This window comes from Rothia sp. HMSC069C04, assembly GCF_001812895.1.
GTDB lineage: Bacteria > Actinomycetota > Actinomycetes > Actinomycetales > Micrococcaceae > Rothia.
Map to the genome: position 1 here is coordinate 253,156 of NZ_KV810762.1, position 56,090 is coordinate 309,245.

Sequence of the window (56,090 nt, forward strand, 5' to 3'; positions counted from 1 at the left end):
GCCCCCAGGCGCTGAAGAGGGGGCACTCCCCCGCAAGCGTGAACCGGTACAACCTCTCAAACAACTAGCCCACGGAAGTCACTCCCCCGCGAGCGTTGTCCGGTCGTCTTCTCTTAGCAACCCTTATCGGGTCACGGGCACCTTGGAGAATTCACGCACGGTACCTTCGGGGTCGCCGGAGCGTACCAGCGCTTCACCGATGAGCACAGCATCGGCACCGGCACCAGCGTAGGCGCGCACGTCCTCAATGCTGGCGACACCGGATTCGGCAACCTTAATGACCGAGTTGGGCAGGTGCGCTGCGAGGGATGCGTAGTGTTCGTTGTTGACTTCGAGGGTCTTGAGGTTACGAACGTTGATGCCGACGATTTTGGCGCCGATGCGCTGGGCGACCTCGATTTCTTCGGGGGTGTGGGTTTCAACGAGGGCGTTCATGCCGAGCGATTCGGTGAGTTCAAGGAACTCGCGCAGGGTCTGCTCGTCAAGTGCCGCGACAATCAGCAGAACCAGGTCGGCGCCGTGTGCGCGTGCCTCCCAAATCTGGTACTCGTCGACGGTGAAGTCCTTGCGCAGCACGGGGATGTTCACGGCGGCGCGGACTGCGTCAAGGTCGGCGAGGGAGCCGTTGAATCGGCGCTGCTCGGTGAGCACGGAGATTGCTGCGGCGCCACCTGCCTCGTAGCGTGCGGCAAGCGCAGCGGGGTCCGGGATTTCACCGAGGGCACCCTTGGAGGGCGAGGAGCGCTTCACCTCAGAAATAATGCGTGCGGTGGTGCCGTTGCCGCCGCCGGGTACTTCACCGCGTAGGGAGGCGAGCGCGTCGCGGGCGGGTGCGGCTGCGAGGGCGTGCTTCTTCATTTCCTCGAGGGGAACCTGCTGTACGCGGGCGGCGAGGTCTTCGCGGACGCCGACGATGATCTCGTCGAGAACGGTGCTCATGGTGTCTCCTTGGGTTATTTGGTGGCGTTGACGGCTGCGTCTGCGTCCAGGGGTGCCAGGCCGGAGGCGGTCAGCACGGCGCGCAGCGGGGCGGCGGACTTGTTGACGGTTTCGAGGGTTTCGGAGTCCGGGTTGGAGTCCATGACGAGGCCCGCACCTGCCTGTACGTAGGCGGTGCCTTCCTTGAGCACGGCGGTGCGGATGGCGATGGCCATGTCCATGTTGCCGGCGAAGTCGAAGTAGCCGCATACGCCGCCGTAGACGCCGCGGCGGGTCGGTTCGTATTCGTCGATGAGCTGCATGGCGCGCGGCTTGGGTGCACCGGAGAGGGTGCCCGCCGGGAAGGCGACGCGCAGCACGTCGTAGGCGCTGAACTGCGGGTCGAGTTCGGCGCTGACGGCGGAGGAAATGTGCATGATGTGGCTGAAACGCTCAATGATCATGAACTGGTCGACGGACACGGTGCCGGGCTTGGCGATGCGTGAGAGGTCGTTGCGTGCCAGGTCGACGAGCATGAGGTGTTCGGAGCGTTCCTTTTCGTCGGCGAGCAGTTCCTCGGCGAGTGCGAGGTCTTCTTCGCGGGTTGCGCCGCGCGGGCGGGAACCGGCGATGGGGTGGGTGCTAGCGATGCCGTCCTTGAGGGTGACGAGCGCCTCCGGGGAGGAGCCGACGATGTGGAAGGGGGTGCCGTTGCTGTCTTCGAAGTTGAAGAGGTACATGTACGGCGAGGGGTTGGACTGGCGCAGTACACGGTACACGTCGAGTGCCTTGGCGTTGGTTTCGGCTTCGAATCGGCGTGAGAGCACGATTTGGAAGACGTCGCCGTCGATGATGTTCTTCTTGGAGCGGTCGATGGCGTCCTTGAAACCCTGTTCGCTCCAGGTGAGGGTGACGTCTTCGCGGACCTTACGGTCAACGTCTGCCACGCCGGAGAGAGTGGAGGTGGTTGCGGTGGCGCCGCGCTGCAGGCGGCGGAGCATGCTGTGCAGGCGCGCGATGGCATCCTCGTAGGCGCCGTCGACGTTTTCGCTGGTGCCGTTGAAGTTGATGGCGTTGGCGACGAGCAGGACGGTGCCGTCCTTGTTGTCGTGAATTGCCATGTCGGAGACCATGTTGAGCGCGAATTCGGGCAGGTTCACGTCATCGGCGGGCGGGAACGGCAGGTGCTCCCAGTGGCGTACGACGTCCCAGCCGAGGTAGCCAACCAGGCCGGAGGTGAGCGGCGGCAGGGTCGGGTCGGGTTCGGTGTAGAGCATCTGCAGGGTCTTTGCGATGGCTTCTACGGGGTCGCCGTCGACGGGTGCGCCGGCGGGGGTGCGGCCCTGCCAGTGGACTGCGCCGTCAACGGTGGTGAGGGTGGAGCGGGAGGACGCGCCGATGAAGGAGTAGCGGTCCCAGGCTGCGGATTCGCCTTCTGCGGAGATTTTGGCGGATTCGAGCAGGAAGGTGCCGTGGGCTGCATCGACGGGTTCGCCCTGGTCGTTTTGGAGTACGAGGGATCGGTAGATGCCGATGGGGGTGAGTGAGTCGGCGAGGATTTTGATGTGTACGGGAATGACGCGGGTGCCGGCTGCGCGGGCGCGGAATTCTTCGAGGCTGGGGGTGATGGTGCCCAAATCCTGCATTGCTGTACTCCTTGGTGTTGGTTTGGGAGCGCGTCGGTGCGCTGTGTCCCTTAGCTGCTGCGCGGGGTTTTTACCGGTACATGGGGTTTTACCGGTACATGGGGTTTTACCGGTACATGGGGTACCGGGACATATGTTCCGGTGTGTATCTCTCTGGCGCATACTTGCCAGATCCATAGACGCCCGATAATGCCTGATAAATCCCGGTAAGCCCGGTGCGCGGGTTGTTTCAGTTTAACCGGTACTACGGCCCAGTTCCACGGTGAAGATCAGAACGTTCTCTTCGTGAAACTGAGCCGCGTACCGTTCAGCCGTGTTAGTTGCTGAACTGCTTGAGGGTTGCTGCGGTCTGCAGTGCCGCCGCGGTCGCCTCGTAGCCCTTGTCTTCGTTGGAGCCTTCCAGGCCTGCACGGTCGAGTGCCTGCTGCTCGTTATCGCAGGTGAGCACGCCGAAGCCGATGGGGCGGCCGGTCAGCACGGACACGTCGGTCAGGCCGTTGGTTGCGCCCTGGCAGACGTAGTCGAAGTGGGGGGTGCCGCCACGGATAACCACGCCGAGCGCGACGATTGCGTCGAACTTCTCAGCGAGGCGGGTTGCTGCGACGGGCAGCTCGAAGGTGCCGGGAACGCGCACGAGGGTCGGCTCGATGCCTGCATCGCGTGCTGCACGCTGTGCACCGTCGATGAGGCCGTCCATGACCTGGGTGTGCCAGCTTGCCGCTACGATTGCGAGCTTGAAGCCCTTGTAGTCTTCGGGGTTGAGGGTGGTGTCTGCTGCGCCTACGCCGCTCATTGTGTTCTCCTTGTGGGGTTCTGGGTTTGTGAAAAGTTTAGTTTGCAGGGGTGCCGCTACGCGCTTTTGAGCACGTGGCGCATGCGCTCACGCTTGGTCTGCAGGTAGTGAGCGTTCTCAACTCGGGCGGGAATTTCATCCGGGATGAGTTCGGCGACCTGCAGACCGAGGCTTTCGAGCGCCTCCTGCTTGGCGGGGTTGTTGGTCACGAGCCTCAGCTCGTTCACACCGAGTTCCTGCAGGATCAGTGCCGCCTGCGAGTAGTCGCGCATGTCGCCGTCCAGGCCGAGCGCCAGGTTCGCGTCGAGGGTGTCGAGCCCGGCATCCTGCAGCGCGTAGGCGCGGAGCTTGTTGACCAAGCCGATACCGCGTCCTTCATGGTTGCGCACGTAGATGAGGTACCCGCCGGTGCGGCCAATGATGCGCAGGCCGTTCTCCAGCTGGGGGCCGCAATCGCATCGGAATGAACCGAAAATATCGCCGGTGGCGCATTCGGAGTGGATGCGCACCGCGGGCGCTCCCCCGTCCTCGGCGGGTACGGGGGTGCCGTCACGGTCGAGGGCACGGGCACTGAGGTGCTCGGCGCCGTCTGCGAATCGCCAGGCGCGCAAACCGAACACACCCTGCGGGGTGGGTACGGCGACCTCTTCGGTGCTTTCTACCAGCAGCGGGCTGGGGTTGGGCACCATGTCGAGGGGGCTGACTCGGTAGCCTTCAGCGAGCTGGGAGGCGATGCGCAGGGATTCGGCGCTGAGCTCTTCAACCTGCGCCTCAACCGACTCGACCAAGGTGTCCGCTGAGGGGGTGCCCGGCTCTGCCAAGGTGACAGCCGCGGGGGTGCTCAGCTCTGCGGGAGTGCCTGGCGTTGCTTGGGTGTTAGGGGTTTCGCTCATGCGTTCTCCTACGCCTTAGCTACGTACTTGATGAGGTCTTCGATAGAGATCATGGGCAGGTTGTGCTCGGTGGCGAAGGCGCGCAGTGCGTCGAAACGCATCATGGAGCCGTCGTCGTGCACGACCTCGGCGATAACGCCCACGCCGGACAGGCCCGCCGCGAGGGAGAGTTCCACTGCGGCTTCGGTGTGGCCGGGGCGCTCCGCCACGCCGCCGTCAACGGCGCGCAGCGGGAAGATGTGGCCGGGGCGGGGAATATCCGCCGGGGTGGAGGATGCGTCCGCGAGGATCTGCACGGTGCGTGCGCGGTCCGCCGCGGAAATGCCGGTGCTCACGCTGGAGGCCGCATCGCAGGAGACGGTGTAGGCGGTGCCCTTGGGGTCCTCGTTGTTGGTGACCATGGGCGGCAGGTTCATCTCGTCGGCACGCTTGTTGCTCATGGGCGCGCACACGACGCCGGAGGTGTAGCGAATCATGAAGCCCATCAGCTCGGGGGTTGCGTGCTCGGCAGCGAAGATGATGTCACCTTCGTTTTCGCGGTCCTCATCGTCAACGACGACTACGGCGCGACCGGCGGCGATAGCGTCCACCGCGGTCTGCACGCTGTCGAGAACGCTTGCGGCGTCGGCGCGGCGGGGTGCAACCTGCTCAGAAGCAGTCTGCGGCACGCCAGCAAACGCGGTCAGGCGCTGCACGTACTTAGCGAGCGCATCGGTCTCAAGGTTCACGCTGTCGCCGACCTTGAGCGCGCCGAGGTTGGTTGCCTTCAGGGTTTCGGGAATCAGACCGACCTCGAACCATGCGGGGGTAACACCGGGCTCAGAAACGGCGGTGACGGTCAGGGACACGCCAGAAACAGCGATGGAGCCCTTCTCCGCGAGCAGGGGTGCCAGCTCGGCGGGCAGGTTGAAACGCAGGGTGCTCCACGCCTCGTGCGCGGTGACGGATGCGAGGGTGCCCACCGCATCCACGTGGCCCTGCACGACGTGACCGTCGAGGCGACCACCGGCGGGCAGGCAACGCTCCAGGTTGACGGTGTCGCCGGGGTTCAGGTTGCCGAGGTTGGTGCGGCGCAGGGTCTCGCCCATGGCGTAGGCGCGGAACTGGCCGGGCTGCAGCTGGTCAAGGTCAATAGCGGTGAGGCATACACCGTTGACGGCGAGGGAGCCGCCGTGTTCGAGGTCGGCGACGATGTCTCCGGCGTTGAGGGTCAGATAGGCTGCGTCGCTACCTTCGATGGGGGTGATGGATTCTACGGTGCCGAGGGCGCCAATGATTCCGGTAAACATGTGTGCTTTCCTTTTCTCGCCGTGTCCGCCGGGGCGTCGTCGTTGAGGGCGACGGGCGGCGATGGTTTGTTCGTCGGTATAACTATACGTATTTTTCGAATATTCCCCGTGACGGGGAGTTTTTGTGCCAGCATGCGAACCATCCAGCACTGCCCGTCGCGGCTAATCCAGTCTTGGTTCGGGCGCGTGGCAGGCATCCAGCTTCGGCAGGGTCCGCCGTTTGCCGGGTTCCTGCACCGTTCCGCGAGGTGCCGGCACCAGGTGCGTTGCGGTGTCATTGCCGAGCACGCGCACCGCCGGGAACATGCCCAGGTCGTCCAGCTGCAGGCGCGGTGCCTGCGCGAGGGTGTCCACGAGCAGACGGTACACGGCGCTCTTGCCTCGACCCATAATCATGGGCGCGCGGTACCAGACCATCTCGTCGATGAGGTCCTCACCTGCGAAGAGGCCGATCATGCCGGGGCCGCCCTCAATCATGAGGTGCCGCACGCCGCGGGCGTACAGCTCATCGAGCAGTTCACGCGGGTCGTGGGTGAAAATCTGCAGGAAGTTCTGCGGGTCTGCCTCCACACCTTCGGGCGGGTTGAGGCCGCGCACGCGGTAGTTCTCGGTAATCTCGGTTTTACCCATGACCACGCGCAACGGCTGCTTCTCGAAGCGTTCCCCGTTGGCGTCGCGCGCATCCAGGGTCGGGTCGTCCATGAGGGTGGTTCGGGTGCCGATCATGACGGCGTCGGCGCGGTGACGAATCAGGTGCCCGTCAATGCGCGCGGCGGGGCCGGTAATCCACTTGCTCGTGCCGTCAGCAGCCGCGATGAACCCGTCCAGGGTGGACGCGCTCTTTGCGGTAATGAAGGGGCGGCGTTCGGCGGCGGCAATGAACCAGCGCTCGTTCAGCAGGTAGGATGCGTCCGCGAACTCCTCCATGGCGTGCACGGTGACGCCCTGCGAGCGCAGGTAGGCGGCGCCTCCAGCTGCGTTTTCGGTGTCGTCGCTGTAGGCGTAGTAGAGTTCGCTGATGCCCGCCTCGGCGACGGCGTGGGAGCAGGGGCCGGTGCGTCCGGTGTGGTTGCAGGGCTCGAGGCTCACGTACATGCGGGCGCCGGTGAGGTCGGTTCCCGCGGCTCGGGCGGCGGCGAGGGCGTCGGCTTCGGCGTGCGGGGTGCCTGCGCCTCGGTGGTAACCCACGTGCAGCAGGTGCCCGTGCGCGTCAGTGATGACGGCGCCGACGAGGGGGTTCGCGCCGCGGATACCCTGGCGTGCCGCCTGCAGTGCCAGGGTCATGGCCTCTGCGTGGCTGAGCTCCTGCTCGGGGCCGGGCAGCTGGAGGGTGCGTGCGGCGGGCAACCCGGCGAGGTGACCGTACTCCGCGGCGGAGTAGTCCGCATCGTTGCGCGGCGAATATACGCTCGGGGCGACGGTTACGGGCAGGTGCGCGCTCGCCAGCACCTGCTGTGAGGGGTTCTGCGGCATTTATGCACGGCCCTTCTGCACGTCGGTAACCTCAACGGTCACGTCGGGGAACTGGGTCTGCACCTGGGTCTTCTGCGCCTCCAGGTTGCGGGTGCGCCACCAGACGAAGAAGCCGACCAGGGTGAAGCATCCGTAGAACACGTACATGAAGGAGGTTGCGTAGTAGCCTGCGCTCCACAGCAGCGGCACGCCGACCAGGTCGACGGCAACCCAGATGAGCCAGAATTCAACCCAGCCGCGCGCCATGCCGTAGGTGGCGAGCAGCGAGCCGGTGAAGATCCAGGCGTCGGACCAGACGGGTTCGTAGGAGCCGAGGGCGCGGAAGATGGGGGTGAGCAACAGGGTGCCCGCGACCATGGCGACAACCAGGCCTGCGCGTTCGGTGTTGGTAGCCCACTTGGGGATTACCGCGGCACCTTCGGAGGCGTCACCACCGGCGGCGCGGGTGGCGCGCCAACGGTGCCAGCCCCAGATGGACACGGCAATGAACATGATTTGGCGGCCTGCCTGGCCGAGCATGGTGACGGGGTGAGGGCTGCCGACGAGGGCGCCCAGGAAGACGGTGAGGAGCAGCAGGTTGCCGAGAATGCCGACGGGCCACGCCCATACTTTGCGTCGCATGCCGCCGAGCGCCGATGCCAGGCCGAATGCGTTTCCGAGAACTTCGCGCACGAGAAGGGACTGGTCCCCCACGTGAATTTGTGCGTCGAAGAGCCACCGCAAGATGTCCATTGTTTCTTTCCTCTCTGAGTTGGACCGTGTTTCGGATGCGCTGTGTGCGCATCTGCGGCGGCTCCGGGGAGAGGAACAGAAAAGGGCGGCTACCGCGGGCATCTTATGGGGTGCCCGATTTATGGGATGGCCGGTATCCGTGGTGAGGCGGGAGCGGCGATTCAGCCAACCGTGGCTGAAAACCGTGGCTGAAATCAGAGACTGCGATCGAGGGGAATAACGTACCGGCACCTACGAAAGGTGCCTCTCCCCTGCTACACAGAAAGCTGATGCTCTCTGAAACAACTGCGTTGGGTGCGCGATGCAAGCTGTCCCAAGGTTTCTCGGGCGGCTCGACAGAGTGCGCTCCTGCCTTTTTCTGCTCGTGCTACCTTCCATCCAGACTGTACTGTCGGCACCGGATTTTCACCGGTTCGGCCTCTCTTGCGGGCGGGCTTCTCTAGCGGAGTCTTGCATCCTGTGCGGATGCGAAGATTCGTACGATTTTTGCCTGCCTGCGAGAGTGGTTCGCGGGCTGTGACCGCCGGTTCGGAATTTCACCGACCCCGGAGCACGATGTTGATACTGATTATGCCACAGCGCACGCAGGGGGTTTAATTTGTTTTCTCTGGGATAACTTCCGTGACAAGATGACGTTTTATGACTGTACTCTCAGCGCGCCTTCAAGACCCTCTCAACAAGCCCTCGCGGTAGTCACTTGCGGGACCGTTTTGGAACCCGATTCTTCAAGTTTTCGGGGATGATTTATCACGGTTTCATAACGGTGGAGAGCACCAAACAGACCAAAGAGTTATGAGGACCTTCTGAGGGGTTACCCAGAACACATTGAACACCCGTCAATACCTTTATGACAAGGAATTATAACAATAAGGTTAAATTATTGGTTTAAGGTTTACTCCAGGGGTGATTTAAGGTTATTCTTATCTACAGGAGCTCCCATCACCGATAAACCGGTTCCGTTGAGAGCGACATGATTCGGACCATCCGAGCACTCACATCAAACCCTTAAGCTTCTGCCATTTGAAGCTGGAAGACTACTCCGTGGACTGCATTCTTTGGATAGTTTTCGACGCAGCATCTGCGCGCACTAAACTGCGCGGTTTATGCGGCACACGATGCTGAGGTGCTTCACCATCGGGAGGCAACCACACCGAATTGTTTTTCTCAACGGAACCGGCGTGGGAGCTCTTCCGAATAAACTTCCGGAAGAACGCGTAACATGCGCCTTTGTACACCTATACAGGGGGCGTTGTGCGTATCGAACGGTCATAAGCTCCCGTTCTTCTGTCGTCGCCTACCGTGGTGCGCGATGGGGGTTACGGGAACCTTGCGGGATGGTTGATCCCGCGCGCTCTGCATTGTCTTGTGGAGTGTGGTGTGTTTGGGTGGCGTATTCGCAGTGCCGGAGCGAATACGCCACCCGTTTTTAACGTGAGGGCGTACCGGACACGCGAAGCGGGGGCTCCGTCCTCGAAGCGCCCCCCAGGCGCTGAAGAGGGGGCACTCCCCCGCTTCGTGTGTTCTGGTCGTCTTCTCAAAACAACTAACCCACGGAAACAGGGTCGCCCGCGATAGCTAACTATCACAGGCGACCCTGTACGTATCAAAATCGGTGAGGGCGCGGTCGGGAATGCGTGGCGGGGGCTCCGTCCTCAAGGCGCCCCAGCGCCGCAGAGGGGGCACTCCCCCGCAAGCATTGTCCGACGTGCCCTTCCTATGAGGCTGTCGAAGAGTTTTTAGCCCTCTACGGAGCGGAATGCTACAACTGCGTTGTGGCCGCCGAAACCGAAGGAGTTCGACAGTGCCACGATCTCACCGGCGGGCAGCTCGCGCGCCTCAGTCACCACGTCCAAGTCAATCTGGGGGTCCTTGTTGTCCAGGTTGATGGTGCAGGGTGCGGTGCGGTGGTGCAGAGCCAGGACGGTCAGCACAGCCTCGAGGGCGCCCGCGCCGCCGAGCAGGTGGCCGGTCATGGACTTGGTTGCGGAGACGGCGATGTTCTTGGTGTGCTCGCCGAAGGTTTCGTGCATTGCGGTTGCTTCGGGCAGGTCACCGGCGGGGGTGCTGGTGGCGTGCGCGTTGATGTGCACGACGGTCTTCGGGTCGATGTTGCCGTCTTCGAGGGCTTCGCGCAGTGCGCGGGTTGCGCCGAGTGCTGCAGGGTCCGGTGCGGTGATGTGGTAGGAGTCGGCGGATACGCCGGTGCCTGCCAGTTCCGCGTAGACGCGTGCGCCGCGTGCCTTGGCGTGCTCTTCGGATTCGAGGATGAGCGCTGCTGCGCCTTCACCCATGACGAAGCCGTCGCGGTCGACGTCGTAGGGGCGGGATGCCTTTTCGGGTTCGTCGTTGCGGGAGGAGAGTGCCTGCATCTTGGCGAATGCTGCCATGGGAAGCGGGTGGATTGCTGCTTCGGCACCGCCGACGATGACGACGTCTGCCTTGCCGTTGCGGATCATTTCAGCACCGAGCTGCATGGCTTCGGTGGAGGATGCGCATGCGGAGACGACGGTCTGTGCTGCGGCGCGTGCCTTGAGGTTCATGGAGACGGCTGCTGCGTTGCCGTTGGGCATGAGCATGGGAACGGTCATGGGGAGGACGCGGCGGGGGCCCTTTTCGCGGAGGGTGTCCCATGCGTCGAGGAGGGTCCACACGCCACCGATGCCGGTGCCGAAGGCTACGCCGGTGCGTTCGGGGTCGACTTCTTCTGCGGAGTCGGCGTCGGGGCCGGAGAATCCTGCGTCTTCCCATGCTTCGCGTGCGGCGATGAGGGCGAGCTGGCCCGAGGGATCCAGGCGCTTTGCTTCTACCTTGGTGAGGCGGCCGGATTCGAGGGCGGGCACGGCGAGCTGGCCTGCAATGTATACGGGCAGGTCGTATTCCTTGACCCAGGGGTGGTCGAGGGTGGATACACCAGATACGCCCTTGGTTGCGTTTTCCCAGGTGGTGGGGACGTCGCCGCCAATGGGGGTGGTCGCGCCGAGGCCGGTCACCAGCACTTTTCGAGACATTGTGGCACTTTCTCTTCGGTGGTCGATTTGGTGGTTTATCCGGTGGTGTGTGGATAAAAACCTGTTGGACCCGGGGTTTACAGTGGGCGTTTTCACGCCGTGGAGAGTGCAGTCATCGCACCCTGTGTGTTCCCGGGGGTATGTTGGATTGAAAGCTGAGTGAATAGCGATGCGGCGCGGGCCGGTGAGAGCCCGCGCCGCCTCGTTATTGGTTATAGCTTAGGCAGCGTTCGCGATGAACTCGACTGCGTCGCCAACGGTCTTGAGGTTCTTGACCTCTTCGTCCGGGATGGTCACCTCGAACTTCTCCTCAGCGTTCACGACGATGGTCATCATCGAGATGGAGTCGATGTCCAGGTCCTCGGTGAAGGACTTGTCCAGCTGAACGTCCTCAACCTCAACGCCGGTCTCTTCGTTAACGATTTCTGCCAGACCTGCGAGGATCTCTTCCTTGTTAGCCATTCAGGGGCTCCTTTGTTTTTTCGATGGTCATCGCACCCGCCGGGTGGGGGTACGCGTGCATTACCGAGTTTATCGTGTCTGCGTGGTGTACGCATGCGTCAACTCGGAGTTTGTGGGGATGCTTTCCCGCTTTCTTTTCTTTCTCGCGCACCGGCGCTGTGCCGGTCGTGAGGGGCGGGGAGCATCGGGCTCTGGTGGTTTTCCTTAGGGAAGGACGACTACCTGAGCTGCGAATGCCAGGCCGGCACCGAAACCAATCTGCAGGGCGAGCTTGCCGGAGAGTTCCGGGTTCTCCTTGAGCAGGCGGTGCGCGGCGAGGGGGACCGATGCGGCGGAGGTGTTACCGGCATCGACGATGTCGCGTGCCACTGCCACCGTGTCGGGAAGTTTGAGGGTCTTGACCATCTGGTCAATGATGCGGGCGTTTGCCTGGTGCGGGATGAGCGCGCCGAGCTCGTCGGGGGTGATGCCGGCGGTTTCGAGTGCCTGCTTGGCGACCTTCGCCATTTCCCATACTGCCCAGCGGAAGACGGAGGGGCCGTCCTGACGCAGGGTGGGCCAAATCTTTTCGCCTTCTTCGACGGGGTTTGCGACGAAGTCGCGGTTGCGGATGTCCAGCAGGGAGTGGGTCATGCCGACGGTGCCCCAGCGGGAACCGTCCGAACCCCATACGGTCGGGGCAATGCCGGGTTCGTCGGAGACGCCTACGACTGCTGCGCCTGCGCCGTCGCCGAGCAGGAAGGAGATGGTGCGTTCGGTGTTGTCGATGAAGTCCGAGAGCTTCTCAACGCCGATGACCAGCACATGCTTTGCGGTACCCGCACGGACGAGGGCGTCTGCCTGGGCGATGCCGTAGCAGAAACCTGCACACGCTGCGGAGATGTCGTATGCGGGGCATTTGGAGCCGATTGCGTCGGCGACCAGGGTTGCCAGGGAGGGGGTTGCGTAGGGGTGCGAGATGGTCGAGATGATGACCGCCTCAATGTCCTCACCGGCCACGCCGGATGCTTCGAGGGCGTCCTTGGCGGCACCGATGGCGAGGTCGGCTACCGACTGGTTTTCGCTGGCGCGGTGGCGGGTTGCGATGCCGGTGCGCTGCTTGATCCACTCGTCGGAGGAGTCGATTGCCTCAACGATGTCGTCGTTGGGAACGATGACGTCGCCGCGGGCTGCGCCGTAACCGAGGATGCGGGAGTAGCGGTTGATTTCGTACTGCTTGAGGGTAGTCACGTATTCAATCCTTAGTGCTGATGCTCGCAAGACACTGTGTGCCTCGCAGGTCTAAAGTGCATGTCTAGTGTGAAGGGTTCCGGTACTGGGAGGGCGGGGTGCGCTCCCCCGGCGTTTAGCCCTTCAGCGAGGTGAGGTCCTCGGGAGTGTTGATGGAGGTGCCGGGCACGCCGCGCATCGCGCGCTTTGCCAGGCCGACCAGGGTGCCTGCGGGGGCGACCTCGATAATGCCGGCGACCTCACGCTCGAGCAGGGTTGCCATGCACAGGTCCCAGCGGACGGGGCTGGTGACCTGGGAGACGAGGGTCTTGACGAACTCTTCACCGGATGCCACGGCGGAACCGTCGCGGTTGGTCAGCAGTGCGGAGGTCGGGTCGGAGACCTGCAGGGATGCGGCGAACTCTTCCAGGGCGGGCACGGCGGGTGCCATTGCCTCGGTGTGGAATGCGCCAGCAACCTTCAGAGGGATGACGCGAGCGCGTGCGGGCGGGTTCGCGGCGAATGCCTCGATGGCGGGGATGGGGCCTGCGGCTACGATCTGGCCGCCGCCGTTGGAGTTTGCTGCGACGAGGCCTGCTGCGTCGATGGCTTCGCGGACGTTTTCTTCAACGCCGCCGAGTACTGCAGCCATGCCGGTCGGGGAGGCGGCTGCCGCCTCCGCCATGCCGTTGGCGCGTACGCGCACGAAACTCATTGCGTCTTCGTCGCTGAGTACGCCCGCGAGGGCTGCTGCGGTGATTTCGCCGACGGAGTGGCCCGCGAAGATGAGCTCTTCACCGTCGAGTTCGCGCAGTGCGAGGCGACCGGTGACGATGCCTGCAGCCACAATGAGGGGCTGGGCGATTGCGGTGTCCTTGATGGTTTCTTCTTCGGCTTCGGTGCCGTAGTGAATCAGGTCGATGCCTGCCGCTTCGGAGAGTCGTTCCAGGTGCTCACGCACACCTTCAATCTCGAGCCAGGGGCTCAGGAAGCCCTTCTTCTGGGAGCCCTGTCCGGGGCAAACGAGTGCGCGCATGCGGTGCGACCTTTCTGGTTTTTAGTACTCGTACGCGGTGCCGTTATAGAGACGGAGACCACGGTTAGTCTGTTACCTATGCTACCTTGTTCAGCCGCTTTGTATAAACATCGCAGTGCAGAAATTCGGGGTGCACTGGGAGCTGAGACAGTGGTTGAACAGTGTATAGCTTAGAACGATTTCCCCCATTCGTACAGTTCAGCCGCTCAAGGTTCAAATAGAGAGACATTAGACGGCGGCGCTCAGCGCACTATTCAAAGCGCTACCCAGAGCTCTATTCAAAGCACAGTCCAGCACACTCCCCCGCACCTGTGCATAAACCCCTAGACACACGAACGTCCTACGCTCGCGGATGCGCCCGCGCGTACGTCTCCGCCAGACGCTTCATCGACACGTGCGTGTAAATCTGCGTGGTCGCCAACGACGAATGCCCCAAAAGCTCCTGCACCGAACGAATATCGGCGCCACCATCCACCAGGTGAGTCGCCGCCGAATGACGCAAAACGTGCGCACCCGACGCCTGAGTATTCTCCACCGTGCGCAACAGGCGGGTCAGATCCTCACGAATCTGACGGGCATTCGCACGCCCACCCCGAGGACCGATAAACAGCGCCGTCACGCCCTGGGACCCCTCCGGAATCCACTGCGGACGACCATAGGACACCCAACGATTCAACGCCTTAAGCGCCGGGGTACCCAGCGGCACCACGCGCTCCTTATTGCCCTTACCCAGCACGCGCACCGTCTTATTCGCCCGGTCCACGCTCTGCAAATCCAGGCCCGTCAGCTCAGAAATACGCATGCCCGAGGCGTACAGCACCTCAACCACAGCTTCCAGGCGCAGCAGGCGCGCATCCCGAGGGTCTTGCGCCCGACGCTCCTGCAGGGTAGTCAGTAGCTGGTTCATCTGCTCACGGCTCAGCACCGGCGGCAGGTGATTCTCCCGCTTGGGGGTGCGCATACCGCGGGTGGGGTTGGCGTGCACCAGCTCCTCTTCCTGAGCCCAGGTGAAGAACGTTCGCAGGGTCGAACCGCGGCGCGCCACCGTAGAACGAGCCGCCTGCCGCAGATGCAACGAACCCAACCACTCACGAATCAGGGACGCATCAATGCTGTCCAGATGCCGCACACCGCGGCGCGCCATGTAGCCGAAGAAGCCCTCCAAATCGGAGATATACGAGCGGATCGTCTCTTCGGAACGGTGCTTCTCATAGCGCAAAAAACGCTCAAAACGGTCCAGGACGGGGCGGAACACCTCGCCGGAAACACCCAGTGCAGAATCAGGTAGAGCAGAGCTCTCTACTTGCTCCGGCGCAAGCGTGCGGGTGTAGGTCACCGGCAGGGTCGTGGAGGGAGCCTCGTCCCGGTACTCCTCGCGGTTCTCGTTCCGGTTTTCTGCTCGGTTTTCGTGTTGGCGGGCGGGGGTCATGCGTCCCTCCTTTCGTGGTTCTGGTTCCTTACTTAAGCAGCGTTGATGCTTCTCGATGTTGTATTTCTGCCCCTGGCGTATCTGCTGATAGCGCGGCGGGGGTAGGCTCCGCGCCAGTACGCGCAAGCCTACCCCAATTGTAGAGAGGTTCCACGCTCTCCACGTGCTGCCTTGTTATGACCGGCCGCCGCAACCCGCTACTGCCGGGATGTTCACTACGGGCGTTCAGCAGGGGCGTTCACTACAGGCGTTCAGCCGGGGTTTTCAGCGAGGTGCTCAGCGGGGGCTCTTCTACGCCGCGACAGCCGGGCGGACCTTCCTCCAGCTCGTTCCACTGCTCTCCGCCAGACCGCAGCGACCCAGGTGGAACAGGTCAGCCATCACGTCGCGAGCGCTCAACCCGAGAGCTGCGGCAATCTCATCCACGCCGCGGTAGGAGCGCGGGCTCAAATCGTCCCACACCCTACCCTGTCGTTCGGTCAGCTCATCCAGCGCGCTGGAGGAAGCAACCTGATCCCATTCGCTCTCGTGCTCGGTGCCCAGCTCGAAACCCGCGGCGGCATCGTACTCGAGGATGTCGGCAGCCTCGGTGAGTGTTTGCGCTAGTCCATCGCGTAGCAGACGGTTCGTGCCCACCGAGTTCGGCGAATTAATCTGCCCTGGAACCGCCCAGAGGGTACGCCCAATCTCCATCGCGTGACGAGCCGTATTCAGGGCACCGGAACGCCAGCGCGCCTCCACCACAATGGTGTGCCGCGCCAACGCCGCAATCAGGCGGTTACGCTCCAGAAAACGCCAACGCGTCGGGGTGTTGCCCACGCTCACCTCGCTCATGATGAGCCCGCGGTCAACAATCATGTTCAGCGCATCCGAGTTCTGCGCCGGGTACAGCCGGTCCAGCCCACCCGCCATGAAGGCGATGGTCGGCAGGTCACTACCCTGCTGGGTCAGCGCCGCCCGATGCGCCGCAATATCAATACCCATCGCACCGCCAGAAATCACAGTGTACCCGCGGCGCGCCAGCTCGGCGGCAAGGTGGGTCGTCGCCTCTGTACCGTAGATGCTCGGGTCACGCGAACCAACCAGCGCCACGCTCGGGGCAGACGCCACATCCAGCAGGTGCCGCGAATCGCCTCGGCACCACAGCCCGTACGGTCGAGCAGGCCCCAAATCGTTCAGCTGCGGCGGCCACAGCGGATCGGCGGGAGTGACCAGCCACGCCCCGCAGGTTGCCGCCATGTGCGCCTCCGCGTTCAGGGTGCGTTCCATGCGGCGGTTCCAGCGCAGGCGGCGGGTTGCGAGCCCCTTGCTGAACTTATCGCGGCTCATCTGATGCTCACCCGGCGTGTAGTAGCCATTCGCACTGGAAAACAGGGCGGACTCCCCCGCCGCGGGCGCACCCACCGAGTGCAGAAAATCGCTGAGCTGCGTATCCGGTTCGCCGTGCTCCCAGGTGTGCTCATCCGGGATGTGCCCGGTCAGCAGGTAGTGCAGGGTCAGCGGCGCTCCCAGGGTGGTGAGGGATTCGACCACGAGCTCATCTGCGGGTTCGGCGTAGCGCATCAGCTGGGCGGTGCAGCAGCGGATGTACTCGCGGCACGCCGCCTCAAGCTGCTCCGCGCTGAGGGCGGGATTGAACAGGGGTGCGAGGTCAGAACTGCTGGAGGCTGTGCCCACCGAAGCCTCGGGGTGCACACCCTGTGGCACCTCGCTCTGTAGCCACTCCCCCGGTTGTTGCTCTCCTGGCTGTTTCTCCTGGCTCAGGTCCTGCAGGTTCATCTCTTCCAAGTACACAGGGTTATCTAAGTACACCGGGTTCAGGCAGGAAGCGAGGAACCCCGGCAACCGCGCCGCGTTGTACGGGCTCGGCGAGGGTTCCTGCCCCAGCGACAGAATATGCGCCACCCTCTCACGCACCAGGGCGTGCGCATCCAGGGTGCGGCCTGGCAGGCGAATCTGCAGTTCCTCCTGAACAAAATCTTCCGTCGCGCTCTCTTTTGGCATGCTCACTTCTGGCACACGCTCTTCCGGCGCTGTTTCTCTCAGCCCTTTTTCTTTCAATTCGGCCTCTTCAGCTCGTTTTCTGAGCTTCTTCTCACCCATGATGTTCTTCTCCTCTCGTGAGTGATTCCTTCTATAAACCGGCACGCTATGTCAGCTGCCCCTGCTGCCGCAGAAAAAGCGCCACATCCAGGTGCTCCCGACTCGGGTAAGCGGCACCCTCCAAATCGGCGAGGGTCCAGGCGATACGCAACACTCGGTCGTAGCCGCGAGCCGTCAGCGTTCCGCGGTCCACGGCGGCGTTCAGCTCGCCGGTGAGCTTCGCATCCAGACGCAGCGGGCCGCGCAGAATCTTGCCGTTCATCTCCGCATTCGTCTTCAACCCGTACGGCTCTAGGCGCTCACGCTGAGCCTGCCGCGCCGCCATGACGCGCTCACGAATCTGTGCCGAACTCTCGTTCACCTGACCGCCCGCAAGCTCCGTGGAGGACACCTTCGGAACCGTCACATTCACGTCAATGCGGTCCACCAGCGGGCCGGACAGCCGCCCAAAATAGGCGCGACGCTCACGCGGGGCACACGTGCACTCCGTACCGGTGCCCACGTTCATGCCGCAGGGGCACGGGTTCGCCGCCAGGATCAGCTGAAAACGCGCCGGATAGGTCGCCGACGCGCTCGAACGGTCCAGGGTCACGGTTCCCGATTCCAGGGGCTGACGGAGCGAGTCGAGCACCGTGCGTTTGAACTCCGGCGCCTCGTCCAGAAAGAGCACGCCGCGGTGCGCTTTAGACACACAGCCCGGGCGGGGAATGCCGCTGCCGCCGCCCAGAATCGCCGGCGCGGAGGCGCTATGATGCGGCGCCTCAAACGGCGGCTGACGCACCAGCTCGCTCAGGTGCTCCCCCGCCGAGCAGAGGGAACGGATCGCGGTCACCTCCATCGCGGCATCGTTGTCGAGGGTCGGCAGGATGCTCGGCAGGCGCTCCGCCAGCATGGTTTTACCCGAACCGGGCGGGCCGGTCAGCAGCATGTGGTGGCCACCCGCGGCGGCAATTTCCAGGGCGAAACGACCCTGCGACTGACCGGCAACATCGCTCATATCCGAGGGAATTTCAGCCGGTTTCACCGCCGGGGCGCTCGCCTCCGTCTGCGGGGCGGGCGGGTAGGTCAGCTTCTGACTCTCAGCGCCGAGAGCGGCAAAGACCTCCGCCAGGCAGCGGAAACCGCTCACCTGCGCGCCGGGAATGAGCGCCGCCTCCTCAGCGTTTTCGGCGGGCACAATCACGCGGTGGTGACCGGCATCCACGGCTGCTTTGACCGCGGGCAGGATGCCCGGCACGGGACGTAGCGTTCCGTCCAGTCCCAGCTCGCCCAGGAAGACGCTATCGCCGCTGGGATGCAGTTTCTTCTCCGCCTGCAACGCCGCAACCACAATGGCAAGGTCGAACGCCGAGCCGCGCTTGGGTAGGGTCGCGGGGGTCAGGTTCACGGTGAGCCGGTGCTGAGTGAGGGTGATGCCGGTGTTCTTCGCCGCGGAGCGCACACGCTCTTTAGATTCGTTGAGGGCGGTATCGGGCAGTCCCAGCAGCACGAAGCCGGGTAGGCCCTGCGAGATGTCAGCCTCGACGTCAACAATATGCCCGCGCAAGCCAACCAGCGCCACGGAATAGGTGCGTGCGAATCCCATTACGCCACCGCCTTCAGATGCTCGAAGGTGAAGGTTTCGCAGGTTCCGGTCACCGCAATTGCGTCAATGCGAAAGCGCGGAAAATCCAGGTTCTCGCGCAGGCGGCACCAGAGAATCGCCAGCGAGCGCGTGCGACGCGCCTTATCGCGGTCAATGGACGCGAACGGGTGCCCAAAGTCTTCGCTGCTGCGGGTCTTGACCTCAACGAAAACCAGTTCGTCCTCGGGGTCAATGGCGATCAGGTCGAGCTCGCCGCGGATCTGTTCGTGTTCCAGCCCGGCGGGCGGTCGCCAATTCCTCTCCAGAATGCGGTAGCCGTTCGCTTCCAGGATGCGGGCGGTCAGCTCCTCGCCCCACCTGCCGACGCTGTGGGCGCGAGGCGGGGTTCGCTGGAGCTGGGTTCGCGGAGGCTGGGTGCTCTGGAGCAGGGGTCTGTTGGGTGCGCTTCGGGTTGCGGCGCGGGCTGTTATTCGGGCTGTTGTCATGGGTCTCTCCCCCGGTAGATAGCGGTAGTGCTTCTACTGTGCCCGCCGCGCGCGTGCCCGAATGCGGTTAACGAAAAACTGTGGATAACCTCGGCTCCCAGAAGGAATTAGAGGTTATCCACAGTCGGTTATTTGAAATTTTGGGGTATATTTTTCAAAAACACCGCTCGGGTGTCGAATCGACGCGTCATATTCGCGCAGGTTCGCCGCCTGGTTCTGCGCGCACTTTCATCACTCAGTCCCGCCGCATTCCAATCACCCGGCACCGGCGCGCCTACCCGTGCTTACCCCCGGCAAGGCGGTAAATCAGGCGTGAGCTAGGCGTTAAAGTCCGGCATTTCCGGCACGGTGAACTCCTGGTTGGGCAGGCGCTCCTCCACGTTCACGTCACGCACCGAGTAGGCGTGCACCTTCTTCACAAAGCGGTTGGAGCGGAATACATCCCACACCCACACGTCGCTCATGCTCACCTCAAAGTAGAGGGTGCCGTCCTGCACGTGCGGGGTGACGTCCACCTGGTTCGCCAGGTAGAAGCGTCGGTCGGTTTCTACCGCGTAGCTAAAGAGCGACATGACGTCTTTGTATTCGCGGTAGAGTGCCATTTGGGCGTCGGTCTCGTAGTTTTCGAGGTCTTCTGCGCTCACTACTCTTCCTTTCCTGGACTTTTGTAGTACTGATTCAGCGGTGGCACGTTAGGCTTTCGCGGCCTTCCGAGGCGCGGTTTTCAGGAATACCACACGCCCTAGCCGCGCTGTGCCGCAGCGGCCTCAATCTGCTCGGCGGTCGCCGGAAGCGACCATGACAGTCGATGCTGCGGGCTGGGGCCCTGCACGCTAATCGCCTCGCGGTGAGCGGCAGATCCGTAGCCCTTGTTCTTTGCCCAGCCGTACCCCGGGTAGCGGGTATCCAGCTGAACCATCAGCTCGTCACGTTCCACCTTCGCAACCACCGATGCGGCGGCGATGGAGGCACACTTGTAGTCACCCTTAATGACCATGGTCACCGGCATCTGCGCGGGCTCATCTGCACCGCCTGCGCCTTCCCACGCTTGGGCGAGCAGTTCGTTGTAGTGTGCCTGCGCCGGGTCCGGTGCCAGCGCACTGAACAGGTCCTCCTGCGGAGGGGTGAACCAGTCGTGCTTACCGTCCAGCAGGGCGGCGTCGGCACGGTATCCGCGGCGCGCCAGCTCGGCGAGCGCACGCTGGGCGGCAAGCCTCAGCGAGAGGGTCATGCCGAGCCGGTCAATATCTGCCGGTTCCACGTGCCCGACCGCCACGGCGCACCACTGGCGGATTTCGGGAACCATGGATTCGCGGCGTGCCGGTGAGAGCGCCTTGGAGTCGATCAGCCCGCCCACCTCGAGGGTGGCGTTCGGGGTGAGGATTGCGACGCCCACGGTGACCGGGCCCGCCATGGAGCCGCGGCCTACCTCGTCGATTCCGGCAACTGTGCGGGCGCCGGAGGCGAAGAGCTGCTGCTCGTACTCAAGGTCTGCAGCTGGCGGGGTTGCTTTGGCGGGCTTAGCTTGAGCGGGTTTCGTTGCGCTCTTCTGGGCGCTCACCATCATTGCCACGCTCGCTTATTCGCTCGGGGTGGAGGACGGTGCAGGAATCGAGGAGAACACCGAGCTCTGATCCTGCAGCAGACCGAAGTGGTTCAGCGGCCAGGCCACCACGAACACGTTACCCTGCACGTCATCCTTGGAGATGAACGCGGTGCCGTCGCTAATGTGGTAGCGGGAGTCGGCGGAGTTGCTGCGGTGGTCGCCCATCACGAAGTACTTGCCGGCGGGCACGGTCACCTTGAAGGGCATCTCCGAGGGCGGGTTGCCGGGGTACAGGTACGGTTCGGTGATTTCTACACCGTTGACCTTGACCTTGCCGTTGCCGTCGCTTTCGACCACGTCACCGGGAGTACCGATAACGCGCTTGACCAGGAAGTTCGAGGAGGTATCCGGCAGAATACCCACGAAGGACAGGCCGTCCTTGAGCGGGTTGCTGGACTTCTGGGTGGAGGGAATCCAACCCTGAGAGTCCTTGAAGACGATCACGTCGCCGCGCTTGGGCTCGCTAAAGTAGGAGCCCGCCACGTTAATGAACACGCGGTCGTTGACCTGCAGGGTCTGCTCCATGGAGCCGGAAGGAATGTAGAAGCCGCGCAGCAGGAAGGTCTTGACCAGGAATGCGATGACCAGCGCGTAGAGGATGACGGTGCCACCCTCACGTGCCTGCACCCAGAGCCATTCGCCGAGGCGGCCTTCTTCCTGCGCCTGGGAGTAGGTCAGCTCCGCCTGTTCGGCACGCTTTGCCTTGCGGCGTTCCTTGGGGGTCATTTCGGAGAAGTCCTTGGTGGTTTCCACGTCTGCGGTGTTCTCCTCATCGGTGGATTCTTCGCGCTCGGCATTCTTCGCTGCGGCATTCTGCTCGGTAGCCGTCTTCTCAGCTGCTGCCTTCTCGGCGGCGAGGCGCGCGAAGTATTCTTCCATTTCGCGGCGCTCGCGGCGGCTTTGAGGCTGGTATCCCTCAGGGAAGGGGCTGGTGTTCGCAGTGTTCTTATCGTCTGCCATGCTGGAGTGAGCCTTTCGTTTGAGAGATACCTAGCTCGAGTGAAACGGTACCTAGCTATTGTATCGAGAGTGCTTGCGCTCTTGGGCTTTTATTTTCTGAGAGCGGCAAGGTTCTCAGAATATGCAAAAACCGCTCCTCTCCCGCGGAATGCGGTTGGGGAGCGGTTTGCAACAGAATTCTGTATCTATAAAGATTAGAACTCGCGCTTCTCGCGGATACGAGCAGCCTTACCGTGGCGGTCGCGCATGTAGTACAGCTTTGCACGACGGACGTCACCGCGGGTCACCAGCTCGATCTTCTCGATGGAGGGAGAGTGAACCGGGAAGGTACGCTCAACACCAACACCGAAGGAAACCTTGCGGACGGTGAAGGTCTCGCGAACGCCTGCACCCTGGCGGCCAACGACGAAGCCCTTGAAGACCTGGATACGGTGGTTCTTACCTTCAACGATCTTAACGTGAACGTTCAGGGTGTCACCGGGGCCGAATGCGGGGATGTCGTCACGGAGGGACTTCTTGTCGAGGAAGTCAAGAGTCTGCATAGTTGTAGATCTCCAGAGTCATCTGCCGCAGGTCAAATAGACTCAGATTGCTCTGCCCCACTGCGGGACAGAAAACTTCATGCTTCGGACAGGATTGGTGCCCGAAGGTTGACATCGTTGGTCGCTCTCCCCCCTGCGGCAGGGGCGTGCCCGATGTCAACACAATGCTCCATTATCCCAATGCACCCGCGTTTATGCAAGCATCCGGGGAGCACTTTTAGAAGGGGGGTTCGTCACTCTGCGCTCCCCCGCCCTGGGATGCACCGTTCTGCGCCGGAGCATACTGCTGCGTGTACTGAGGCGCCTCCTGCAACGGCGCGCCCGAGTGCGGCATACTCTGCTGCGTTGCGTCCTGCTGAGGCGCACCCTGCACGGAACCCTCGTTGACCGTGCGCTTCTCCACGGTGCGGGCGAAGGTGCTCGTACCGTAGTTCAGGTCGTGACCGATGCCGAAGGCATCCACTTCTACCGTGGTGCCCTGCGTGCCGTCTTCGCGGTTCCAGCGGCTAATGCGCTGGCGGCCACTCACGACCAGCGGCTGCCCCTTCTCAATGGATGTGGCAATGTTCTGGGCGAGGCGACGGTAGGCTTTCACGGTGTACCAGTTGGTGGTGCCTTCTTTCCAGGTGCCGGTAGCATCCTGCCAGCGAGGGGTACTGGCGAGGCGAAAGTTCACGACGGGCACCCCGTTGGGCAGGGTGCTCAGTGCCGGGTCGGAGGCGGTGAATCCGCGGATCAGGATGGTGTCGCTCATGGTTTCTCCTTAGAAACTAGTGGGTGGGTTCCTTCACCTTGCCAGGGCTGACCCGCTCCTGCACCCGGTGGTTACCGCTTCTGTGGATAACCTCGCGTTTTGCGGTTTTGGGCACCGCCTGTGGATAGAGTTTTTGAACTTTTCACCCCGTTTTTTCAAAAATCGCCTGCGGGCAACGCATTCCCTGCAGAAATATGACGACTACGCCCCATCCGGCATCGTGATAGGTATCTCAGCGTCGGGGCGGCTATTTTTACCCTCAAGTTAACTATTTCTATCCCGCGCCCTCTATCCTTGATGATGCGGTGCACTCAGCCGCATCCCGTCTACCCGCCTTGGAGAACCCGTGAGCAAAAAGCCCGCGAACAACAACCTGTCCTCCCTGCAGGAACTTCAGCAGCTGCAGCGCAACCTGCCCAAGCTGCCCGATTCGATGGACCCGCAGAAGAAGCGCCTCATTTACGGTCTGCTCGCTGTGTTTGCCGTGATCGTGCTGATTATTGGCCTGGTCTATGTGAGCAAGAACGGTGTGGACGGCCTGCTCGGTTCGGATGCGACGACCTCCGCCACCGACGAGGAAGAAACCACCGTTGCCACGGAAACCCTCGCTGAGGTCAAGAACCCGTACAAGGCAGTTGACCCCGCCACCGCGCTCGCGCCGGATCTGGCCACCGCGAAGAGCGAGCTGGCGTCCCTGCAGGTGAAGGAACGCGCGTCGAAGGCTGGCTACTCTCGTGATCAGTTCGGCCCCGCCTGGGATGACGTTGACGGCAACAAGTGCAATACCCGCGACGACATTCTGCGCCGCGACCTGACCAATATTCGTTTCAAGGTCAAGACCCACGCGTGCACCGTCATTACCGGCACGCTTGCAGACCCGTACACCGGTAAGACCATCGAGTTCAAGCGCGGCAAGAAGACCTCCGCGGCCGTACAGATTGACCACGTGGTCGCCCTATCGAACGCATGGCAGACCGGCGCGCAGGACCTGAGCGCCGAGCAGCGTCGCCAGCTGGCAAACGACCCCGAGAACCTACTCGCCGTGGACGGCCCGGCCAACCAGCAGAAGTCCGATGCGGATGCCTCCGAATGGTTGCCGAGCAACGCCTCCTACCGCTGCACCTACGTGGCTCGCCAGGTGCACGTGAAGGCCAAGTACAAGCTGTGGGTGACCGCCGACGAGAAGAAGGTCATGGAGCGCACCCTCAACTCGTGCAAGGACACGAACCCGACCAAGAAGTAACGCGCCCCGCATCTTTGCGGTAGCTCAAGGGTATAAAGAAAACCGCCCCGCACCCCCGTTGAAGGGTGCGGGGCGGTTTTCGTTACGGCGCCCCAGGAGGGAATCGAACCCCCGACCAAGAGATTAGAAGGCTCCTGCTCTATCCTCTGAGCTACTGGGGCCTTCCTCTAGGGTACACGAGTCCTAGCTGTTCCCCGCACGTTTGGACGCCCAGAGGAACCGTCGGGGCGGAACACTCGAGGGGGTTAGCTCCGCGTGGAGCCGGTCAGCACCTCTCGCTCCTGCTTCTTTGCCTCGCGGCGGCGTGCACGGCGGCTCGATGCGCCGGGGAACAGCTGCCACCACAGGCGAATCGCGGTGCGGCGCACCTGCGTGGGGCGGAAGCTCACGTACACCATGCGGCGGGTTGCCGGGTCGAGGACCATGAGGTACACAATGTAGCCCAGGCAGACCACCGTTGCGATAAGTCGGCCCATATCCTGGTTGAAATCGCGCAGATAGGGCGAAACGTTCAGCTGGTCGCTCACGCCGTAGGCCATGAAGAACAGCGTAGTGATGAAGTACCACATGAGCTGAAAGTGCGAGCGCAGACCGGTCGCGGCAAGCATTGGGATAGCCCAGAGCAGGTACCACGGCTGAATCATGGGGCTACACAGGAGCATGAACAGGATGGCCAGGCCGGCGTGGCGCACGATGTTGCGGTCGCGTCCAACGAATGCCATTGCTACCGCTCCGAGCATACCGATGCCCTTGCCGACGGTCTCGATGAGTTTGCGAATGACCTCGAAGGTATCCCCCTGCGTGAAGAGGGATGCCGCGCCAATCACCAGGCCGAAGGGGGTGTACCAGATGTACTGGCCGCCGGTCGTGGAAAGCGCCTTGATCCAACCGAATTCCAGTCCGGTCACCCAGCCCATGAGCGCCATTTCGGCGAGCAGAAGCACGCCGGAGAAAGCCCAAAACACGAACTTGCGCGGCCAGGAGGCGTTCTTGCCCGCCCAGAGCAGACCCACGAAGGGCAGCACCACGAGGGCGAGCGGCTTGACGGCAACGCCGAGGGCTACGAATGTCACGCCGAGCGGGCCGCCCCATCGGGTGTCGCGGTAGCGCTTGGCGTAGTAGAGGCCGCCGAGCATGAACATGGTCATGAGCGAGTCGTTGTGGCCGCTGGCGATGAACGATGCGATGAACAGCGGGTTCGGGCCGATCTGCCAGAGGGCGCGGACCTGGTTGAAGCCGTGTGCCTTGGCGAGTTTTGCCACGTAGAAGAGAATACCGATGACCGCGAGCACGGAGAGCAGGCGGAAGTAGAAGAGGGAGAGGTCGATGTTCTCCCCCGCCAGGCGCACAATCCACTCTTCGAGCTTGAGGGAGACCGGGCCGTACGGGGGCGGGGATTCCGCCCACATGGGGTCCGCACCGTTCTGCATGAAGTTCGAGATTTCGGAGACTCCGTGCTTGTACGGGTTGAGGCCGTGCGCCATGACCATGCCCTGACCGTAGTAGGAGAACATATCGCGGCTGTAGATGGTGAAGGCGAAGATCTGCGGCAGGGACCAGCTGATAATGACGGCAATCATCCACCGCATGGCGCTGGGTTCGTTCCAATCGCCCATCTTCTGGTAGATGCGCAGCCATTCACGGCACATAATCATGGCGCCGAGGGCCAGCAGGATAATGCCGGCGATGACCCATACGGCGTCAAACCTGATGGCGCGAATCAGGTCGTAGCGCCAAAAGTTGGAGCTATCCGAGAGCCATCCGACGGTGTAGGACCCCAGGGTGACCATGATTGAGCCGATGGTGCCAATGACGAGCGTTCGCAGACGGTGGTTATTGACGTAATCCAGCAGCCGGGGTGAGAGGGGTGCGTCGTGTGCTCTGGTGGCGGCGAGCCGGTGTGCGGGCTCTTTCAGTGAGCGCATTACTCCCTTTCTGTATGCGTCGTCTCTTTGGCTTTTATCATACCCGAGCGCTTCACCGGAGCCCGGCGGATTCGGGTGCGAGCGCGCGGTGTGGACAGCGCCTCTGCACACACCTGAGCGTTCTTATACGTTCCGACTATGTTCCGACGCGCGGAGGGGCGGGCGGGCGCGAATGAGGGTAGAGTTGGAGTGTGAGTATTTCTAGTGAACGTATTGTATGGATTGACTGCGAGATGACCGGCCTCGACGTGGCCAATGACGCCCTGATTGAGGTGGGCGTTCTGGTCACCGATGCCGACCTCAACATTTTGGGTTCGGGCGTGGAGTTCGTCATTAAGCCCGGCGACGAGTCCCCCGCGGGTGCGGTGGAGAACATGAACGACTTTGTGCGTTCGATGCACGAGTCCTCGGGTCTGCTGGACGGCCTCGAGAACGGCGTGTCGATGGATTACGCCCAGGAGCAGGTGCTCCGCTACGTGAAGAAGTATGTTCCTGTGGCGGGCAAGGCGCAGCTGGGTGGTAACTCGGTGGGCATGGATAAGCGCTTCCTGGAACGTTACATGCCGCAGGTGATGGACCATCTGCACTACCGCGTGATTGATGTGTCCACGATTAAGGAGCTGGCTTCGCGCTGGTACCCCGCCGCCCGTCACAGCGCCCCGGTGAAGACCGGTCACCACCGCGCGCTGGGCGATATTAAGGATTCGATTGACGAGCTGAAGTACTACCGTCGCGCAATTTTTGTGGAGCAGGGTCCGGATGCCGTGGCCGCCGCTAAGATTGCCCGCGAGGTTGAGGCGGAGCGCGTCGAGCTGGAGGCGAAGGCCGCCGAACCTGCCGAGCAGTAGCCGAGCGCTATGCAACGGCGCCTGAGCGCGATGTAGCTGTGCACCGGGATGCGCGTCCTCCGGGCCCTCGAGGGGGTCCCGGGGCGTGCGTCCGGCGCCCCCCCCAACCCCTATCTCAAACTGTAACGAGCATCACCCGATCTCAGCTTGGCAGGGTTCGTGAACTCATGTACAGTAGTATCCGTTGCACATCGCAAGGGAAACCAAGCGAAGCACATGGTGGTCGTAGCTCAGTTGGCAGAGCGCCTGGTTGTGGTCCAGGAGGTCGCGGGTTCAACCCCCGTCGATCACCCCGATGGAAAGGGTCGTTATGGTTATCCGTAACGGCCCTTTCGCTTTACCCTCACCTCGGTTTACCTGGACAAGGTTTACCGGAGCAAAACTTTTACACCAGCATTTTCAACCCTTCGAACGAGAACAGAATGCCCCGCGACTTCATGCGGCAGGCGCACCCGATAGGTCCCCGTTCAACACAAGCAAAGGATGATTCTGTGGCTATTCGCCCCATCGTTATTCACGGCAACCCCGTTCTGCACCGCCCCGCGGCACCCGTCACCGAGTTTAATGATGAGCTCAAGGAGCTCGTGGCTGACATGTACGAAACCATGGACGCATCCAACGGCGTGGGTCTGGCGGCACCGCAGATCGGTGTGGGCCTGCGCATCTTCACCTACAAGATGGAGAACGAGGACGGCGTTCCCCCGCGCGGCTGCATCATCAACCCGGTGCTGACCCTGGGCAAGATTTCTACCGCCGACCCGGATCCCTACGAGGAGGAAGAGGGCTGCCTGTCCTTCCCCGGTTACGGCTTCCCCCTCAAGCGCGCCGAGTGGGTCACGGTGAACGGCCTTGACGAGCACGGCAACCCCGTCCACTTCGAGGCGACCGGCTGGTTCGCACGCTGCATGCAGCACGAGACCGACCACCTGGACGGCAAGCTGTACGTGAACCGCCTGAACAAGAAGTGGACCGGCAAGATGAAGAAGGTCGTCAAGAAGGAAGGCTGGACCGTCGACGGTAACTCGTGGATGCCCGGCGTGGATCCGGATCCGTTCGGCCACTAATCGCTGACTCACCCAATCAGAGCCTCTCCAGCTTTTCAGTAGAGGACTCTTAGACAGAGCATAAACGAAGACCGCGAATGCACTCTCAAGCGCATTCGCGGTCTTCGTTTTCCCATCAACTGATGATGTTTTCCATCAGCCAACGGTAGCGTGAAACGGGTCATCCTATGAGCCGGGTTCTGTCTAAAACGCCGCCCGAAGGGGCGTTTCGAGGCAATCATCTATCTAGAACGTACGTTGCCGCACGTCTCAAGCAGCCTACCCGAATACGCACCCCACCTCCGTGAAGGAAGCTGAAGGGGATCGGGCGCACTACCCTACCATGGCGTATTCTGTTTGACCTTGCTCCGAATGGGGTTTACCTAGCCGGGCACGTCACCGCGCCCGCTGGTGGTCTCTTACACCACCCTTTCACCCTTACCGCGGCGAACCGCGGCGGTTTACTTTCTGTGGCACTGGCCTGCGGGTTACCCCGAGTGGATGTTATCCACCATCCTGTGCTGTGGAGCCCGGACTTTCCTCGAAGCACGTGTGCCTCGCGATTGCCCAGACGGCCCGTTTCACCCAACCTATTATACGCACACCCTTGGAGGTGGCTATTTTCCGGGTTCGTTTCGCGGGTACACGGGGTACAAGGAGGCACACTAGCGGACTCGCGGCCTCGTGGGCGTCTCGCAACTACACTGCGCCTCGTAGCTACACTGCGTCTCGCGGGTACACTGGAGAGATGCTGATTCTTCTTCCCCCGTCCGAAGGTAAAACTCCCGCCCCCGCTGGCAACGCGCCCGTATGCTTCGCTGACCTCTCGTTCCCTGAGCTGACCACCGAGCGTGAGAGCGTCCTGGAGGAGCTGGCAACGGTTAGCTCGGGCCCCGATGCTCTCACGGAGCTCAAGGTGGGTGCTTCCCTCGCAGCAGAGGTGGAACGCAATACGCGCCTGCTGACCGAACCTGCACAGCCCGCGATCCGCACCTACACGGGTGTGCTCTTTGAGGCGCTGGATTATGCGAGCTTCTCCCCCGCCGAACGCGATGCCGCGCACTGGTCGTTGCTGATTTCTTCGGCGCTGTGGGGTATTCTGCGCCCCGAGGACGCAATTCCCGCCTACCGCCTGTCGATGGGCGTGAAGCTGGGTTCGGTGGGTGCGCTTGCATCCTTCTGGAAGGGTGCGTTGGGTACCGCACTGGAGGCAACCGCGAAGGACCAGCTGATTCTGGATTGCCGCTCTGCAGCGTACGCGAAGTCGTGGGTGACTCCCCCGTCGCAGACTCTGGCGGTTCGCGTGGAGCGTGTGGCGGCTGATGGGTCGCGTAAGGTCGTCTCGCATATGGCGAAGCATTATCGTGGCTTGTTTGCGCGCTACCTGATTCAGTCGGGTTTGGCGGCTCGTCCTATTGATGGTTCTACGGCTGGTATTGCCGAATTTTTGGAGGCGATCAGCGCGGACTGGTCGGTGGAGTGCACCCTGCCGACGGCGCGTAAGGCAGGCGTTTTGACGTTGCTGGTACATGAGCAGTAGGTCGCCCAACTATTTGTTTTCGCCTATTTTTTGCATCATATTGAAAATTTTTTAACTATTTTTCTAGGGGCTTAAGTCTGTATTTCCCCCTGTAAAACCACATTTCCCCACATTAAGCGGGTAGGTTTTTGCGGGGCAGAAGACGGGTAGTGTCTATCTATCCGCCTTCTTTTTGTGCACAGAAGTGCTTATAGTATTAAACGTCTCGCCATTGGTGGCGGGTACATCACTCACTAGCATTCACATTCTCAACTCAGCACACATGGAAACACGTCACGCCGCGTACGCATAGCAAACGACTAGAGGCTTAACCAATGGTTATTGGTTTGCTAGCGTAGAAGTAACCACTCAGAAACACATCGATGGGACAATGATATGTCTACTTTTTCCTCTCGTCGCGCCCTTTTTAAGGGTGCAGCAGCACTAACAGTCGCTGGCGCTTTGGGTGCGCACCATGCCGGCGAGCAGAGCGCCCAGGCTGCCACCTTGGACGTTATGACCACCCCGCTGACGTTCAAGATTACCGAGGCGTCGTTTGATATTAGCGGCTTCAACCTCAGCTACGAGATTACAGGCCTGCAGGCTGTGCTTGATACTGGCCTGTACACCCCATACATTGAGGCTGGCTACTACACCAAGGAGAAGGGCTTCACGCAGTTCTACTTCTTCGCTCTTGAGCCGAAGAAGCGCATCGAGAATGACCCCTACGTGAGGCACCACGTCATTTCTCGCGAGGTCACTGGTGGCCCGAAGGCGGACTACGGGATTCGCTTGTCTCTTCGTCCGCGCCGTGAGCAGTACACCATCCTGCGTACTATTGAGGTTCGCCCGACGATTAACACTGAGTTTGCGTGGGCACCTTTCATTGTGGATATTGATATGGATGGCGAGTACGCTCCCGATATCTACAGGTCATGTAAGGCAAAGGTTTTGCTACTCGATAAGGAACGTTGCTTCTACCCTAAGCGTGCGGTGACCCGCAGCGATCTGATGGATGCAATCTACCGAGGCGCCCGCTCGCCGAAGGTTAAGCTTCCGGCGCGTTCCCCGTTCCCGGATGTGTCCCCGAAGGATGAGCGTTACCCGGCATACATTTGGGCATACCAGAATGGTCTGACCTCGGGTTGGTCTGACGGTAAGATGCACCCGGAGGCGGTGGCTAGCCGCGCTACGATGGCAGCGTTCTTCTACCGTTACTTTATGCTTACCCCCGGCCGTCGTCCTTCGTGGTTCCGTCCCACTACCCCGCAGGACATGAAGCCGGGTGCCCCGTTCTACACCGAGTCGGTGTGGCTGCACTCGTCGGTGAATATTGATACGAGCTTTCACAATAAGAGCAAGGATTTCCGTCCGACCAAGATTGCTACCCGCGAGGAGCTGGCTCGTGTCCTGTCAATGCTGGACATGATTGACATCCCCAGTAGCCCTTATATCGATGCTTAAGATTTGGCAGGTGCCGTGAACCGGGCGGTTAACCTACATGTTTTAGCTTGGGTTGATCTCTGAGAACAGCAGCTGAAGATAGTGGCCTATGGCCTATAGAAGGGGCGGCGAGAGTTTTTCTCTCACCGCCCCTTTTTGTATGCCCCTTTTTTTCGTGTGCCCGTTTTCTGGTGCAGGCGCTGCTGGGTGCGGTTTTTAGTGCTGGTGATGCTTCCATTTTTGTCTCTCTATTGTGTGGTCTTTTTGGGGGTCGGGCTTTGTATAAAACCGGGGGCGTAATTTTCGAATTTTTTGTCTTATAACTCTTATTGGAATGTTTTTCTCGTGTTTTCATTGAATGTCTAAGACGCGGGTTGGTAGGCTGAAATTGCACTTCAGCATGCCGCCGCTACGGGTCCTCCACGATGTGGATTTGGCGTAGGCTCAGCGCGGTGGACTGTCACTCATTGATCCTCTCAACTTCTTTTCTCATTCACCCTCTTTCATGCAGAAAATTCAGATTGGATAATGATGTCCTCATTCTTTAAGCCTGCCCGTGGCGCACGCCGAAAAGTTGCGGGTGCTTCCCTGGTTTTGGGTTTGTCTCCGCTGCTGGCTTTGACGCCGGTGGCGGCCCAGCCGGCGCCCGCCTCCCCCGCGCAGAACGAACCTGCGCAGAACACTCCCGTGCAAGGTGATAAGCAGGATGCTTCCCTGCCGACCCTGCGCGTGTCCAGCGGTTCCCTCGACATTCTTCACGGCGGTACCGTGCACGTGGAGGGTACCGGGCTGAGCCCCGAGTTCTTGGCGCATCATGAGCTGCGTAGCCTCACGATTGCCCCGAAGGGCTCTTCGACCTACGCTAACCCCTACCAGAAGCTTGATCACCGCGGCCTTGTCTTTGACGCCCCGAAACCGGCTGCTGACGGCAGTTTCAGCGCTGACCTGACGGTTCCGGCGAATAGCCTACCGGCAAACCTGGAATACGAGATCATTCTCACCTACCGCCCTGTAGATGATGCGCACCCTTACGCGTGGAACACTGAGGATCGCGTCCGTACGGCGCTGCCGGTGGAGTTCAACCTCCCGAAGGCTGTCCTTCCCTCCATCACCTATGATGTTTCGGCTATTTCTGAGGAGCAGATTGCTTCCGGTCAGCCGATTGAGGTGACGTTGACGGGTACCGGTTTTCAGGATGTCAGCTCCGTGAAGTTCACCTTGTCCGAGCATGATGAGCAGGGAAAGGTCACGAACGATAATGTGGCTTCGCTTGGTGAACTGAAGGCACCGGATACGGAAGAGAATCAGCGCATTTTCAAGGGCCTGATTCCTAACGGCTATTTCCAGAAAAAGGTCACTATCCCCGCGGGAGTTCTGAAGTCCGGTAAGGGGTATTCCCTGGGTGTTTCCGGTGTAGAAACCCACGGGTGGAATAAGCTGACGCGCAAGTTCCCCTTCGTTCCTGTGGGTAATAGCCCTGCGCGCATGGCGTATCAGGATAATTCGTTCAGGAATACCCTGCCGAAGGTATCTGTTGATGCGCAGGATTTTGATCCCGGTCAGGACCGCATCTATAAGGTAACTATTTCTAATATTTCCCCCGAGGTTGACCTGGGGTACTACCTTGACTCTGTGTCGATTTATAACGCTACCTCTGGTGAGCAGGGATATTTTGCGAGGAATGATGTAGCGGGTCAATACTATAAGCGTGACGAGCTGGTAACCCGCAACGCTGACGGCACTCTGACCGTGGAGGTTGAGTATAAGGTTCACGGTGATTCCTACAATAGGCCTTCTTCTCGCGGTTCGATGGCTGAAGTGCGTGTGGTGTTCTCGGATTCTCAGTATTCGTACGGTAGCCATAAGTTCACGGTGAGCGCGCAGCTTCCGATGGTCCCTCCTGCCGCTGATGCTGTTGATTGGGAGAACCCGGCGAATGTTAAGTTGAAGGTCGATTCGGGAACCCTCAATATTTCTCAGGGTGGCACGGTGTCGGTGACGACTTCCCCGTTGAGCCCCGAGTTCCGTAAGAAGTACACTTTCTACGAGCTGGCTCTGGTGGAGCGCGGGTCGGTGTACGTGTATGCGGAGCACAATAGTTATGAGCCTCTCGACGAGTACGGCGGAATGCTCAAGGATTTGAAGCATCAGGTGCGGGAGAACCCGGACGGTAGCCTCACCTACACGTTTAAGGTTCCCCCGCAGTACGTTGAGGCTGCCGACGGTGAGCTCTTCGATGTGGTGATGACGTACTACCCGTCGGATGAATTTGAGCCGGAACCTTCGAGTAGGTCGAACCGTTTGTATGCCCGCGCCCATATTGATGTGGTTCAGGAAGCGCAGCCGACCCGTGGAACCTACACCTTCAGTCAGTCCGCTATCGATGACCCGTGGAAGGATACGACGCTGCGGGTTGAGGGACGCCATATCCTCTCCCAGGCTAGTGAAATGGTTGGTAATGATTGGCCGGTCATCGCTATCTATGAGGCTGACCCTGCAACGGGAAAGATGGTGGGTGAGCCTGTGTTCACTCAGCGGGATGACTACACGTACTACGGGGTTAACACCAGGTGGTTCCGCAATAACTATTTCAGTGCGGAGCTGAAGATTCCTGCGGGTACGTTGAAGCCGGGCAAGCTCTACTTTATTGGTATGTATGGGAACGGGTTGCCTTACCCCGGCATGGAAGATTCTCCGGGTTCTATGCTGAATGATGTTGCGGAGTTCCTTCCGGTGCATTCTCCCGAGCAGGACTCTGCGGGGCCCACGCTGCACCTTGGGTCGGTGGGGCTGAACCCGTACGCGCGGACGAACTTGTTTACGGCGCGCACTACCGGGCTCTCTGCACCGGGTGAAGGATCGTACCGCCTCTCGGTGCAGCATGTTGATGAGCAGGGGCGTTTGACCGGTCAGACGGTGTTCCAGCAGGCGATTCCCGCTGATCGCATCCAGGATGGCAGGGTGGAGCTGAATCTGACGATTGATCAGCAGCTGAGCTATTCGGGCGCTTATCGTCTGGTCTTGGAGAAGGTCACCCCCGGTAAGGATGGTGCTGGCGAGTCGGTGGAGCAGCTTGCTGTCGAGGATATTCCTCTGAAGCTGACGCGTGAGGATGAGTTGCAGGCGGCTGAGCAGTGGTTTGCTGAGCGTGATATTTTGCCTAATCCTTCGCCGATGTCCTGGCATAGCGGTATGACGCGCCACGATGTGACGGTGTCGCTGTACCGTCTGGCGGGTTCCCCGAAGGTTGAGCTGCCTGCTTTTAGCCCGTACGCGGATGTGGCAACAAGCGACCCGGACTACGCCGCGTACATTTGGGCTCGTCAGAGGGGCATTACCTTCGGCTGGGCGGATGGCAAGTTCCACCCGGAGGCGAAGCTTTCGACCCCGTCGACGGTGGCGTTCATGTACAGGTACCAGAAGGCGATGGGTAAGGTCACGCCGAAGGCGCCGACCTCTGCCTCGTTGCCGCGTAGCTCGTCTGTGCCGGGTAACCAGGACGCGCCTCGGAGTGCTGGCGGTTGGCAACATAAGGTTCGTCAGGGTAGCGCTTTCTGGCGTGAGGCTCAGTGGGCTGTTGATCACCACATGTGGGGTTACCGCGTTGATGGGGAATACGTCTATGAGGACTTTGATAGGTCTTTCGTTTCCTCTGGTGATTTGAAGTTGATGCTGTACCGCTTGGCGCACGGCGGTAGCCACCTCAAGTAGCGCCGGGTTGTGGTGAGTGAGGTAACCGGTGGGCTGGGATGTTCGACGTAGTTCGACTTTTCAGCCCGCCGGTGCCGCCCCTCCTATTCGTTTCTCCAGAACGCTTCTTCTCCCCTATTCTGGGGATTCTTTTCACGCTTTATCCGCTCAACTTCTTCACTTGCTTCGTCTACTCGCTCGCTTCACTCACCGTACAGTTTTTTGTAGATGGGATAATGATGTCTTCATTCTTCACACCACGAGGCGCCCGGTGCCGCTCAACTGCGCCGCGCCACCCGGCGAGCGCCCGCGCGCTCAGCCTGTCATTACTGCTGGGTTTGAGCCCGCTTGCCGGTATCACCCCGGCGGCACTCGCAACGCCGGCACAGGCTACACCTGAGCAGCCGGCGCAGCCGGCGCAGGCGACCCCCGCCTCCCCCGCTGCAACTCAAGAAGATGCTGACGAACCCACGTATTCGCTTCCGGAGGTAGATGAATCTCGCCATCCTGAAATGGAAGGGTTTACAGTCTCTCCCGAGACTCTCAACATTACTCGAGGAGGCACCGTCACGCTGACGACGCCTCCGCTCAGTGCTGAATTCCGTCAGAATTACGAATTCTACGAATTTTCTCTGGTTGATCGCGGTTCTTCGTACTTCAAAGCCGCGCATGCCCGCATTGACGGATATGCCTACTTTGGCTACCTCTTTGACCGTGAGCCCAACCCGAAGCAGATGGTAGAAAACCCAGACGGGAGCTACACCTTCTTCCTCAATATTGGGCCGTACATTATTGAGGCTAATGAAGGCACTCTTTTCGACGTCATTTTGACGTACCACAAGAAGGGCCACCGGGAGGATTTTTGGCCGTCCGAATTCCGTTTTGTGGCGCGTGCACCTATTAATGTTGTGCAGGACCCTAAGCCGACTGAGACGACGTACATTTTCAGTGTGCCCGCAATTGATGACCCGTGGAAGGATACGACTCTGACGATTGAGGGGTTCCATATCCTTACGAGCGGTAGTCGAGAGGGCAAGGATGGCCCCGCGCTTCTGGCTTTTTATGAAGTCGACCCGAAGACCGGAAAGATTGTAGGCGAACCAGAATTCACCACTCGGATTCCGTACCCGGCTTCCCGTAGTGGAGAGCGCGTTTATTTCCTGAATTGGCATTTTAAGACGTCTATTACGATTCCTGGGGGAACGCTTAAGCCGGGTAAGGTCTATAAGATTGGTTTCTACGGTAAAGACCGTCCGGAGGATGAGAATTACCCCGGTGAGTTGCTGAATGATGTTGCAGATTTCATCCCGGTACGTTCGCTTAATAAGGAATCGGCTAGCCCTGAGATGTTTCTGAAGGCTACGACGGTGAGCCCTTATGATGAGGAAAATATCCTTCAGGTACGCGCCGTCGGCTTGAAGAAGCAGCCTGGGGTCTCTTACCGTTTCTCGATGCAGCATGTTGACGCGCAGGGACTTCTGGCCAGTCAGAAAACGCTGGTGCAGGAGATTGCTGCTGAGAACATCCATGACGGCACGGTGGATGAGAAGCTGAACGTCCCCGGTGCGCCGCTGAATTATGACGGCTCGTACAGGCTCTTCTTGGAAAAGGTGACTGCCGGCAAGGACGGTACGGTTGAGTCGGTTGAGCGGCTTACTTCGAAGGATCTGCAGTTGCAGTTGACGAAGGATAAGGAGGTCAACGCCGCCTGGGCATGGTTTAAGCACCGTCAGGTTCTTCCTGAGGTTTCTTCTGTGTGGGAGGGAAGCAATCGCCGCGATGTGACGGTGGCGCTGTACCGCCTGGCGGGTTCCCCGAAGGTTGAGCTTCCGGCGACGAGTCCTTATGGAGATGTCACCCCGGATGATCCGGACTACGCCGCGTACATTTGGGCTCGTCAGAAGGGCATTACGTTCGGTTGGGCGGATGGGAATTTCCACCCGGAGGCGGAGATGCACAACTATTCGACGGCGGCGTTCCTGTATAGGTATCAGCGTTCGCGCGGTAAGATGTCGCCCAACTTGCCGACTGCCGCGCCCCAGCCTCGTAATGGCAGCTTGCCGGGGTCGAAGGATTCTGAGCTGAGCACTAAGAATTGGGCTACGGAGTTGGAAGAGGGTAGCGCTTTTTGGCGTGAATCTCGGTGGGCTGTGCAGCAACGCATTTGGGGCTACACCGGGTATTCGGAGGGCTGGCGAAGCGAAGACTTTGTCTGGGAGAGAACAGTCGCCTATGACTTGGCGTTGATGCTCTACCGCATGGAGCACGGCGGCAGCCACCTCAAGTAGCGCCGGGTCGTGGTGAGTGAGGTAACCGGTGGGCTGGAATGTTCGGCGTAGTTCGACTTTTCAGCCCGCCGGTGCCACCCCGGTTTTTCTTCCCTGCCTTCTGCGAGTTCTTGTGCCCGGCACCAGGCTTTACGGGGTGTCTTCTCCCCTAGTCTGGCTTTTCAGACTATATCCGCTCAACTTCTTCACTCACTTCATCTACTCACTCACTTCAATCACCGTACAGTTTTTTGTAGATGGGATAATGATGTCTTCATTCTTCACACCACGAGGCGCCCCGCACCATTCTGATACCCCGCGCCACCCGGCAAGCACCCGCGCACTCAGCCTGTCGTTGCTGCTGGGTTTGAGCCCGCTTGCCGGTATTACTCCGGCGGCGCTGGCAACACCGACTCAGACGGCATCTGACCAGCCAACTCAGGTTGCACCCGCTCAAGCAGACTCGGAACAGGCGACCCCCGCCTCCCCCGCGCCGTTGAATCCTGCCACCCCTGCAGCTCAGGGCGAGCAGACCAATTCGCTACCGACTCTGCGCGTCGCTAGCGGAGCACTAAGAATTTATGCCGGAGGCACGGTGCATGTTGAGGGCACCGGCTTCACTCCCGAATTCTTGGCACACAATGAGCTACGTAGCATCATTATTGCGCCCAAGGGTTCCTCTACCTACGTGGGTCCTCACCAAGAGCCAACATACCAGGGACCGCGTTTTGACGTTCCGACGCCTGCTGCAGACGGGACTTTCAGCGCCGACTTGGAAGTATCCTCCAACGGCATCCCTACGGGCATGGAGTACGAAGTTATTTTGACCTACCGCCCGCTAGATGACGCACACCCCTATCAGTGGAATACTGAGGACCGTATTCGTACGGTGCTCCCTGTAACAAATGATTTTCCGGCTTCTGTTCTGCCTTCTATTACCTATGATGTGGATTCCATTTCTGAGGAGCAGATTAATTCCGGAAAACCGATTGAAATCAATATGACGGGTTCGGGTTTTGACGGGATGAATAAGCTAAGTTTTACTCTCGTTGAATACGACCCGGCTGCAAATGTTACCCATAAATATCTCAAGGAGCTGGGGGCTTTTGACCCTTCAGATTCTCCGTACTTTAAGCGTGTTTTTCATGGCTTAATTCCTAACGGTCATTTTCAGCATAAAATTACGATTCCTGCCGGTCTTTTGAAATCAGGCAAGGGTTATTACCTGTCGGTACAGGGAGATTCTCCTTCAGGCCCGATTGCTATGAGGCGTGCCTTCCCCTTCGTTCCTGTGGGCAAGAGCCCCATAAAAATGCCTTACCAGAGCAATACGTACCGCAATACTCTTCCGAATGTTTCATTGTCTCCTCAGACGGTTGACCCGTACCATGAGGGGAAATATAAAGTCACTATTTCTAATATTTCCCCGGAAGTTGATTTGGGATACTATATTGGATCGATTAGTGTTTATAGTAAAACCGCTCAAAAAACTATTGCCAACCTCAGCGTTAATAGTGACCATTACTATGAACGTGACAAAATTGTGGTCCGTAACCCCGACGGCACTCAAACCGTAGAACTTGAAATTAATGCGGAGGATATTAAAGAGCTACAGGGCGTGTATTTGGGTTCCGAAGCGGAGCTGAGGGTCTATTTCTCAGATAATCCTTACTACGGTTCAGAGAACCATAATTTTACGGTTGCTGCACCAGTTCGGCTGGCGGATTCCCCTACCCCGTTGGCCCCTCCCACCCCTGCGGAGGATAAGAAACCTGACAACCCGGTTGGCATGAAGCTCACCTCGGGCACCCTCAATATTTCTGAGGGCGGCACTGTCTCTGTGACGACTGCGCCGCTGAGTGCCGAGTTCCGCGCGAAGTACACGTTCTTTGAGTTCGGCATTGTGGAGCGCGGTAAGAATTACCTTTGGTCACGTTACGGCGATCCCCTTCCTGAGGCGCAGTATGGTAGCAAGGTTGCCAGCCTCCGTGCTGAGGGTAAGGCACACGATAATCCTGACGGGAGCGTCACGTTCACTCTTGACATTCCGAAGCAGTGGATGATGGTTCCGGAGGGTACGCTCTTCGATGTGGTGCTGACCTACTACCCGTCCGATAAGCCTGACCCGCACGACTATCCGTATGAAGATTATCGTCTTACGGCACGAATTCCTTTGCCCACGGTGCGCGACCCTGAGCCTGAGCAGCCGACGTACCGCTACAGCATTTCGGCGATTGATAAGCCCTGGCAGGATACGACTCTGACGGTTGAGGGCTACCATATTCTTCCCCCGAACATCGTAGGCGGGTACGACAGCCAGGCGTACATCACTCTGTATGAGGCAGACCCTGCTACGGGAAAGATTATGGGACGCCCCGTTTTCTCCCATGTTGTTCCGTTGACGGGCAACTGCTTGCATCACTGTACGGGTTTTCGCAATAACTATTTCGGCACGAAGATGACGATTCCGGCGGGTACGTTGAAGCCGGGCAGGCTCTACATGATTGGCATCTACGGTTCTAATCTGCCTCACCCGGGCGAGGAGGACTATAACGGCAGCTTGCTGACCAGTGTTGCGCAGTTCCTTCCGGTGCGGTCGGGGCAGCCGAGCGATAACCAGCCGAATCCTGACCAGCCTGTAGCGCGGCCGGATTTGTACATTCCGCATAAGCGCATCAACCCGTATCAGGAGATGAATACTCTCACCGCCCGTGTCTCGGGTCTTCCGAAGCTTACCGAGGGCTATTACCGTTTCTCGGTTCAGGCAACGGATATTTTTGGCGAGCTGACCGGTGAGAAGGCTTTGGAGCAGGTTATTCCTGTTGAGCGCATCCACGATGGCGCCGCTGAGGAGACGCTGAACGTCCCCGGTAGCGCGCTGAATTATGAGGGGTCTTACAGGGTTGTTCTGGAGAAGGTAATCCCTGGCAAGGATGGCGCCGCGGATGCGGTCGAGCCGGTGGCTTCTGAGAATCTTGATCTCTTGGCGAATACTGCCGAGGAGCAGAAGGCGGCTCTTGATTGGGTTAAGCAGCAGGCTCTTCTGGACGAGAGTAAGACCGTTTTGAGTCGCCGCGATGTGACGGTGGCGCTGTACCGTCTTGCGGGCGCGCCTCATGTTGAGTTACCTGCAACGAGTCCTTATACGGATGTGGAACCGAGCGACCCTGACTACGCCGCGTATATTTGGGCTCGTCAAAAGGGTATTACGTTCGGCTGGGCGGACGGCAAGTTCCACCCGGAGGCGAACCTTTCGGCGCGTTCTACGTTGGCGTTCTTGTACAGGTACCAGCAGATGGTTGCCCCGGCTCCTGCGCCGGAGTCGAGCAGTGTGCCATCTTCGTCTGCGCCTAAGAACAGTAGCGTGCCGGGTGATTCTCCGATTCGGGTTTCGCGTTCGCATTGGTCCGATTATGAGCGTACGGATACTGCATTCTGGCGGGAGTCACTGTGGGCTACTCAGCAGTTCATCTGGGGTTATAAGGATTATGATCGCCGCTACGCTGAGGATTTCAGTTCGGATACTGTTTCTTCTTCGGAGTTGGCGGTCATGCTGTACCGCATGGCGCACGGCGGCAGCCGTCTCACATAGTGTCTCGCCGTGGTGTTAGCTATTTTGGGTAGCTTTCGTCAAATAGGCGACTTTACGACCCTGTTTATGTGCCACTTTTATTGTGGGTGACTTTTATGTTGCCTTGCCCACCGCATTGTGAATATTCTCAACCTGCAGAGGTTGCATAGGTGCGAATTTTTCGAATGCGGTGGGTTTTTTGTGCTTTCTTTTTTGTACAGTGACCAGTGTTTGTGCTTATCAGCACAATATTTAGGCATATTTTCCACGTCATGCACATACTTTTTAAAGCTATACTTCATCTTAAGACATGCGATAAAACACACAGACATTTTTCGCGCTGATGACCTTTCAGGTTCCAGCACGTCTTAACTATTTGCTACGGTGTTTATGCGCACCACACTCGATGCGTGACACCGATAAAAACTGATTGGATTACAATGTCCTCACTTCCCAACCACATGCGCTTTGCGCTACCCAAAAACATGGCCAAGAGCGGCTGCGCCATCACCCTGGCTGGCGCCATGCTCTTGCCCCTCTCCCCCGCGTTTGCGGCGCCTGCTGCTCCGGTAGCGGCTCAGGCTGTTGCGCAGGGCGAGGTTCAGGGTGCTCAGCGTCTGCAGGTTACCTCCGGCACTTTTGATATTCTCAAGGGCGGCAACGTGATGGTTAGCGGCTCCGGTTTCTCCAAGGACTTCGTTAAGGGCAAGTCGTTCCGCCTGTACGTTGTTCCGAAGGGTGAAAGCGTTGCTTTCTCGCCGCACCGTCCGCGTGATTACCCCTTCTATGTTCAGGATGTTCCCGCCTCCGCTTTCGCGGCTGACGGCACCGTGAACCTGACCGCTTCTATCGGCGCTAACTATCTGGAGGCCAATGGCTCGTCCTTCGATGTTGTGCTCGGTTACCGCGATGACGCTGAAGACGGCTGGATTCCCGCGGATGAGGTTCGTACTGAACTGAAGGTTGCGGATGTTCCCACCGTTGATTCCCCGACCCTTTCGTACAGCGCTTCGTCGGTGAATGCTTCTGAGAACGCTAAGGTCACTGTGAACGGTGCTGGCTTCCAGAACATTTCGTACAACGGTAGCGAGTCGCTGATTGTTGCGGTTCGTGCGGTTGATCCGGCGACCGGTAAGGCAACCGGCCCCGCGCTGGCTCAGTCGGAGGCTAAGTTCACCTCCTACTCTGCTTTCTTTGGTCAGTACATGGGTTACACCAACGGTCGTTTCTCGACTGTTCTGGATATCCCGGCGGGTACCTTGAAGTCCGGTAGCTCCTATGTTGTGCAGACTTTCGAGTTCAACGTTCCGGAAGATAACGATGAGGCAAACAGCCAGGCGCTGAGCACTCAGGCGTTTGTTCCGGTGAACGGCGAGAACGTTAAGAAGGAGTCTCCTTCGGTTTCTTTGAGCACTGACACGGTGGATCTGAGCTCTTCGACCACTATCCGTGTGAAGGGTAAGGACTTCAATGTTCCGGCTGGCGCTACCGTGAACGTTCTGTTCTCTGAGGCTGAGGCTGACGGCAACCCGACCGGTGAGGCTCTGGATAGCATCACTCTGAGCGCTGACCGCGTGGCAACCGGCGCGTTTGAGACGACCGTTAACGTTGACGGCACCAAGCTGGACGCTGATGGCCACTACGCTATTTTCGTGACCGTGAACTACGCCGATGGTGACAGCGAGCGCATCGCGGCTGATTACCTGACTTTGACCGGTGAGTCTGCGAACAAGAAGGCTCGTGAGCGTTTCGCTGATGTTCCGGCTGCTCACGCGAACCACAAGGCTGTTCTGTGGGCTGCTGATCAGAAGCTGATTGATTCTCGTGAGAAGGATTGGTTCGGCGTTAATGATGATGCGACCCGCGGTGAGCTGACTGTTGCGCTGTACCGTATGGCTGGTTCCCCGAAGGTTACCCTGCCGGCTACTAGCCCGTACCCGGATGTGAAGGCCGATGACCCGAACTACGCTGCGTACATTTGGGCTCGTCAGAAGGGTATTACTTTCGGCTGGTCTGATGGTAAGTTCCACGCGAATGCGTCTGTTTCTAACGCTACTATTGCGGCGTTCCTGTACCGTTTCGATGGTAAGAAGCCGGTTGCTGCGACTGAGGCGCCGTACACCGATGTGAAGGTCGGTTCTGCGTTCTACCGCGAGATCACTTGGGCTAAGCAGCAGAAGCTACAGGTTTTCCCGGGCTCTGAGTACCACCCGTCTGCGCTGGTGAGCCGTGGTGAGCTGGCTGGTTTCTTGATGAACTACAAGGTCCGCTAGGGCTCTATAAGGTTCACTAGGGCTTTATAAGGTTCGCTAGGACTAGTCTCTAGGGTCTATGGATTATGCCGGGCTGGTGGTGATGAAACGTTGGTTTCGTCCCGCTGTCCCGGCTTTTCTGTGCCATTGCGGGGTGTTTATGAGGTGTCTGCAAGGTATCTGTAGGGGCGCGTGCGGGACTGTCGCCCGGTGCTGTTCCGCGGTTTTCGGCGTATTTTTGGCGGTTACCACGCTAGTGTGGGCTGTACCGCATGTGGGGCGCGCCTCATGCGGCACCCGCTATTGGGCGGATTTTTGGGTGCTCTACTCCCCTCTTTTCAAGAATGTTCTGTGGAGTGTAAATTAATATTTTTCAAGCTGTGGTTTATGCTTAGGACTGTTGCGCCCCCTTGGTGCGCACCCTTATCCGGCTGGGTGCGTAGAAGAACTAGAGGGAGCCCTGCACACACCGATACATCAACCACATTGAGGATTTATGTCCCAGAATTTTAAGCAGTCGACTGATACTGCCCATAATTCTTCTGCACCTCTGCTGGCACCGGAGGGCACCCCCGAGGCTTCTTCTCAGGCTGAGTCGAAGAAGCGTAAGCGCCGCCGTATTGAGCTGGCTGTTGGCGCTGTGGCGTTGGCGGGTGTTTTGTATCTGCCGTTCTCACCTCTTTTCTCTTTTTATGATTCGTCGGAGGCGCGTCTTTCTTCGGCGGATACTGCTGCGCCGGTAGCTGCTTCGGTGCCTGCTACCTCCTCTCCTCTGGCGTCGAGTTCTTCGACTCAGGGCCCGAAGATTCTGCGTCCGTCCGTGACTGCGCCGGATGCGAACACTATTTTTGCTGATGCTCCCGAGGACTCTGCGTACTATGCGGGTATCCGTTGGGCTGTTCGTACTGAGACTATGCTTCCGGTTTCTGAGGACCATTTTGGTGCTGAGGATCCGGTGACTCGTGGCGAGCTGATCACCATGTTCTATAAGCTGGCGGGTTCGCCGGCAGTGACCCGTCCGGAGCATTCGCCGTATGCAGATGTTGATGAGTCTGACCCGAACTATGATGCGTACCTGTGGGCGCGTCAGGAGCGTATTACGTCCGGTTGGGTTGATGGTAAGTTCCATGCGGAGGCGCGTCTGTCGAATGCTTCTGCGGCGGCTTTGCTGTACCGTGCTGATGGTGCGCAGAAGATTCAGATGTCGGGTTCTTCGCCGTTTAGCGATGTTTCGTCTGTGACTCCGTTCTACCGTCAGATTGTGTGGGCGTCTCGTCGTGGTGTGTCTACGGTGTCTGAGGGTAATGCTTTTGAGCCGACGGCTCAGACGTCTCGTGGTCGTGTTGCGATGATGATGTACCTGTACTTCCGCACTTCCTAGTTTTTGCACTTCCTAGTTTCTGTGCTTTGTTTTAGCGCTTTGCTTTAGCGTGTTTGGCGGCCCCGCACTCTTGTTTGGGAGTGCGGGGTTCTTTTTTCGGGCTTTAGCCTGCTGGGCTCAGTTTTTAGCGGCTGGTCAACCTGGGAAAACCCTCAGAACCTTCAAGTCTCTCTTGAGTGTTTCCTGACTTCTATTCACCCCTTTGATAGGGTGAAATTGTCCCCGAAATTGACGGGGATATTCGACCACTTCTCATTGGGTTGGCGCAGATTCGACGAAGATTTCTCACTCCCCTTTTAGAAACTGCATTGGCGCGATGGATTCGACCAATAAGGAATGATTATGTCCGCTCTTCCGAATTTCAAGGCTTCGTCCTTCTTCCGTGCAGCACGGGGTTGCGGTGCATTGGCGCTGGCTGGCGCGATGGTTTTGCCGATGTCTCCTGCGCTTGCCCAGAATGTTGCCGCGGATGCTCCTGCGGCGGCTGTTGCTGGTTCCCTGCCGGATGATCGCGTCCGCGAGAATCCTGTTGCTACTTCTGATGAGTTCGCTCCTCATTGGAGCTACAACGCTTTGAAGGATACCGGTAACGATCAGGTTCTGAACTTCTCAGGTTGGGGTTTCAACGGCGATATTAACTCCCCGAAGGGTGTTCAGATTGTTGTGCGTGAGAAGGGCTCGAACACCCCCGTCCTGGCTATTAGCGACATCATCGAGTACAACGACCCCGAGTATGCGTTCCAGTACCAGCATGGGCTCCTCAACGGTAACGTTAAGATTCCCGCTAACACCCTGAATAAGGCAAAGCAGTACGTTGTCGAGGTATGGGGCAACAACGGCTACCAGGAGGGTAGCGAAGACCTGGTGACCCCCGTTGTTGGCAAGGCACCCGAGGGTCGCGGTACTCTGCTCGCTTCTCAGACGCTGAACTTCAATGGTTCTGACGGCACGACGGCTGCGGATGTTCCGGGCGCTAAGGCCACCCAGGAGGACGCTCCGACGTTCGAGGTTCTGTACGACGGCAAGGCTCAGTTGCTGTACACCTTTGAGGGCGGTACCGTCCACGTGAAGGGTTCGGGTTTCACTAAGGAGTGGCGTGAAAAGCACGGCAAGGTGGCGGTTTACCTGGCCGCTTCTCAGGGTGTTCCCGACGGTAGCCTACTGCCCGCTGATGATACGCCGCTGCGTTTTGAGGAGGGTAAGGACTTCACCATTGCTGAGGACGGCACCCTGGATGCTCAGCTGACGGTCAAGCCGGACGTGCTTCAGCGCTACTATGAGCCTCGCTACTACTTCCCCGGTATCCCGACTTACGATGTGCGTTACGAGGTTGACCTGGTTGCTGAGCAGCAGGGTCAGCCCCAGCTGACCATTGAGGATCTGTGGGCTGGCAAGAATGTGATTCGCCGTATTGCAGTGCAAACTCAGGCGTTCCGTCCCAGTCCGTTTGCCCCCAAGGTGGAATACAAGGCTCTTGGCGATACCACCACTGATCAGGACATTTACTTCTCGGGTACCGGTTTCTACGGTGAGATTCACTCCGTCAAGGGTGTTCAGTATGTAATCCGTGAGAAGGGTTCGAACACCCCTGTTCTGGCGACCAGCGACATCATTGAGTACAACCACCACGACCGTGCCTTTGAGTATGTGAACGGCGTAGTGAACGGCACCGTGAAGGTTCCGGCTAACACTTTGGATGCTTCGAAGAAGTACGTGGTGGAGGTCTGGGCTAATGACGGCTACAGCGAGAGCGGCGAGTTCCTTGCCCCCGTTGTGGGTAAGGCGCCCGAGGGTCGCGGTGAGCTGCTGGCTTCTCAGGACCTGAACTTCAAGGGCTCTGACGCTGTTGAGGATAAGAAGCCTAGTCTGACCGATGAGCAGCGCAAGGAACGCGCTACCCGCGGCGAGCTGGCGGTGGCTCTGTACCTTCAGGCTGGCGCGCCCGAGGTGAAGCTGCCTGAGACGTCGCCCTGGCCGGATGTGAAGACTGACGACCCGAACTACGCTGCGTACATTTGGGTTCGTGAGAAGGGCATCAGCTACGGCTGGTCGGACGGCAAGTTCCACGCGGACGCTGGTATCTCGAACGCTACCGTTGCGGCGTTCACTTACCGTGCGGCGGGTTCTCCTGCGGTGACGGGTGATTCTCCCTATGTGGATGTTAAGCCTGGTGCTCCGTTCTATCGTGAGATTCTGTGGGCGAGCCAGAATTTGCCTACTGTGTACGGTGGTCACTATTTCATTCCTAAGCAGCTGCTGACTCGCGGCCATCTGGAGACTGTTCTGACTGCTTTCCAGTCTCGATAAGCTGGCTCGCTAAACTGGCTCTGCTTATCGACTAGTCGCACGAATAACCCCGTGTTCCCGAGTGGTGTTTCTATTCGGGAGCGCGGGGTTCTGTTTTCGGGGTTTGGCTTGCTGAGTTTGGTTTGCTGGGCTCATTTTTTAGTGGCTGGTCAACCTGTGAAAACCATCAGAACCTTCAAGCCTCTCTTGAGTGTTCTCTGACATCTACCTGAGGGTTTGATAGGGTGAAAATGTCCCCGAAACCGACGGGGATACTCAACCACTTCTCATTGGGTTGGCGCAGATTCAACGGAGATTTCTCACCCCAGAAACCCTATGAAACCGCATCATCCCGATGGGTACGACCCGTAAGGATGATGTATGTCCTCGCTTCCGAACTCTAAGTCTTCTTTCCTCCGTGCGGCGCAGGGTTGCGGCGCACTGGTGCTGGCTGGCGCTATGGTTCTGCCGATGACTCCGGCACTCGCCCAGGATGCGGCACCTGTTGCTAATGCACCGGCGGCAAATGCTGTGACCCCCAAGCCGGCTGCTCAGGATGCAGCGGCACAGCCGACGTACTCCGCTGATTATGACGGTATTCTGTACACCGGCGAGGGCGGCACCGTGACTCTGAAGGGTACCGGTTTCACTAAGCAGTGGCGTGAGCAGCACGGCACCGTTGTCTTCTACATTGCTGCTACGAAGGACCGCCCCGGTAACGCTGAGCCTTCCACGTCGATGCTCCGTTTTGAAGAAGGTAAGGACTTCACCATTGCCGATGATGGCACTTTTGAGGCAAAGCTGACCATCAAGGCTAAGGCTCTGGAGAGTTTCTACACTCCCATTGATTATTTCCCGGGTATCACCCTGGACGAGGTGCGTTACGAGACGGGTATTTTGACCGAGGCTAAAGGCCAGCCGCAGTCGAGCATTGAGGATATTTGGGCTCGTAAGAACGTTATCGCCCACCACCCGATGTACACCCGCGCTTACCATCCGCAGGTCCTGGCACCTAAGTGGAAGTACGATGCTCTGAAGGACACCACGAAGGATCAGGAGCTGCTGATTCAGGGTGAGGGTTTCGTTGGGGAGGAGCTGCCCGGTCGTGAGGGTGCCATGTACGTGATTCGTGAGAAGGGCACCGGCACCCCCGTCCTGGCGATGAGCGATATGAAGTCCTACTATGAAGGTCCCGATGGCGTAACCCGCCTTGAGGGAGGCACTCTTTACCGCACCATCAAGCTCCCCGCAAACACCCTGAATCCTTCTAAGCAGTACGTCGTTGAGGCGTGGAGCGACTACGACTACGACCTCACCAGGAAGGACAGGCCCCTCATCACCCCGATTGTGGGTTACGCGCCGGAGCACCGCGGTGTTCTTATGGGTCGTCAGGATTTGAAGTTTGAGGGTGTTCAGGACTTCGCGGATGCTACCGTACCTAAGGGAGAGTACAAGAGCCTGATTTCGAAGCTCACCTACCAGGAGCAGCAGCAGCGCGCTACTCGCGGCGAGTTGACTGCGGCTCTGTACGCTCAGGCTGGTAGTCCCAAGGTGAATCTGCCTAAGACTTCCCCCTGGCCGGATGTGAAGACCACCGACCCGAACTACGCCGCCTACGTGTGGGCTCGCCAGAAGGGCATTACTTTCGGCTGGTCTGATGGCAAGTTCCACGCGGAGGCAAGCATCTCGAACGCCACCGTTGCAGCGTTCACTTACCGTGCAGCGGGTTCCCCGGCTGTATCGGGCGTGTCTTCCTTTACCGATGTGAAGCCGAGTTCTGCGTTCTACCGTGAGATTCTGTGGTCCACTCAGCAGTATGTCATTAATCCGGATTTCGGCTCTTTTAATGCGACGGATCTGGTGAATCGTGGTCAATTGGAGCAGATGCTGTTCAACTTCCAGAACCGCGCTAAGTAAGGCGGACTAGTTCTACGCTGAATACCCCGTGTTCTCGAGCAGGTTTTCTGTTCGGGAACACGGGGTTCAGCTTTTACCGGCTGATCAACCTGTGAAATGTCTCAAAACCTTCAAGCCTCCCTTGAGTGTTCCCTGACATCATTTGGAGGGTTTGATAGGGTGAAAATGTCCCCGAAACCGACGGGGCTTCCAACCATTTTTCTCATAGGGCGCGCAGATTCAACGGCGAATTCCCTACCCGCCGTTGACCCCCCCCAGGACCCTGCGAGAAACAACTTTTAAGGATGTGTTATGTCCTCGCTTCCGAACTCTAAGTCCTCTTTCCTCCGCGCAGCTCAGAGCTGCGGCGCGTTGGCGTTGGCTAGTGCTATGGTTCTGCCGATGGCCCCGGCACTGGCTCAGAATGCGGCTCCTGCCGCTGATGCAGCCGTTGCCGCCGCTACCCCTCAGGCTGCTCACCAGGTCGCTGCGGCTACCCCGACCCTGGATGTATCCATCCCTGACGGTTACAAGTACGACGGCGTGAACCCCTTCCTCATCACGACCGAGGGCGGTACCGTTCATGTGAAGGGTACCGGCTACACCAAGGAGTGGCGTGCCCAGCACGGCACCGTGGCACTGTACATTGCCCCCGCGAACTACGCACCGTCCGGCTACGAGATTCCGACTTCGAAGATGCTGCGTTTTGTGGAGGGTCAGGACTTCACCATTGCCGATGACGGCACTTTTGAGGCTGACCTGAAGGTTGAGGCGTACGATCTTGCCGCCTACTACTTCGTTGATGACGACAACTTCCACGATCCGACCGGCGGCACCAAGTACGATGTCCGCTACGAGATTCACGTGGTTGCTGAGCAGAAGGACCAGAAGCCGCTGACCGCTCAGGAGCTGTGGGTCAGCAAGAACGTGGTGAGCACCCAGGTACTGAATACTATGGGTGAGAAGCCGGCGCCGTTCGCACCGCGCCTGGGTTACAACGGTGTGGCTGATCCCGCAAAATCGCAGGATTTGAACGTTGGCGCTCAGGGCTTCCACGGCGATATCCACTCCGTTAAGGGTGTCCAGTTCGTGGTTCGTGAGAAGGGCTCGAACACCCCGGTTCTGGCAACCAGCAACATCATCGAGTTTGACCACCCCACCGAGTCTTCGGCGTACCGTGACGGCAACCTGTACGGTAACGTGCATCTTCCGGCGAACACTCTGAATGCTTCGAAGAAGTACGTGATTGAGGTTTGGGCTAATGACGGTTACAGCGAGACGGGCGAGCTGCTCGCACCGGTCGTGGGCAAGTCCACCGAGGGCCGCGGTACCCTGCTCGCATGGCAGGACCTGGACCTGAACGGCACGAACGGTTACAAGGATGCGAACCTGCCCAACGCTCAGGATCCCAAGAAGGACGACGATCAGAAGCCTGCTCCTTCTGATGAGAAGCTGAAGACCCCCGCAACTCGCGGTGAGCTCGCGGCTGCCCTGTACATCCAGGCGGGCACCCCCGAGGTGAAGCTGCCTGAGACTTCCCCCTGGCCGGATGTGAAGACCGACGACCCGAACTTCCCGGCGTACGTGTGGGCTCGTCAGAAGGGTATTACCTTCGGCTGGTCGGACGGCAAGTTCCATGCTGATGCCGGCATTTCGAATGCTACCGTTGCGGCGTTCGCCTACCGTGCGGCTGGTTCTCCTGCGGTGACGGGCAACTCTCCCTACAGCGATGTGGCTCCGGGTTCGGCGTTCTACCGTGAGATTCTGTGGGCTCAGCAGAACAAGGTGGTGCTGAACGCTAGCGGCGCTTTTGACGCTCAGCACATGGTGACTCATGGTGAGCTGGAGACTCTGATTGAGGCGTTCCAGGCTCGCGCTAAGTAAGGTCGTTTAGCCCGCCCGCGTCCCCCTCGGGTTTTACCTTGAGGGCGAGTGCGGCGCATCGGATAGTTCTCTGAATCCCCCGTGTTCCCGAATGGTTTTCTGTTCGGGGGCGCGGGGTTCAGCTTTTAACAGCTACCGCGGTGTGAGATTTCTCGAAACCTTAAAGTATTCCTTGAGTGTTTCCTGACAATCGTTCAACGCTTTGATAGGGTGAGAATATCCCCGAAACCGAGGGGGATTTTCAACCACTTTTCTCATGGGGCGTGCGCAGATTCAACGGTAGATTCCCTACCTACCGGCGAGCTCGCGTAGCCCCGGAGAAACAACTTTAAGGATGTCTCATGTCCTCGCTTCCGAACTCTAAGTCTTCATTCTTCCACGCGGCCCGCAACTGTAGCGCGCTCGTACTGGCGAGCGCGATGGTCCTGCCGCTGACCCCGGCGTTAGCCCAGGACGCAGCGTCCACCGCAAACGCGCCCGTTGCTAACGCACCGACTGCCAATACCCCCACCCCTGCAACTCAGGACGTCGCGGATGAGCCGTCTTTCACCGTTGTCTATGAGGATTACTACTACCAGGACGGCCGTGACGTCTTCGAGCAAGAGGGCGACGGCCTGTACACCGGTGAGGACAGTAAAATTACGGTTCTGGGCACCGGCTTCACCAAGGAGTGGCGCAAGCAGCACGGCAAGGTAGTCATCTACATCGCGCCCGAGGAGAACGTCCCCTACAACGCCCATCAGGTGACCGATACCCTCTTGCGGTTTGAAGAGGGCAAGGACTTCACCATTGACGATGACGGCACCTTTGTCGCCCCGCTGAAGGTTGAAGCTAATACTTTGCCGAGTTACTACACTCTCACGGAGTATTTCCCGGATATGACTCTGGACAAGGTGCGTTACGAGGTTGGCATCCTTGCCGAGCCCGAGGGCCAGCCGCAGTCAACCGTTCAGGATATCTGGGCTCGCAAGAACGTTGTGACGCATCACGGTCTGAGCACCAATGATTATCACTTCGATACCTTCGCACCTAAGTTGAAATACGACGCTTTGAAGGACCCCACGAAGGATCAGGAGCTGCTGATTCAGGGTCAGGGCTTCGTAGGGACTGACATCCCCGGCGTTGAGGGCATGATGTACGTCATTCGCGAGAAGGGCACGGGTTCCCCCGTCCTGGTTATGAGCGAGATGAAGCGTTACGTCCACGGTGATGATGAATACGAGACGGGCCTGGAGGGAGGCTTCGCTTTCGTCAATCTCAAGATTCCCGCGAACACGCTGGATCCGTCCAAGCAGTACGTCATTGAGGCGTGGAGCGACTACGGTTACCCCAGCAAGACGGATAAGACTCTCATCACGCCGATGGTGGGTTTTGCCCCGGAGCACCGCGGCGTTCTTTTGGCGCACCAGGATTTGAAGTTTGAGGGTGTCCAGCGGTTCACGAATGCTTACGTACCCGTAGAGGAACGTATGTACTTTTCGACATCGCTGAACGACGAGGAACAGAAGCAGCCTGCCACCCGCGGTGAGCTGGTTTCCTCCCTTTATGAGATGAAGGGCAGCCCCAAGGTGGACCTTCCTGAAGTCTCCCCGTGGCCGGATGTGAAGACGGACGATCCGAACTACGCCGCCTACATTTGGGCTCGTGAAAAGGGTGTTACCTTCGGCGGACCTGACGGAAAGTTCCACGCGGAGGACGGTCTCACGAATGCAACCGTTGCCGCAATGATTTACCGTGCGTCTGGTTCACCGGAAGTATCGGGTGTTTCATCCTTCCCGGATGTTACGCCGGATTCCGCGTTCTACCGTGAGATTCTGTGGGCTACCCAGCAGAATGTTATTACTCCCGAGACTGGCATGTTTGAACCGAATCATGCTGTGACCCGCATTGAATTGGACTGGATGTTGTTCTATTACCGGCATCGCGTGATGAACCCTATCACTACTGGCCTGTATCGCATTGCTAACTAAGTAGGCCAGGCCGGTTCTAGCCCGGGCACCTCGTCACAACGGACGGGGTGCCCGGGCTCTTACGCACTGAGTACGCGGTGAGGGAATCTGCGCGGATTCTTCTAGAGTTCTCACCCCTAGAATTCTCGCCCTAGAGTTCCCACGCGGGGGCTGCGGCGGTGCTTGCCGAGTGCGCGTCATGACCGGTTGCCACGCCGGTGGAGACGGTGAAGTCCCACGGGTCGGTGTTCAGTGCAGACAGCTTCGTTTCGATGGTGAAGCCGCGCTCAGCGAGCAGGGCGCGCAGGCGGTTTGCCGCCGACTGTAGCCAGAGGGATTCGCTGGCGGCGTGGGAGCAATCAATCAGGGCGATGTTGCTACCGTCAACTCGTGCGGTTTCGCGGAATTCGCTGGCGGGGTGGTGGCGCAGGTCGGCGGTAATGTACACCTGCGCGTCGGTGGCGCGCACAGCGTCAAAGAGGGAGTCACCGGCACCACCGCAGAGGGCAACCCGGCGAATCGGCTGGTCGGCACGGCCCGCGATGCGCAACCCGCCGGCGGTGGGAGGCAGGGCCGCCGCGAGGCGTTCTGCAAGCTCCTTGAGGGTGATTTCTTCGGGCAGGGTGCCGAGGCGGCCGGTGCCTACCGCGTGTTCCTGTTCGTCAAGTACCTGGGTTTGTGCTTCAGTGAGCGGTTCGCGGTCAATCAGGCCGATAGCGTCACAGAGTGCTTCGTTCACGCCTTCAACGGCGGCATCTGCGTTGGTGTGCGCGCCGAGCAGTCCGCATCCGCCTTCGATAAGGGTGTGCAGTACATTGCCCTTGTAGTCGCTGTCGGGGATGAACTTTGCGCCGCGGAGCAGCAGCGGGTGATGGGTGATGAGCAGCTGCGCGCCTTCGGCTACGGCTTCTTCGGCGGTGGCGGTGAGGGCGTCTACTGCGAAGAGGACGGTACTCACTTTAGCGGCGCCACGTCCGGCGACGAGGCCGGATGCGTCCCATCCGGCGGCAAGCTGCGGCGGGAAGAGTGTGTGGAAGGCATCGACGACTTCTGCAAGGGTGGGGGTTTCTAGTTTTTCAGTCATACCTCTATTGTGGCAGGTGGCGCGGCGGCAGCTCAGGAATATTATGCGGCTCGGCGGTGTTCTTCAGGTAGTGTGGTTTTATAGTTCAAGGAGGAATCATGACTGATGTTGTTCTTGCCGGCGGCTGTTTCTGGTGCCTGGATGCGGTGTACCGCCAGTTCCGCGGGGTTGAGGAGAGCGTCTGCGGCTACACGGGCGGCGATACTCCCGACCCCGATTATCGTTCGGTGTGTTCGGGTGCGACCGGGCATCAGGAGGCGCTGAAGCTCAGCTTTGACCCGCAGGTGATTGACCTGGATACGGTGCTGGATATTTTCTTCACGAGCCACGACCCGACTAGCTGGGATCGTCAGGGTGCGGATACCGGTTCGCAGTACCGTTCGGTGCTTTTCTACGCGGATGAGCAGCAGCGTGAGGCGTTTGAGCGTGCGGTGGCGCGTGCTCAGCAGCTGTACTCCTCCCCCATCGTTACGGAGATTAAGCCTCTGGGCGTGTTCTATGAGGCTGAGGAGTATCACCAGAATTATTACGCGTTGAATCCGGCGCAGGGTTATTGTGCGTTTGTGGTGAGCCCGAAGGTGGCTCATGCGCGCCGTAATTTTGCGCATCTGCTCCGTTAGCTACTCCGTTAGTCGGTACGTCCGGTTCAGTTGAGGCGTATTACGTTGTTCACCCCGTAGCTGTCTTTTGTTGTGTGGCAGCTATGGGGTGTCTTCATATGCGCCCGGCTATTTGTTGTTCGCCGGTGTTTTACGGTTGCTATAAGGTGCGCCCGGTATGATGGGGGTGTCGACTCACTCCTCCTCGTCCGTTGACCTCTTCGAAAGACTGCTGATGACAAGCTCCTCTTCTAAGCCCGTCGCCTTGAGCCGCCGCGCCGTGTTGGGTGCGGGCGGTGTTGGTCTTGCCGCTGTGTTGTCTGCGTGTGCGCGTACGGTGCATCCGCCGGTTGCTACTGCTGAATCTGAATCGGCGAGCGCGAGTGCTTCGGTGAGCCCGTCTGCTTCGCCGGCGTTGCCGTCTGCGAATAAGTCGTATAAGGGTAAGGTCACGTTCGATAACTTTGAGAAGAACGGCGAGTACGTTCCTGCCACGGCTGAGAAGAAGGCGCAGAACGTGCCCAAACCGCTCATGCCGGAGAAGGTGCAGGAGCTGAGCATTGACGGTATTTATGCGCTGATTGGCTATTGGATTTCTAGCTTTAATTATTTGGCGTTGACGGGTGATATTGAGCCGTTGAAGAAGACGGACCCGAGTAGCGAATACTATAAGGAGCTTGAGCCGATGGTTAAGCTCTATGAGACAGGGCGCGGCTGGATTTACGATACGAGTGAGCCGATGTCTGTGTACCTGATGACGGACACTCCCACGCAGGTTGAGGGCGACCGTATTCGTTATTTCTGGCGTGCTCGTTCTCTGGTTGACCAGAATGCGAAGAGGCATCTGACGGAGGGGGACAACCGCGATAAGTCGCTGGCTAGGGCAGAAGATTCTCAGGGGCAGGCGATGAGGATTGTTGTGGAGTATAAGGAGGGTGCTTGGTTTATGAGCACTCAGAAAGATAAGGATGCTGATAAGAGCACGGAGTCTGCGAGCCCCTCAGCGTCCTAGTGCACTAATTGCAGCTTTTTAGACCTTTCTTCGCAAAAGGATATAGGTAGTGGTATTTGATATCCATTCATGTGCTTAGGGTATAATGATGGTGTCAACTCACTCTATTTCCTTTGTTGACTTCTTTTGAAAGGCTGATTATGACGAGCCCTTCCCCCACCTCTGTTGGTATGTCCCGCCGCGTGGCACTGGGTGCAACCGGTGCCGGCGTACTGGCTGCATTGACTGCGTGCGCTAGCGATATTCGCCCGCTGGCTGATGGCTCGGCGTCTAACTCTACTTCCGGTTCTGCTAGTGCATCCGCGAGCGCTTCAGCTAGTGCCTCACCCAGTGCCTCGGCTAGCGCTTCGCCTTCTGCTTCTTCCGGCAAGCATTATAAGGGCCTCGTGAAGTTCGATAACTTCGAGAAGAACGGCGAGTACGTTCCGGCAACCGCCACTCATAAGGCGCAGAATGTGCCGAAGCCTCTCGTTCCGGCGAACATGAACGAGCAGAACGTTGACGGTATTTACGCGTTCGTTGGTTATTGGTTGGCGAGTTCCAACTATCTGCTGATGACCGGCGATACTGAGCCGCTGCAGAAGGTTGAATCTGCGGATTCACTGCAGAATTACCAGAATTTGACGGTTGCCTATGAAAATAATGCGGGCTGGCTCTACGGTGTGGATAGCCCTATGACTCTTGAGTTGCTTTCTGATTCACCACAGAAAATTTCCGGTAGCAGAACTCGTTATGACTGGTTGGCGTACATGAACTACAGCGCCGATATGAAGATTCACATTGAAGGCAGCCCTGATGAACCTTTCATGGAGGATAGTTCGCGGGAACTGACGAAGGTTAGTGTGGAGTACAAGGACGGTAAGTGGATTATGGTCAGCAGTGAGGATGGCTCTTCTGCGACTGACTCTGCCGGCGGGTCTTCTTCTGTCTAAGCACCTACCCTATAGGTAAGGTCTAACGGCTTAAGATAGACTTCTCCCCCGCCTGCGGTAATGCACCGTGGGCGGGGTTTCTTTATGCCGGAACTCGGTGATGCTTTGCAGCGGTATTAGGTTGCTTTGTCATCGGCACTCGATGACGGCTACTGCCGGGTATCTGCGTGTTTGCCGGTATGATGGGGTTGTCAACTCACTCAATTTCCTTTGTTGACTTCCTATGAAAGGCTGATTATGACGAGCCCTTCCCCCATTTCTGCTGGTATGTCCCGCCGCGTGGCGCTGGGTGCGACCGGTGCCGGTGTGCTGGCTGCATTGACTGCGTGCGCTAGCGATATTC

At 59.3% G+C, this 56,090-nt stretch carries 39 protein-coding genes, 2 tRNA genes, 1 other RNA gene and 1 riboswitch; of the genes, 18 read left to right on the forward strand and 24 right to left on the reverse strand.

Features of this window, described 5'->3' with window-relative positions; all coding sequences use genetic code 11:
* Positions 1-123: 123 nt before the first annotated feature.
* The 20 genes from trpC to HMPREF2879_RS08655 form a co-directional block, all read right to left on the reverse strand.
* Positions 124-939, reverse strand: a complete 816-nt coding sequence (trpC, locus tag HMPREF2879_RS08560; RefSeq protein WP_070635300.1) for an indole-3-glycerol phosphate synthase TrpC — start codon at positions 937-939, stop codon at positions 124-126.
* A 14-nt stretch (positions 940-953) separates the two neighbouring features.
* The gene (locus tag HMPREF2879_RS08565) at positions 954-2,564 is read right to left on the reverse strand and encodes an anthranilate synthase component I (RefSeq protein WP_070635301.1); all 1,611 of its coding nucleotides are present in this window, start codon (positions 2,562-2,564) and stop codon (positions 954-956) included.
* 316 nt (positions 2,565-2,880) lie between these two features.
* The gene (ribH, locus tag HMPREF2879_RS08570; protein WP_005506244.1) at positions 2,881-3,357 is read right to left on the reverse strand and encodes a 6,7-dimethyl-8-ribityllumazine synthase; all 477 of its coding nucleotides are present in this window, start codon (positions 3,355-3,357) and stop codon (positions 2,881-2,883) included.
* Positions 3,358-3,413: 56 nt separating this feature from the next.
* The gene (locus HMPREF2879_RS08575; RefSeq protein ID WP_141753037.1) at positions 3,414-4,250 is read right to left on the reverse strand and encodes a GTP cyclohydrolase II; all 837 of its coding nucleotides are present in this window, start codon (positions 4,248-4,250) and stop codon (positions 3,414-3,416) included.
* An 8-nt stretch (positions 4,251-4,258) separates the two neighbouring features.
* Positions 4,259-5,539, reverse strand: coding sequence for a 3,4-dihydroxy-2-butanone-4-phosphate synthase (gene ribB / locus HMPREF2879_RS08580; RefSeq protein ID WP_070635302.1), 1,281 nt, complete (start codon positions 5,537-5,539; stop codon positions 4,259-4,261).
* A 162-nt stretch (positions 5,540-5,701) separates the two neighbouring features.
* Positions 5,702-7,012, reverse strand: a complete 1,311-nt coding sequence (ribD, locus tag HMPREF2879_RS08585; protein WP_070635303.1) for a bifunctional diaminohydroxyphosphoribosylaminopyrimidine deaminase/5-amino-6-(5-phosphoribosylamino)uracil reductase RibD — start codon at positions 7,010-7,012, stop codon at positions 5,702-5,704.
* Complete coding sequence (pnuC, locus tag HMPREF2879_RS08590; protein WP_049337701.1) at positions 7,013-7,744, reverse strand: nicotinamide riboside transporter PnuC; 732 nt, start codon at positions 7,742-7,744, stop codon at positions 7,013-7,015.
* Between the two features lie 360 nt (positions 7,745-8,104).
* Positions 8,105-8,302: riboswitch (FMN riboswitch) on the reverse strand.
* A gap of 1,178 nt (positions 8,303-9,480) precedes the next feature.
* Complete coding sequence (fabF, locus tag HMPREF2879_RS08595; protein ID WP_070635304.1) at positions 9,481-10,752, reverse strand: beta-ketoacyl-ACP synthase II; 1,272 nt, start codon at positions 10,750-10,752, stop codon at positions 9,481-9,483.
* Between the two features lie 219 nt (positions 10,753-10,971).
* Positions 10,972-11,214, reverse strand: a complete 243-nt coding sequence (locus tag HMPREF2879_RS08600; RefSeq protein ID WP_005507475.1) for an acyl carrier protein — start codon at positions 11,212-11,214, stop codon at positions 10,972-10,974.
* A 204-nt stretch (positions 11,215-11,418) separates the two neighbouring features.
* Positions 11,419-12,444, reverse strand: coding sequence for a beta-ketoacyl-ACP synthase III (locus tag HMPREF2879_RS08605; protein ID WP_070635305.1), 1,026 nt, complete (start codon positions 12,442-12,444; stop codon positions 11,419-11,421).
* Positions 12,445-12,559: 115 nt separating this feature from the next.
* Positions 12,560-13,459, reverse strand: a complete 900-nt coding sequence (locus HMPREF2879_RS08610) for an ACP S-malonyltransferase (RefSeq protein WP_070635306.1) — start codon at positions 13,457-13,459, stop codon at positions 12,560-12,562.
* 340 nt (positions 13,460-13,799) lie between these two features.
* Positions 13,800-14,888, reverse strand: coding sequence for a tyrosine recombinase XerC (locus tag HMPREF2879_RS08615; RefSeq protein ID WP_070635307.1), 1,089 nt, complete (start codon positions 14,886-14,888; stop codon positions 13,800-13,802).
* A 291-nt stretch (positions 14,889-15,179) separates the two neighbouring features.
* Complete coding sequence (dprA, locus tag HMPREF2879_RS08620) at positions 15,180-16,892, reverse strand: DNA-processing protein DprA (RefSeq protein ID WP_246822944.1); 1,713 nt, start codon at positions 16,890-16,892, stop codon at positions 15,180-15,182.
* A gap of 145 nt (positions 16,893-17,037) precedes the next feature.
* A complete protein-coding gene (locus tag HMPREF2879_RS08625) occupies positions 17,038-18,576 on the reverse strand; it encodes a YifB family Mg chelatase-like AAA ATPase (protein WP_070635309.1) in 1,539 nt (512 codons plus the stop codon).
* Complete coding sequence (locus HMPREF2879_RS08630) at positions 18,576-19,061, reverse strand: YraN family protein (RefSeq protein ID WP_005506258.1); 486 nt, start codon at positions 19,059-19,061, stop codon at positions 18,576-18,578. Before HMPREF2879_RS08630 ends, HMPREF2879_RS08625 begins: the two co-directional genes overlap by 1 nt.
* A gap of 317 nt (positions 19,062-19,378) precedes the next feature.
* A complete protein-coding gene (locus HMPREF2879_RS08635) occupies positions 19,379-19,705 on the reverse strand; it encodes a DUF2469 domain-containing protein (RefSeq protein WP_005506259.1) in 327 nt (108 codons plus the stop codon).
* A 98-nt stretch (positions 19,706-19,803) separates the two neighbouring features.
* Positions 19,804-20,634 carry a ribonuclease HII gene (locus HMPREF2879_RS08640; RefSeq protein WP_070635310.1) on the reverse strand — a complete coding sequence of 277 codons (831 nt, stop codon included), beginning with the start codon at positions 20,632-20,634 and terminating at the stop codon, positions 19,804-19,806.
* Positions 20,635-20,640: 6 nt separating this feature from the next.
* Positions 20,641-21,627, reverse strand: coding sequence for a signal peptidase I (lepB, locus tag HMPREF2879_RS08645; RefSeq protein ID WP_070635311.1), 987 nt, complete (start codon positions 21,625-21,627; stop codon positions 20,641-20,643).
* A 194-nt stretch (positions 21,628-21,821) separates the two neighbouring features.
* Positions 21,822-22,169, reverse strand: a complete 348-nt coding sequence (rplS, locus tag HMPREF2879_RS08650) for a 50S ribosomal protein L19 (RefSeq protein ID WP_012903660.1) — start codon at positions 22,167-22,169, stop codon at positions 21,822-21,824.
* Between the two features lie 217 nt (positions 22,170-22,386).
* Positions 22,387-22,923, reverse strand: a complete 537-nt coding sequence (locus HMPREF2879_RS08655) for a single-stranded DNA-binding protein (RefSeq protein ID WP_070635312.1) — start codon at positions 22,921-22,923, stop codon at positions 22,387-22,389.
* Between the two features lie 346 nt (positions 22,924-23,269).
* Between HMPREF2879_RS08655 and HMPREF2879_RS08660 the strand changes: the two genes are divergently transcribed.
* Positions 23,270-24,166 carry an HNH endonuclease family protein gene (locus HMPREF2879_RS08660; protein WP_070635313.1) on the forward strand — a complete coding sequence of 299 codons (897 nt, stop codon included), beginning with the start codon at positions 23,270-23,272 and terminating at the stop codon, positions 24,164-24,166.
* Between the two features lie 88 nt (positions 24,167-24,254).
* On the opposite strand, the gene HMPREF2879_RS08665 is transcribed toward HMPREF2879_RS08660, so the two are convergent.
* Together HMPREF2879_RS08665 and mptB are read right to left on the reverse strand one after the other, a co-directional pair.
* Positions 24,255-24,327 (reverse strand) — tRNA-Arg (locus tag HMPREF2879_RS08665).
* A gap of 84 nt (positions 24,328-24,411) precedes the next feature.
* Complete coding sequence (gene mptB / locus HMPREF2879_RS08670) at positions 24,412-26,091, reverse strand: polyprenol phosphomannose-dependent alpha 1,6 mannosyltransferase MptB (protein WP_070635314.1); 1,680 nt, start codon at positions 26,089-26,091, stop codon at positions 24,412-24,414.
* Between the two features lie 191 nt (positions 26,092-26,282).
* Here mptB and orn point away from each other — a divergent pair, with 191 nt between their 5' ends.
* From orn to def, 3 genes are all read left to right on the forward strand, one after another.
* Positions 26,283-26,939: an oligoribonuclease gene (gene orn / locus HMPREF2879_RS08675; protein WP_070635315.1), complete on the forward strand. Its 657-nt coding sequence runs from the start codon at positions 26,283-26,285 to the stop codon at positions 26,937-26,939.
* Between the two features lie 219 nt (positions 26,940-27,158).
* Positions 27,159-27,231: transfer RNA gene (locus tag HMPREF2879_RS08680), tRNA-His, on the forward strand.
* 199 nt (positions 27,232-27,430) lie between these two features.
* Positions 27,431-28,003 (forward strand): peptide deformylase, encoded by a 573-nt coding sequence (gene def, locus HMPREF2879_RS08685; protein WP_044141710.1) that lies wholly within the window; start codon positions 27,431-27,433, stop codon positions 28,001-28,003.
* A gap of 152 nt (positions 28,004-28,155) precedes the next feature.
* On the opposite strand, the gene rnpB is transcribed toward def, so the two are convergent.
* Positions 28,156-28,561, reverse strand: an RNA gene (rnpB, locus tag HMPREF2879_RS08690) — RNase P RNA component class A.
* A 169-nt stretch (positions 28,562-28,730) separates the two neighbouring features.
* Here rnpB and HMPREF2879_RS08695 point away from each other — a divergent pair.
* The 11 genes from HMPREF2879_RS08695 (at position 28,731) to HMPREF2879_RS08745 (ending at position 52,141) form a co-directional block, all read left to right on the forward strand.
* The gene (locus HMPREF2879_RS08695) at positions 28,731-29,522 is read left to right on the forward strand and encodes a YaaA family protein (protein ID WP_070635317.1); all 792 of its coding nucleotides are present in this window, start codon (positions 28,731-28,733) and stop codon (positions 29,520-29,522) included.
* 375 nt (positions 29,523-29,897) lie between these two features.
* Positions 29,898-30,965: an S-layer homology domain-containing protein gene (locus HMPREF2879_RS08700; protein ID WP_070594071.1), complete on the forward strand. Its 1,068-nt coding sequence runs from the start codon at positions 29,898-29,900 to the stop codon at positions 30,963-30,965.
* Between the two features lie 510 nt (positions 30,966-31,475).
* Positions 31,476-34,655 (forward strand): S-layer homology domain-containing protein, encoded by a 3,180-nt coding sequence (locus tag HMPREF2879_RS08705; RefSeq protein ID WP_246822945.1) that lies wholly within the window; start codon positions 31,476-31,478, stop codon positions 34,653-34,655.
* A gap of 215 nt (positions 34,656-34,870) precedes the next feature.
* Complete coding sequence (locus tag HMPREF2879_RS08710) at positions 34,871-36,922, forward strand: superoxide dismutase (RefSeq protein ID WP_083309652.1); 2,052 nt, start codon at positions 34,871-34,873, stop codon at positions 36,920-36,922.
* Between the two features lie 244 nt (positions 36,923-37,166).
* Positions 37,167-40,493: an S-layer homology domain-containing protein gene (locus tag HMPREF2879_RS08715; RefSeq protein WP_070635406.1), complete on the forward strand. Its 3,327-nt coding sequence runs from the start codon at positions 37,167-37,169 to the stop codon at positions 40,491-40,493.
* Positions 40,494-40,912: 419 nt separating this feature from the next.
* The gene (locus HMPREF2879_RS08720; protein WP_070635321.1) at positions 40,913-42,745 is read left to right on the forward strand and encodes an S-layer homology domain-containing protein; all 1,833 of its coding nucleotides are present in this window, start codon (positions 40,913-40,915) and stop codon (positions 42,743-42,745) included.
* A gap of 475 nt (positions 42,746-43,220) precedes the next feature.
* Positions 43,221-44,105 carry an S-layer homology domain-containing protein gene (locus HMPREF2879_RS08725; protein ID WP_049349972.1) on the forward strand — a complete coding sequence of 295 codons (885 nt, stop codon included), beginning with the start codon at positions 43,221-43,223 and terminating at the stop codon, positions 44,103-44,105.
* Between the two features lie 342 nt (positions 44,106-44,447).
* Positions 44,448-46,412, forward strand: a complete 1,965-nt coding sequence (locus tag HMPREF2879_RS08730; RefSeq protein WP_049349971.1) for a hypothetical protein — start codon at positions 44,448-44,450, stop codon at positions 46,410-46,412.
* A 360-nt stretch (positions 46,413-46,772) separates the two neighbouring features.
* Positions 46,773-48,308, forward strand: coding sequence for an S-layer homology domain-containing protein (locus HMPREF2879_RS08735; protein ID WP_070635323.1), 1,536 nt, complete (start codon positions 46,773-46,775; stop codon positions 48,306-48,308).
* A 291-nt stretch (positions 48,309-48,599) separates the two neighbouring features.
* On the forward strand, positions 48,600-50,171 hold the full coding sequence (locus tag HMPREF2879_RS08740) for a gluconolactonase (protein WP_070506529.1): 1,572 nt from the start codon (positions 48,600-48,602) through the stop codon (positions 50,169-50,171).
* A 341-nt stretch (positions 50,172-50,512) separates the two neighbouring features.
* Positions 50,513-52,141 (forward strand): S-layer homology domain-containing protein, encoded by a 1,629-nt coding sequence (locus HMPREF2879_RS08745; RefSeq protein WP_070635325.1) that lies wholly within the window; start codon positions 50,513-50,515, stop codon positions 52,139-52,141.
* A 130-nt stretch (positions 52,142-52,271) separates the two neighbouring features.
* Here the strand turns inward: HMPREF2879_RS08745 and HMPREF2879_RS08750 are convergent, their stop codons facing one another.
* Positions 52,272-53,204 carry a Nif3-like dinuclear metal center hexameric protein gene (locus tag HMPREF2879_RS08750; protein WP_070635327.1) on the reverse strand — a complete coding sequence of 311 codons (933 nt, stop codon included), beginning with the start codon at positions 53,202-53,204 and terminating at the stop codon, positions 52,272-52,274.
* Positions 53,205-53,302: 98 nt separating this feature from the next.
* On the opposite strand from HMPREF2879_RS08750, the gene msrA reads away from it, so the two are divergent.
* The 3 genes from msrA (at position 53,303) to HMPREF2879_RS08765 (ending at position 55,747) form a co-directional block, all read left to right on the forward strand.
* Positions 53,303-53,824 carry a peptide-methionine (S)-S-oxide reductase MsrA gene (gene msrA / locus HMPREF2879_RS08755; protein WP_049345412.1) on the forward strand — a complete coding sequence of 174 codons (522 nt, stop codon included), beginning with the start codon at positions 53,303-53,305 and terminating at the stop codon, positions 53,822-53,824.
* A 157-nt stretch (positions 53,825-53,981) separates the two neighbouring features.
* On the forward strand, positions 53,982-54,815 hold the full coding sequence (locus tag HMPREF2879_RS08760; RefSeq protein ID WP_049345414.1) for a DUF6318 family protein: 834 nt from the start codon (positions 53,982-53,984) through the stop codon (positions 54,813-54,815).
* A gap of 140 nt (positions 54,816-54,955) precedes the next feature.
* The gene (locus HMPREF2879_RS08765; protein ID WP_044150520.1) at positions 54,956-55,747 is read left to right on the forward strand and encodes a DUF6318 family protein; all 792 of its coding nucleotides are present in this window, start codon (positions 54,956-54,958) and stop codon (positions 55,745-55,747) included.
* Positions 55,748-56,090 lie beyond the last annotated feature (343 nt).

Bases quoted from the DNA above. Each gene is read 5' to 3' on its own strand.
- HMPREF2879_RS08760 (WP_049345414.1), top strand. From the start codon at position 53,982: ATGATGGGGGTGTCGACTCACTCCTCCTCGTCCGTTGACCTCTTCGAA.
- HMPREF2879_RS08565 (WP_070635301.1), bottom strand. From the start codon at position 2,564: ATGCAGGATTTGGGCACCATCACCCCCAGCCTCGAAGAATTCCGCGCC.
- HMPREF2879_RS08700 (WP_070594071.1), top strand. From the start codon at position 29,898: ATGTCTACTTTTTCCTCTCGTCGCGCCCTTTTTAAGGGTGCAGCAGCA.
- HMPREF2879_RS08720 (WP_070635321.1), top strand. From the start codon at position 40,913: ATGTCCTCACTTCCCAACCACATGCGCTTTGCGCTACCCAAAAACATG.
- HMPREF2879_RS08575 (WP_141753037.1), bottom strand. From the start codon at position 4,250: ATGAGCGAAACCCCTAACACCCAAGCAACGCCAGGCACTCCCGCAGAG.
- HMPREF2879_RS08740 (WP_070506529.1), top strand. From the start codon at position 48,600: ATGTCCTCGCTTCCGAACTCTAAGTCCTCTTTCCTCCGCGCAGCTCAG.
- HMPREF2879_RS08630 (WP_005506258.1), bottom strand. From the start codon at position 19,061: ATGACAACAGCCCGAATAACAGCCCGCGCCGCAACCCGAAGCGCACCC.
- HMPREF2879_RS08615 (WP_070635307.1), bottom strand. From the start codon at position 14,888: ATGACCCCCGCCCGCCAACACGAAAACCGAGCAGAAAACCGGAACGAG.
- HMPREF2879_RS08705 (WP_246822945.1), top strand. From the start codon at position 31,476: ATGTCCTCATTCTTTAAGCCTGCCCGTGGCGCACGCCGAAAAGTTGCG.
- HMPREF2879_RS08695 (WP_070635317.1), top strand. From the start codon at position 28,731: ATGCTGATTCTTCTTCCCCCGTCCGAAGGTAAAACTCCCGCCCCCGCT.
- rplS (WP_012903660.1), bottom strand. From the start codon at position 22,169: ATGCAGACTCTTGACTTCCTCGACAAGAAGTCCCTCCGTGACGACATC.
- HMPREF2879_RS08750 (WP_070635327.1), bottom strand. From the start codon at position 53,204: ATGACTGAAAAACTAGAAACCCCCACCCTTGCAGAAGTCGTCGATGCC.
- HMPREF2879_RS08715 (WP_070635406.1), top strand. From the start codon at position 37,167: ATGATGTCTTCATTCTTCACACCACGAGGCGCCCCGCACCATTCTGAT.
- fabF (WP_070635304.1), bottom strand. From the start codon at position 10,752: ATGTCTCGAAAAGTGCTGGTGACCGGCCTCGGCGCGACCACCCCCATT.
- msrA (WP_049345412.1), top strand. From the start codon at position 53,303: ATGACTGATGTTGTTCTTGCCGGCGGCTGTTTCTGGTGCCTGGATGCG.
- pnuC (WP_049337701.1), bottom strand. From the start codon at position 7,744: ATGGACATCTTGCGGTGGCTCTTCGACGCACAAATTCACGTGGGGGAC.
- ribB (WP_070635302.1), bottom strand. From the start codon at position 5,539: ATGTTTACCGGAATCATTGGCGCCCTCGGCACCGTAGAATCCATCACC.
- HMPREF2879_RS08710 (WP_083309652.1), top strand. From the start codon at position 34,871: ATGATGTCTTCATTCTTCACACCACGAGGCGCCCGGTGCCGCTCAACT.
- ribH (WP_005506244.1), bottom strand. From the start codon at position 3,357: ATGAGCGGCGTAGGCGCAGCAGACACCACCCTCAACCCCGAAGACTAC.
- HMPREF2879_RS08610 (WP_070635306.1), bottom strand. From the start codon at position 13,459: ATGCGCGCACTCGTTTGCCCCGGACAGGGCTCCCAGAAGAAGGGCTTC.
- HMPREF2879_RS08655 (WP_070635312.1), bottom strand. From the start codon at position 22,923: ATGAGCGACACCATCCTGATCCGCGGATTCACCGCCTCCGACCCGGCA.
- HMPREF2879_RS08765 (WP_044150520.1), top strand. From the start codon at position 54,956: ATGACGAGCCCTTCCCCCACCTCTGTTGGTATGTCCCGCCGCGTGGCA.
- HMPREF2879_RS08625 (WP_070635309.1), bottom strand. From the start codon at position 18,576: ATGGGATTCGCACGCACCTATTCCGTGGCGCTGGTTGGCTTGCGCGGG.
- HMPREF2879_RS08600 (WP_005507475.1), bottom strand. From the start codon at position 11,214: ATGGCTAACAAGGAAGAGATCCTCGCAGGTCTGGCAGAAATCGTTAAC.
- trpC (WP_070635300.1), bottom strand. From the start codon at position 939: ATGAGCACCGTTCTCGACGAGATCATCGTCGGCGTCCGCGAAGACCTC.
- HMPREF2879_RS08745 (WP_070635325.1), top strand. From the start codon at position 50,513: ATGTCCTCGCTTCCGAACTCTAAGTCTTCATTCTTCCACGCGGCCCGC.
- mptB (WP_070635314.1), bottom strand. From the start codon at position 26,091: ATGCGCTCACTGAAAGAGCCCGCACACCGGCTCGCCGCCACCAGAGCA.
- HMPREF2879_RS08725 (WP_049349972.1), top strand. From the start codon at position 43,221: ATGTCCCAGAATTTTAAGCAGTCGACTGATACTGCCCATAATTCTTCT.
- HMPREF2879_RS08730 (WP_049349971.1), top strand. From the start codon at position 44,448: ATGTCCGCTCTTCCGAATTTCAAGGCTTCGTCCTTCTTCCGTGCAGCA.
- HMPREF2879_RS08735 (WP_070635323.1), top strand. From the start codon at position 46,773: ATGTCCTCGCTTCCGAACTCTAAGTCTTCTTTCCTCCGTGCGGCGCAG.
- dprA (WP_246822944.1), bottom strand. From the start codon at position 16,892: ATGCCAAAAGAGAGCGCGACGGAAGATTTTGTTCAGGAGGAACTGCAG.
- lepB (WP_070635311.1), bottom strand. From the start codon at position 21,627: ATGGCAGACGATAAGAACACTGCGAACACCAGCCCCTTCCCTGAGGGA.
- ribD (WP_070635303.1), bottom strand. From the start codon at position 7,012: ATGCCGCAGAACCCCTCACAGCAGGTGCTGGCGAGCGCGCACCTGCCC.